Genomic DNA, 57,671 nt, shown 5'->3' on the forward strand with positions numbered 1-57,671 from the left:
AAGCTGCACGTATGTTATATGAATGTGTAGCCGAGTGCGAGAAATACCAGCATTCCGAGCGCTTGGCCCTCTGCCAGTATCGCATCTTCACTCTCTCGCTCGGTCAGAATCAGCATGATAACCTCCGGGCCGCCGTGCACTTCGAGCCTTATATTAATCGCTTGGATGAGGAAAGGCAACTGGATGCGATTAAGGATTTGGCGAATACGTACACTGCTCTTCGATATTGGGAAAAGGTATTTAATTTGGCTGAAGAATTAGACCAGAAAACGAAAATCTTGCAATCATATACAAAGAAAAAAATAGACAAAAGCGATAGACTTACCGCCTATCCTTTGTTCGTATATAGAGCTTATTCAAATTTGCTTAAGTCCACGGCATGTGAAAAGCAGGGACGTTATGAAGAAGCGTTGATTTACACAGAGCTCTACGCAAAGCTTGCTAATGTCGCTGAACCGGATGAAGAAGATCAGATATTTATTGATAAATTCGCTGGTTGGATGGAAGCCAATACTTATTTATATAAGTTAATGATGGGCGACCACAGTGTTTTGTCTGCTTACGTGAAATTTATTGAGGATAATGAAGCAGAATTACTACCTGCTATGATTAATATTTTGGAAGCGGCTAATAAATTTAACCATGATATTGATGATCTTCTGAATAAATTTAGCGATCGAATTAACTCTGAAATCATCCGTTTAAAAGGATATACAGAGCAGATGAGATATGAAATGTATGCTGCATTCTTGTTAGAACGTTCTCTTTATCACTTGAATCGTCATGAATATCGAGAGGGTCTGAAGCAGCTTATGCACTGTCTAGAAGAGTCAATAAAATTAAATAATCAAACAAATATCATTCATTGTATCTCTCTATACGAGAAGCATAAGCCTATGGGAACCACTGAAATTGAGCATCAATATAAACTTATAATGATGGAGGTTCAGAAATCTTATGAAAAAAAAGAAAATCTTATATATAATCTTGCTTAGCTGTATGGTTATTAATATAAGTCAAATTAGTAATTTTGATAGTGATGTACTTATACAAATGTTAACTTACGGTCATGGTCCAGGTGGTTTATAAAACAGTCAGAGATATATTAATTTGTTAAAAAAGCTTACTTTCAATTAATGAGAGTAAGCTTTTTTGTCTTTTCATAGATTGACCAATGTAAAATACAGGATTAAAATAACATTTATTATATCTAATTGAATTATAAGTTATTCGAATAATGGAGGTGAAATCGTGGGATCGGTACCTACGATAACCGTACATATTGAGAAATATATGAGAGAACAAAATCTCAAGTTGCAGCACTTTTCCGATATTACTGGGATTAATGTTGGGACATTAAGTGCCATTCTTAAAGGTAGCAGACCGATGTCTATGAACCAACTGAATCAGATCACTTCTGCAATGGGATTAGAAAAGGGTTATTTTTATGAAACTTACGGAGTAGAATCCTTCATTGAATCATCGCCCCACTGGAGACGATTGGAACCATACCTATACGAGTGTGCTGAACTTAGTAAGCTGGATTGTTTACAACAAGTTATTACTCATGTATCGGACGATCGATCCTATATAGAAGAGTTATTTGATGTAGCTGAAGGCTTTTTTGCTAAAGGATTAAAAGAAGCTGCTCTTATTTTATATGAGTGTGTGGCAGACAGTGAGAAATATCAGCATTCGGAACGGTTGGCCTTATGCCAGTACCGTATTTTCTTGCTTCATAAAACACTGAGCAAATTTGATAATCTTAAAGCGGCAATAAAGTTTGAACCATATATTGAAAAATTAAATGAGGAAGTACAATTAGATGCTATCAAGGATGTAGCAAATCTTTATGCAACTATACATGTGTGGGATAGAGTATTAGATTTGGCTGAAAAGTTGGAACAAAGAGTTGAGACTCAACTACACTTTCGCTCCGGCAAGAGGAAAACCAAACCAAGAGTCTCATTCTACCCAATATTTAGTTACAGAGCTTATGCAAATTTGTTAAAGGCAACTGTATCCGAAAGACGTAAACAATACAGGCGGGCTTTGAAGTACACGGATGTTTATGAGGATATTATGGATGGAATTGAAAACCCTACGGAGGAAGAGCAAGAATTGATAGAGCGATTCAAGGGCTGGGCTGAGGGCAATCGATATTTATATACATTATTGTTGGGCGATTTCAATATTTTAGATGACTATTTAGGCTACCTGGATGCCAATCCAAAAGAAATCTTAACGGCATTCGTATATATTGTAAAGGCTGCTAACCAGTGCTCATACGATATTGACAGGGAACTAGATAAATTTAAAACTCATATAAATAACATAAAAGTAGAAAATTATGTAAAATGGACATACAACGAGGAGACTTTGAATCTTAGATATATACGCTTATTTTACGAACTAGCAAAATACAGATTAAGTCGAAACCAAATTGAACTGGGAATAGAACATCTAATTACTAGTTTCGAACGTTCTGTCTCAAGCAATGATGACATGATGTGTATCAAATGCATTGATTTATACGGAAAATATAGAGATCAGGCCAGTAAGACCCAGGAAGAGCAGTATACAAAACTAATAGATAAGTTAAGTGTACCAACTTTTCAATAGTAAAACATCTGGGGAGGACGATGAAGACAATGTCCAATATACGTTCCTATATTGAAGATTACTTGAAGAATGAGGGATATAAACTACAGCAATTTTCAGAAATTGTTGAAATTAATGTTGGTACATTAAGTGCGATCATCAAAGGAACCAGACTTATGTCAATGAATCAACTAGACCAAATCACATCAGCAATGGATTTAGAGCAGGGCTACTTTTATGAAATGTATGGATTTGAATGTTTTATTGAATCTGCGCCCCATTGGAGGCGATTAGAACCGTTTTTATATCGTTGTGCTGAACTTGGTAAGCTAGATATTATACAACAAGTCATTACTCATGTGACAGATGATCAATCCTATATTGATGAGTTATTTGATGTGGCAGAGAGTCTCTTTAATAAAAGCATGAACGAAGCGGCACTCATTTTATATAAATGTGTGGCCGGCAGTGAGAAGTATCAACACTCGGAGCGGTTGGCCCTTTGTCAATACCGCATTTTCTTGCTTCATAAAACACTGAGTAAATATGATAATCTTAATGCAGCAGTAAAGTTCGAACCGTATATTGATAAATTAAATGAAGAAGTGCAATTGGATGCAATTAAAGACTTGGCTAACGTGTATATGACGATACATTTGTGGGATAAGGTTGATGCATGGGCACGGGAACTGGAACGGAAAGTTGAATTTCAATTAGAAATGCAATCTCGTAGGCGAAAAAATAAAAGAAGACTAACAGGCTATCCTCTTTTTACATATGTAGCCTATGCACACTTATTAATAGCAAGCGTTTATGATGCCCGTAAGGAATATGAAAATGTCCTAAAGTATACAGAAAAATACTTGGAAATAGTTGAGGTTGAGAATCCTACAGAAGAGGATCAAAACATAATAGATCTATTCAAGAAATGGGGAGAGGGAAATCAATATGCAATACGAATATTGCTAGGTCAAGAGAATGTAATCTTTCCTTACTTGGGATATTTAGAGAATAATTCGGAAGAGATATTAACTGGTTTGCTAAATATATTGGAAGCAGCTAATCAGTATGGATTTAATATTGATCATGCTTTGAAAAAGTTTGAACATCGGATTAATTTGTTTGATAAGGACTTTCATAATAAAGATAATTATAACTATCAAATGATAGACCATAGGTATAGAGTTTTTTATTATGAAATGGCAAAATATCAAATAAATCAATGTAATTATTTACTTGGAATTGATGCCTTACTTATGTGTTTAAATCTCTCTTCTTCAAGTAATGATGATCTGATGTGTATTAAATGTTTGGATATGTACGGAGAGTATCGGAGCGAAGCCAATGAAACACAGATAAAAAGGTACAAAAGTGTAGTAGAAAAGTTAAGTTTGCCGACTTTTTGATAATGAAATATCTGGGAAGGGACGGTGAAGAAATGTCCAATATACGTTCCTATATTGAAAATCACTTGAAGAATAAGGGATATAAACTACAGCAATTTTCAGAAATCGCTGACATTAATGTGGGCACATTAAGTGCTATCATCAAAGGAACCAGACTTATGTCAATGAACCAGCTAGACCAGATTGCCTCTGCAACGGGTTTGGAACAGGGGTACTTTTATGATATGTATGGTGTGGAATGTTTTATTGAGTCTGCACCCCATTGGAGACGATTAGAACCGTTTATATATCGTTGTGCTGAGCTTGATAAGCTTGATATTATTCAACAAGTCATTACTCATGTGACAGATGATCATTCATATATAGATGAGTTGTTTGAAGTAGCTGAAGATTTGTATAACAAAGGAATGAAGCAAGCAGCACTTATTCTGTATCAATGTGTGTCTGAATGCGAAAAATATCAACACTCTGAACGATTGGCTATGTGCCAGTATCGTATATTTTTGATTAATATAAACTTGAAAAAATTTGATAACCTTAATGCAGCCATTCGTTTAGAAGTTTATGTAGAGAAGCTGAATGAAGAAGTACAATTAGATGCAATCAAGGAATTGGCTAATGTATATAGTACAATGCACTTATGGGAAAAAGTTTATTCGTTGGCAGAAGAGTTAGAAAGAAAATCTGATGCCCTATTAAGATTTAAGTCGCGAGGAAGAACTAAGCGTATTACGGAGTATCCATTAATCACTTACAAAGCTTATGCGATTCTGCTAAAAGCAAGTGTCTTTAAAGAACGTAAAGAATATGCAATGGCCCTAAAGTATACAGATATTTATGAGAGAATAGTTGATATTCCTGATCCATCAGAAGAAGAAAGGGTTATAATCGCCAAATTTAAGAGATGGGCTCAAGGAAATCGTATAACAATTAATTTGATGTCTGGAAATCAAGATTTTATGCAAGAGTATCTTAATTACTTGCAAGCTTACTCTGAGGAAACGTTAACTGCTTTTATTAATATTCTTGAAGTTGCTAATGAACAATCCCTTAAAATTGAGTTTGATTTAGAAAAATATGAAAACAAAATCAAACGATTTTATTTAGATGAAGGGTGCAATTCACGGGTTATAACGCATAGATATATGTTGTTTAATTATGAACTTGCAAAGTACAAATGTAATAGCCAAGATTACCAAAACGGTGTAGATATAATACTTTATAACTTATCTCTTTCCTCATTGAACCAAGACGATCACATGACAGTAAAATGTGTTGATTTATACGGAACTTACAGACAGCAAGCTAGTTTGTCTCAGCAAGAGACGTATTCACAATTATTTAAGACGATAAATATTAAATAAAATAAACAGCCTATCTGCTTTTGAGGTAGGCTGTTTTGTGTTTTGAGAAAGGATTAGGTAGAGCGCAATGCCTTTTCTAAAGAATTCTTTTTACAATATTATGCAAAACATATTATGTTCTAAAAAGCACTTGTAGTCATGAGATAAACTAATAGCTTACTCATATTGATTGTTTTTCTAGAATGTCTTAGAGGGGTACATGCCATGAGAGAACTAAGTATCTTGAAAGACCAAATCGAGCAAGGTCGGCAAGAGTTGAGTCGCTTGGTAGATCAATATGGAATCCCGAATGTGAAAGTGCTTGAGCAGTCTATGGCGTTAGATGAGCTAATTAATGATTATAATCGATTTACTCTAGGAGTGAACATAAAGAAAAAAAGATTTGTGGCATTAAAGAAAACGTAGTCAAACTAAAAGTAGTGTTTGGATGGTAAGGAGGATGAGCCTCTAATAACCAGTTAGAAATTAATGATTATTATATTATTCATAAAAAGTATATATAAGTATATTTTGAAAACAATTATATAATTGTTTTGTTACCATTATCAATTATGAAAAAAATGGAGGTTTTATCTATGAAAAATTATGGGAAAATTTTATTAACAGCACTTATGATTTCTTCCGCATGTTCAACGGTGGCAGCTGCTTCATCTGAAGGACAAGTTTTAAGTACAAATACGCCTGAAATAGTGATTAATAATGATATTTCTCAAACAAGTACAATAGGTATTTTTGATCCTAATTTTAAAGAAAAGGCTATTTCACAAGGACTTGATTCTGAAACAATTATTGCGGGGTATTATGTTCCTTTTGATAAGACGCGTTCCAATCTATCAAGCGATCAGGTGCTTCCTTCTGCGTTAGGAGATATCTATCTGAAAAACATTGATATGACCCAAATTACTGGAAACGTTATTGAGCGTGCGGTTGGAAAAGGTCCAGCACCTTTGTCCTTGTCTGTTGTTGATGGTGTGGCTACTACGTTCTCTGCTGAAATTTCTTCGAAAGCAGGGTTGGGAGGTGCAGAGATTGCTGCGAAGCTAGGCACGACCTACCAGGCAACTCGTAACTTTAACAAAACATACGGCCCAATCCAAATTCCTGCGAATAAAAAATATACCATATACTGTGCACCAACATACAACTACTACTCGTTTCAGATATGGAAACAAGGCTTTTTTTCTGATTCTTATATCGGTACTTATGAGTATAAAGAACCAACGGGGTTATACTTTTACTGGCAAGATACTACTGGTTGGTAACTAGACTTAATTTAACAATTTTGGTAATATGATAACGCATACAACAGCGATACTATATTACCAAAGGAGAATTTAAATTTGAAAAGTAAAATGAATTCCTTAGTTCCCCTTATCTGTTCTATTATATTATTTGTTATTGGATTTCAGTTTATTGCTCAAAGTACTGATTGGGGTATGGACAAAGCTATGTTGGTTTTGGCAGAATACCAAAATGTAAAGTCTGATACCTCTGATATCTTTGGTAGTTTTATAAACTCAGAGATTTGGTCGTATAAAATTGAAGGAATATTATTGATATTTTTAGGGATGTTAATGTTGTATTTAGCAAATTCATTACGAAATAAATAAGGCAGGGGCTGTCCCATAAGTCATAAAATTGGCTAGGGACAGCCCTGTTTTCTAAATTGTAGCAACAAAAAAATGGGTCTGGCAAAACGACTTGATCTGATCGCAAATGTGGTTAAACGTCCGTCAGAAATACAAGGTATTCCTGATGAGAAGGAGATCATCTACCAGCTTTGCCACTTGCCCTTACTCAAAATTGTACGACAATAATTACCAGTAAAGAGTTAACTTGTGCAACAAACTGTGCTAAATTGAAGATAATAAAAAAGAGCAAGGATGCGCTAACATCCCTACTTTTTACAACAGCCGCTTCTAAGGGTTGTGGCTGTGCATAGGTAGCTGAAATAGATCATTACCTTAGCGGGGGCGGTCTATTTCTTTTTGTTTTGATTATTTAAGCAATTAACACCGAATCGCCACAGCCATCACCCTTGCAGCGATTAGAAAAAAACGATTGATATGACAGGGATTGCATTCGACACCAATGGGTTTTATTCATCAAGGTAAAAACACCTTTAGCGGATCATATGACACATTTATTAAAATGGGTGATGGGGTGAATCCTGACTTGGCGTTTCTGTGAAATGTGGATGGATCACGATATGTGGATAAAACATAAGACCGCGTATCCATATGTTGTATGTATTTTTGATTAATGGACATATTTTAAAATACTTAAGTTATGAAACTAAATCTTTGCAAACAATCATTAGATTTTGCAAAGGAATAAAATATGAATTTTTTGGCAATGTATCCTAAAATGATGTAAAACGAGGGGGTGCATGTTATGAGTGAACCGATGCAAATCAAGGATCGAATCGAACGGGATAGGCAGAAGTTACGTCGGTTGGCGGAGAATCATGGCATGCAGGATAACAAAGTCCTCGAGCAGTCCATGGTGTTGGATGAGCTAATCAACGAATATTATCGTTTCCAATATAAACATATGATGAAGAGACAACCGATTGCTTAATGCAGTCGGTTTTTTGATGTGACCCAAAAGAAGCCGACTGCTTAATTGCATTCGGCTTTTAATGTTTTCCGAAAGATAAATCACGCTTCCCTAACTTACTCCCATAACAGCCTTCCATCCAATTCCTCTTTAAATTCCGTACTAAATCCATAGCTTACAGGATCGTCGCGACATCTCTAAACTGGATATGATGACCTCAATTCACCCGGAATGGATGCATCTGTTGGTTCCAACGGATTGAACCATTTCATCGAACAACAGCGAGGGCTCATACAATGAAACGAAGGAGGGGGACAAGTGAATGGCAGAAAGGACGTTGAACTTTGTTCGTTCTATTCGAGATTTCATAGGTTTCAGCTCAATCCGAAAAAGCATAAACCTGCGCTCCAAGCTGCTAGTGCTTTTTCTGGCATTGACGCTCTTGCCGCTTAGCTTGCAGGGGGTGATGAGCTACGCTCATTTTTCGCAGACGCTGGATCGCAAGACGGAGCAATTCACCATTGATATGGTGAGGCAGATCAACACCAATCTGAACCGAATGCTCAAGGATTTTGAGCGGTTGTCGCTCTTGCCGCTTTATGACGAGACCGTTCTTAGAATCCTGCGGAAGTACGATGGGGCGATGGGTGCAGGGACGTGGGCGAAGTCGGATGATTATCAGAAAATGAAGCTGTATACGTCCGCTCAAGCCTATGATCGGCCAGAGATTCGAGGCATTCATCTGATCAGCAACAGCGGCATCCTGTTCTCCAATCTGGACTCCCTTGCGGTCAAACCCGTCTGGGACGGCAACCAAGAGAAATGGTTTGCCGAACTGAGGGGCACCGAAGGCATATGGCACTTGCTTCCTCCGCATATTCCCGGCTACTACGTAAGAGGTCAGGAAGCGGAATACATCAGCGTGGGCAGAGAGCTGCGTGATCCGGGAACGCTACAGCGGCTGGGGTACATTTTGATCGATATCCGGCTGGAGGCATTTGGACAGCTATTATCCAACCTGAATTTTGAGCAAAAGGCAAGTCTGATGATCGTGGACAGCCAGCAACGTCTTATTTTTGAAAAAACGTCAACAGACGGCTTATCCGCTTATGCTCCTTTGTTATCTCATGGAAAGCATCAGGATTATGCAGACAATCAGAAGATAGAGCTGGAGGGAAGATCTTATCTCCATGTAAAGCATCATTCAGGATATTCAGGGTTGTCCGTGATCAGTCTGACGCCAATTACGGTCATTCAAAAGGAGTCTGGGGAGATGCTGACCTTTACGATGGGACTTGCTCTTCTCTGTATGGCGGCTGTAGCGATCCTCGCCGTACTCGTATCGTATAGGGTCACACGTCCGCTTATCCGTCTGAAACATCATATGATTCGTGTGGAACAGGGGGATTTCAGTCAGCGGGTTACTCAGTACAGCAGTGATGAACTGGGGCAGATCAGCAGGGGATTTAACCGGATGATGGAGGAGATCCACCGTCTGTTCCATGAGGTGTATATGCTCGAAATTCAGGAACGGGAGGCTGAATTGTCGGCGCTACAGAGCCAGATGAACCCTCATTTTATATACAACACACTGGAGTCGATCAACATGATGGCTGTCCGCCAGAGGCATGCCGAAGTATCTGCCATGGTGACAGCGCTTGGCAGGTTACTTCGATACACCATTGATAAGGCAGATCGCATGGTGACGCTGCGGGAAGAGCTGGCGTTTGTCGATTCTTATGTACGAATTCAGCAAGTGCGTTACAACGGTGAACTGGAGATTATTTATGACATGGAGGAAGAGGTTAACGACTGTCTTGTTCCCAAGCTGATCCTGCAACCGCTGGTGGAAAATGCAATCTGCCATGGGATCGAAGGACGGCTAGCAGGCGGCAGCACGGGTGGTAATAATGGCGGCATGATCTGGGTATCTGCCGTTTTATTCGATCAGGAACTGCTCATCAGTGTTCGGGACAATGGCAAAGGGATGGAACAGGAGGAGCTGGATCGGTTAAATGCTTCTGTCTCTGGGCAGACCGTTTCTGGACAAAACGTGTACCCAACCGCTAATCCCATTCTGCATCGTCATGCCGGGGAAAGTCTGGGGTTGCACAATATCGCTCAAAGGCTGCATCTGGTGTATGGAAAAGACAGCGGACTAACGGTTGATGGCAGCCCCGGACAAGGGCTGGTTGTGACTTTATCCATTCACCTTCAACGGAAAGGGGATTGATACGCATGTATAAAGTACTGCTTGTGGAGGATGAAACGGTGATTCGTCAGGGGTTACGAGAGTTGATTGTACAGGCATCCCCTCAGTTTCAGGTGGTGGGGGAAGCGGCAAGCGGAGCCGAGGCATTGGAGGTACTGCGCTGTGAAGTGCCGGATGTACTAATCACGGATATCCGTATGCGCGAGATGGATGGATTGACGCTGGTTTCATTAGCGAGAGAGATGTACCCTGATCTGCTGATGCTTATCATCAGCGGGTACGGGGAGTTCGAATATGCACGCAGGGCGATGGAACACGGGGTATTAAGTTATCTTTTGAAGCCAATCGAACGTCATGAACTGGTGAAATGTCTGCAAAAAATACAATCGCTGCTGGACCGTAGGTATGGTCTCTCCACACTTCCCATCCCCGAAACCTCTGGCGCAGCCAACCCGGAACACGGGGAACCTCGCAAAATTATTCGTAGCGTGAAAGAGCATATCCACCAGCATCCCGATGGTGATCTGCGGCTCCAGACGGTTGCTTCACTGGTCAATCTGAACCCGACGTATCTGAGCCAATTATTCAAAACCGAGACGGGCATCAACTATTCGGAATATATCGCGGAGGCTCGAATGGAACGTGCCAAGTGGCTGCTGGCCAACACCGGACTCAAAATCTATGACGTTGCCCGGTTATCTGGATATCAGAGTCCGAAACATTTTATGTTGGTTTTTAAACAGCAGATGGGGTGTACGGCAGGGGAGTACCGTGACGGATATGGTGTACAGCGTGGGGAGTAGTAAGAAACAGAGAGTAAAGGCAAGGGATTAGCACTAGTACAATGCCTCTTGGTTTAGAAGAGTTTGGACGAGCGAAGTATAGAGAGCATTTAGGCGAGTACTGTATGAGGGCAGGGACAGAGCCACGAGTAAATCTCTTTAAAAAACGTACCATTTCTGCAACTGACGTGATTTAGGAGCAAGCAGCGCTTTCGATATACTGGGGTGGCACAGGAATACCATAACGTCCATAAGGGGGATTTCCATGAAAAAGGCAGGACTGATGCTGATTCTCGCGCTTATGATCACAGCTCTAATCGGGTGTACTAGCACCAATATGGGCGGGGGTTCTAACGCCTCTGGTGGAGAGAACGACAAGGTAGAGCTGAAGTTCATGATGTGGGGCAATCAGGCACACATTGATGTGTACAACAAGCTGATCGATGGCTTTACCAAAGAGAATCCGGGCATTAAGGTAACGATGGAATCGGTACCCTTTGCCGACTATCAGCAGAAAATATCGGTGCTTGCCGCTGGCGGATCGCTTCCTGATCTGGCCTGGGTATCGGAACGCATGATACCACAATTCAAGTCCAATCACATCCTGGCCGACGTGTCGGCGTTCAAGGATGATGCACAATTCAAGCTGGACGATTACATTCCCAGCACGCTGGATCTCTTCCGTGAGGGAGATCAACTGTTAGGCTTGCCGTTTTCCACACCGCCTGTGGTGATGTTTTATAATCAGACGCTGTTTGACAAGGCTGGGCTGACCGATCCGAATACGCTGGCTGCCAAAGGCGAGTGGACGTGGGAGCAGTTCGAGGCTTCTGCCAAAGCGATAACCAGCAAGGATGCGGCGAATCGCATCTATGGGGCTAACTTTTTTCGGGACTGGAAGACCTGGGCCGTGCTTTCTTCATACTCCTGGTCTAACGGAAGCGGGCCGTTCAATGAAGATATGACAGCGTTTACCTGGAATGATCCGTACGGTGTACAGACCTTCGCCATGCTGGAGCGCATGATGTTTACCGACGAATCCCACCCGAAAGCGGGGGAGCAGGTGAGCTTTGATGCAGGAAATGTGGGCATGTTCTTCGATAACTACAGTTATGTGTCCAAAGCAAGGGAGATCAAGGATTTCAAATGGAGCATTGCGCCTATGCCGTCCGGTTCACAGGGCAGCGTACCGATGCTGGGGCAGGCGGGTTATGCCATGTTTAAGGATAGCAAGCACCCGGAGGAGACGAAGAAATTGCTGAAGTATTTTGCCAGTGAACAGGGAACGCAGGCAACCGCGACGTACTTTGTGCCTGCGCGTACGTCGGTGCTGAACTCCGACGCCTTCATCCAGCAGCCGAACAACCCAAGTAAAGAGCATATCGTGCAGGCGGTCATTGATGAAATGCCGAAAGCCCGTCTGATTCCGGGACATATCCGCTGGCAGGACATTGATAACGCGGTGCTGCAAGGGTTCGACCGGTTGTTCGCCCGTACAGCCTCGCCAGAGGATAATTTGAAACAAATGCAAACGGAAGTACAGCGCATACTACAGCCCTGAAAAGGCAGTGAAAGCAGTAAAGGCAGTGAAAGCAGTGACAAGTCATAGATGAAACGGGACATTGCCAGGACAAACCGACAACCAACCAAAACCAGCCAAAACCAACAACCGTAACAGGGGAGAACAAGCAGGACCTATTGGAGGGAAGAACAGATCGTGACAGGTCGTAACAGATCGTAAAAGGAAAATGAGGAGCGGCTCGAGCTTACAAAGCCGTCGCCGGATATGCAAAAGATACAGCTGCCGCAGAGGACGGAACAGATACAGAAGAAGAACAGACATAGGAGACGAAACAGGCACAGGAGGTGCAAGGTTATGCAGAATTCGCAGAAGGCTGGTCATCTCTGGGATAGAGAGGATATTTCAAAGACGGCGCGATTACAGACGATGCTGGGTGAAAAACCGCTGTCGCTCATCGTCAGTCTGCCCGGGAATGATCTCGCACTGGCTCGGGCGGCATTGGAGGAAGGCGCGGATGCCCTGAAGGTGCACTATAATGTGGGCCATCGCGCAAGCGGCAACCACTTTGGTTCGCTGGATGAATACACGGAGGTATTTCGAGCGATCCGCTCAGAGTTCGGAGGTCCGCTCGGCGTTGTGCCATCCGGCAGTATTGAAGGGACACGGAGAGAAGATGTGGAGCGACTGGCGGGTATGGGCTTTGACTTCTACTCGATCTATGCGCATCATCTGCCTTCTTTTATGCTGCAAGATCTTGGGCTGGAATCTACGTTTGCGATTAACAACGAGTATGATACGTCTCTGGTGGCATCTGCTGCACATTATGGTTTTACTGCACTGGAGGCTTCAATTGTACCCGGCAATGAATACGGCACCCCGCTGAGCTTCGCGGACGTGCTTCGTTATCGGCAGCTGGTCTTGCAGGCTGGAGTACCCGTACTTGTCCCTTCCCAGCGCAAGCTGGTGCCGGAGGATATTTCCGTGCTTCACCATAGCGGCATCAAGGCTATTATGCTCGGGGCCATGGTTACAGGCAAAACGGAGGATGAGCTGCGTAGAGCGGTGAGTAGCTTCCGCAATGCAATAGATCGTCTGACTGGGAGGGATGGCTCGTGAGCCGATCCAACAAGCGGAGACGCGGAGGGCCGCTCGCCAGGGAAGCGCAGATTGCTGGCTGGTTGTTTATTTCACCGGTGGTGCTGGGCTTTACTTTGCTGCTTCTGTTCCCAATGGGGCTTGCGTTTTATATGAGCCTGACGGATTGGCCGCTGCTTGGGGATCACCATTTTATCGGACTGGACAATTACCGGGATATTATGACGGACGCCATGTTTTGGGAAGTGCTCGGCAATACGATTTATTTTACGGCAGGTCTGGTGCCGCTGAATATCGTACTCGCTTTGGTGCTCGCCCTGCTGCTTTCCAAAAACATTCGAGGGATCGGCCTGTTCAGAACGGCCATTTTCGTTCCGGTAATGACGTCATTAATTGTATGGGCCATCGTGTGGAAGCTGATGTATGCAACAGAGTCGGGGTTAATCAATCAGCTGTTGTTGATGATCGGTATTAAGGGCCCTGCCTGGCTATACGATCCGAATCTGGCGATGCCTGCGGTCATTGTGACGAGTGTGCTGAAAAATGTGGGTCTGAACATGGTGCTGTTCATTGCAGCACTTCAGCAAGTCCCGCGTTCCCTGTACGAAGCGGCGACACTGGACGGCGCGGGCAGAAGGGCTTCTTTTTTCAACGTCACCCTGCCTATGATCACGCCGACCGTATTTCTGACCGTCGTGATGACCGTCATTGGGTCGCTCAAAGTATTTGGACAGATCTATGTCATGACCCAGGGCGGGCCGAGCAACAGCACGAAAGTTCTGGTCTACTACATCTGGGAAAAAGCATTTAAGCTGTTTCAGTTCGGCTATGCTTCGTCCCTTGCGTATGTGCTGTTCCTGATTGTGCTGATTCTGACGCTGCTGCAATGGCAGCTCCGAAAGAGGTGGGTGTTTGGTGAAGGCGATGCCTAGGTTGACAGGACGGAGGTTCGGTACTGCTGCAGGCACATATCTTGTGCTGACGGCAGTTTCGCTGATCATGATTGTTCCGTTGATTTGGATGATCTCGACATCTCTCAAGGAACCGCAGAGCATATTTACCTATCCGCCGCAGTGGATACCGGACACGTTGCAATTTCAGAATTATATCGATGTGTTTCGATTGATTCCGTTTCACCGTTTTTACGGGAACAGTGTGTACATCTCTGCGTTGGTGGTGCTTGGCACGGTGTTTTTTGCTTCGCTTGCGGGTTATGCCTTTGCCAAGATTCCGTTTAAGGGACGGAATGTGGTCTTCCTCATTTTGCTGAGCGCGATGATGATCCCACATGAGGTGACGGCCATTCCGATGTTTCTGTTTATGCGGCAGCTGGGGTGGATTGATACGCATCTTCCGCTAATTTTACTGCCGATCTTTGGCGCGGGTGGTGTGTTTGGCATCTTTGTGATGCGGCAGTTTTTTATTACGGTGCCCACCGAGCTGGAGGAAGCAGCGATGATTGATGGTTGTAGCCGTTTTCGGATCTATTGGCAGATTATGCTTCCCCTTGCCAAGCCGGGTATGGCAACGCTGACTATTTTTACATTTGTGACGAGCTGGAATGAGTTCTTTGATCCGTTGATTTTTATCAATTCGAGAGAGCTGATGACGTTACCGCTGGGATTGTCCCTGTTCACGGATGAGGTGGGCACAGCCTGGCAGTATTTGATGAGTGCAACCGTGATGGCGACGGTGCCGCTATTGATCGTCTTTTTCCTGGCGCAGCGGCGTTTCATTGAGGGTGTGGCGATGACGGGATTGAAGGAGTAGTTAGAATCGGAAGGGGGAAGGTGACTTATGGGTGAACGGCAGTATGTGAAAAGAGAAACGGCGGATGTTGTCATTGTCGGAGGCGGTCCCGCAGGAATAGCGGCGGCGATTGCAGCAGGGCGGCAGGGTGTTCGCGTGGTGTTGGTGGAACGCTACGGATTTGTTGGCGGGATGTCAACGGCTGCTATGGTCTATCCGTGGATGACGTTTCATACCGAGCAGGGCGAGCAAGTTATTCGGGGGATTGCACAGGAGATTGTAGATCGCTTGCAGGCGCGGGGCGGTTCCCCCGGGCATCTGCGTGATACGGTTGGTTTTGTGCATAGCGTGACACCGTATGATTCGGCTGTTTATCAGGTGGTTGCCGCAGAAATGTTGAAGGAGGCGGGAGTTCGGCTGTTGCTGCACAGTTTCGTAGATGGTGTTACTGCGGTGGATGACCGAGTAGAGGCGGTGCGAGTTACGAACAAATCCGGTCAGCTGGAGCTTCAGGCGAACGTATTTGTCGATGCGAGCGGTGATGCAGATGTGGCTTATCTGGCTGGTGCTGCTATAGCGAAGGGACGGGAGGAAGACAGCCAGTCTCAGCCCATGACAATGAAATTTCGTATGCGCGGCGTAGACCTTGGGCGTGTGAAGCAGTATATGCAGGAGCATCCGGAGGATTTTTATGAGAAAACCCCCTTTGCCGAGTTGGACAAGATTCCGTTAACGGGCGTGAGTGGTTTTTACTCCCACTGGAAGAAAGCGGCGGTACCTGTGCAACGTGACCAGGTGTTGTTTTTTACCGGACCAGCAGAAGATGAAGTGTTGATTAACTGTACCCGGGTGCAGGGGCTTGATGCCACCAATGCTGTGGATTTAACCGAAGCTGAACAGGAAGGGCGGAAGCAGGTTCTGATGATCGCCGAGTTTCTGCGGAATGATGTTCCGGGCTTCGAACGAGCTTCGATCTCCGCTGTCGCACCACAAATCGGTATTCGTGAATCCAGACGTGTCATTGGACATTATGCGCTGACTCAGGAGGATGTAGTAGCAGGGCGGAAGTTTGGCGATGTGGTCGCCAGAAGCGGTTATCCTATCGATATTCACGATCCCTCCGGACAAGGCGTGACTGCCGCTTTTATTCGAGGTGACGGTGCATATGATATTCCCTATCGTTGTCTCATCTCGCTTAATATGAGTAATCTGCTGGCTGCCGGGCGCTGTATCTCCACGACACATGAGGCTCATGCCACAACCAGGCTGACCCCAAGCTGTATGGCAACCGGAGAGGCTGCGGGCACAGCGGCGGCTATGGCAGTGAAGCTGAAACTTGTGCCTGCGAAGCTGCCTGTATCACTGTTGCAGACGGAACTAAGATGTAATGGTGCTGCTATCTAATGAAAGAGAGTGGTGCACCCAAATGGTTGCGATTTAAGCGAAGAGTGAGGATGGAAAGAGTGACGTTGGAGTGAAGGTAAGGGTATAGGGTTCTTTATAGAATGCACGAGGTAAGACATACGAGGGAGAGTTATTTGAAGAGCAGGCAAAGAAGATGAGCGCAGGTAGAAAACATGTAGAAGTATAGGTAGGTACCATCAGAAGATAGGTTGGAATAAGAATGAGCAGGGGTGGAGAAGCTGCGAGAACGTCTTAAGTTCGTTGGAAGCGAAGACGGATTCGTAAGTAACACGGCTTAGAATGTGTGGGGCTGCGAACCTTTGAAGCTGTTCTACTCTCCTATAACATTGGTGAAGGTGGAATAACTCGGGAAAAAGGGCCGAAGTTAGCGTAACCGCACAGTGGTGAAATTCTAACGATCACCAGAAGCCTTATTTGGACAAAAAAGTAGATAAAAAATTTCTAACGATCCCCAGTGACGCTATTTTGCTGAAATTGCTCCAAATGGCGTGGAAAATGGCCGGAATCAGCAAAATAAGCTTCCTACGGATCGTTAGAATTTAAAATGCTTCGAAAATGGCTAAATAAGCTCATCTGAGATCGTTAGAATTCAAAAGCTCCGATCCCGAGAATTAGGTGTAACCGGAGCTTTTGAACTTCGAACCATTGCCACAAGCGACTGAAATAAAACAACGGTTATCCTCCCTAGTTCATTCGTGCCTCAAGTCTTCTCGCGACGATGGAGAGAGAGTAGTTGATGATGAAATACAGCACGGCTGCCAGCAGTAGCGCGGGGATAATGTAATCAAAGCTCTGACCGCCGAGAATCTGCACATTGCGCATCAGCTCTGGCAGGGAGATGATGATCGCCAGTGACGTATCCTTCAATAGGGAGATGAACTGGCTGACCATGGGCGGAGACATACGGCGCAGAGCCTGTGGCATAATGATGCCGCTGAGTGTCTGCATGTAGCTTAGGCCGGACGAGCGTGCTGCTTCCACCTGACCACGTTCCACAGATTTAAGACCGCTTCGTACGATTTCTGCAATCATGGCACCTTCAAACAAACTCAGTCCCACTACGGTTGACCAGAAGGCGGGCAATTTAATACCAAGCTGAGGCAGTACGATATGGATAAAAAAGATAATGAGCAGCAGCGGCAGGTTACGAATGGTATCTACGATGACCGCCACAATCTGGGAGAGGACGGGAATCCGTGTGAATCGTATCGTACCGAGCAGCGTACCCAGTATAAAGCTGAACACAATGGATAAGCCCGCGACTTGCAGGGTCACCCAAAATCCTTGCAGCAGAAAACGAAGGTTAGGCCATTCATAGGCCCCGCTAAAGTCCATACATCCGATGCCTCCTTCGGTGAGCGATATATGTTTCATCTGTGTAATACATAAGCCGAGTGCTATGATCTGCCCTACATCGTAACCTGCCCGGCAGGTTTATTTTTCTTCGGTTTGCCTTTGGGTTTGCGTGCCTCCGCATCACTCTGTCCAAATCTGCGTTCCATATAATGCACCAGGAAGCTGAGCGGTAAGGTCAGCGTCAGATAGAATAGGGCAACAATGGTGTATACACTTAGCGGCTGGAACGTATCCGAGTTCACGATGTCAGCAAAATACATCAAGTCCATGCCGGCCACCACCGCCAGAATGGAAGAGTTTTTGACCAGATTAATAAATTGGTTGCCAATAGAGGGTAGAACAATTTTGATCGCTTGTGGCAGAATGATCAAGTTCATGGCCTGTACATAAGACAGCCCGGAGGATCGAGCAGCCTCCAGCTGTCCGCGAGGTACAGTTTGAATGCCTGCCCGAATCGCTTCTGCAATGAACACAGCCGTGTAGATCGTCAGTCCCAGTGTGCCTGCAACAAATCCATCCAGAGAGATGCCCAGCGCAGGTAGTCCAAGATAGAAAAAGAACACGACCAGCAGCAGTGGAATGTTACGGATAAACTCAACAAAAGCGGCACCGAACCAGTTCAACGGCTTGATCGGAGAGATCCGAAAAATCGCCAGAATGGCCCCCAGCACAAAGCTGCCAATCAGGGCCATAACGCTCACTTGAACCGTATTCAGAAATCCTTCCATAAACCGGCCCGAGTGCCTGAACAGTACGCCAAAATCCAATGTGCCCATAACAAGAGCCCCCGTTCTCCAGGTGTGAAAATAAAACAACAGCGCATCTGCTACATGCGAACCTCGCATGCGGCAGATGCTTGAAGTGCATAGTTGCGTGTAACTTCTTCGGTTCATCGAGGCCTATAACATTCCTCGCAATAAGTCTGAACACCCTACGTCTTCAACAGATGTGTACTACACGTTACTCAGGCTTACTGCCTAGCCACTTCTCATGCAGTGTGTCATACTCACCGCTATCCTTCAGTTCTTTCAGCACCTTGTTCACTTCTTCTACAAAAGCGGAATCACCTTTACGGATCGCCATACCATAAGGCTCGCTTGTGAAATTACCGCCAACCAGCTTGTAGTTGTTGTCCGTCTGTTGCATGCCGATAAGAATGATATTGTCGGTCGTCAGCGCTTCACCTTTGCCAGCTTTTAGCGCGGTAAATGCATCCTGGTAATTATCAAATTCCAGCACTTCGGCTTTAGGTGCCTTCTCGCGAATGTTCTGGGCAGACGTGGAACCCTTCACGGCAAGCACCTTCACGCCATCCAGGCTCTCCAGTCCGGTGATGGCACTGTCGTTTTTCACCAGCAAGGACTGTCCTGCCTCGAAGTACACATCACTGAAATCCACTTGCTCTTTCCGCTCATCCGTGATGGTCATTGTGGCAATAATGATGTCGATATCTCCGTTCTGCAGCATCGGAATCCGTGTTTTGGAGGTCACTTCTTTCAGCTCAACCTTGGTTTCATCTCCTAAAATCTGCTTGGCTAGCGCCTTGGCTATATCGATATCAAAGCCTTCCACATCGCCGCTTGCCGGGTCTTTGAGTCCAAATAGTTTCGTATCGTACTTCACACCAGCAAGCAGCTTGCCGCGCTCCTTAATCCGCTCGATCGTTCCTTTCGCTTCCGCATCGCCCCCGCCGCTCGTTGCGGGCGTATCTGTACCCGTGTTACAGCCAGACAATATAAGCGATAGCATAAGCACCAACATTAACGTTAAAGACGGGAACTTCATTTTGTTTTTCATTAATTTAAGACCCCTTTCAAAATGTGGAGTGCGCGTAAATGATTGAACTATTTTTCCCTTTGGAAAGAGAATTCAAAAAATCTGGGGATAACCGCTACTCTCCAGGTTATTCTGACATTGGAGTGGACTGTGTAAAATCTTTAGTTCAACTTATATAGTTATGCTTTTGGTGAAAGTAGAGAGTTATGGGCTAATGATGGATCAGGCGGCTAAGGAACTGTTGTGCTCGTTCTTCTCGGGGGTTGTCAAAAAAGGATGTTGCGGGCGCCTCTTCTATGATTCGGCCCTCATCCATGAAAATCACACGGTCTGCCACCTCGCGGGCAAAGCCCATCTCATGGGTAACAACAACCATCGTCATGCCGTTGTGGGCGAGGGAGCGCATTACATCAAGGACTTCTCCGATCATCTCGGGATCCAGGGCAGAGGTAGGTTCGTCAAAAAGCATAATCTTGGGTTCCATCGCAAGTCCTCTCGCAATGGCTACACGCTGCTGCTGTCCACCGGACAACTGGGAAGGGTAACTGTCTGCTTTATCAGCAATGCCAACCCGTTCCAGATATTTCATAGCTGTTGCTGCTGCCTGAGCTTTGGGTTGTTTGCGCACCTTAATGGGTGCGAGGGTAATGTTATCGATGACTTTTTTGTGGGGATACAGATTGAAGTGTTGAAATACCATGCCGATGTCGCGGCGGACAAGGTTGATGTCCACCTTTTTCTGATGCAGGGGAATGCCGCTGACAACGAGTTCGCCCTCACTAATCGTCTCCAGACGGTTAATACAGCGGAGCAGTGTGCTTTTGCCAGAGCCTGAGGGCCCGACAATAACAACGACTTCTCCTTCTTCGATGCGAAGATGAATATCCTTGAGGACATGGAAATGACCGAAATGCTTTTGCACACTTTTAAATTCAATCAAGAACACACACCCTTTCTGCGATAGAAAATAAAAGGAATAAAAAGGTATTATTGCAAAGTAGTTATTTAATCATACATAGACATCCTCCTAATAGCAATTAGTCTGTAATAAAACATGACATAAGTAATAGGGTGTATAGGGCTATAGACCAAAATTACGTTATATATATGTTAGATAGATAAAATTCTTGTGACGAATGCTGACAAAAAAATGAATCGATACTCCTAGTTTATTTACAATGACTGGAATTGATGTATATTGTAAACTGGAATTGATGTACTTTTTTCATGAACAGGATAGAAAACGAAATAACAAATAACATCAAGTTCACCCTGTACCTGGCAAAAAAGCTCAACCCGTCCCTATCGTGCCGTTGATATGATGAAATGAGAGAACTACAGTAGAGAGAGGATGACTTCATACCATGAATATATACCGCTCCCCGATGTCAGCAGGGTCAGACCGTGCAGCTGATCTTGAAGCTTACGAAGTAGAACTGCCCGTTATCCCTGGAAATGACTTTCATATTACGGAGTATGGTGCCGTTGGAGACGGTATTACAGATAACACAGAGGCCTTCCGACTGGTTATTGCTGCTTGTGCAGACGCGGGTGGAGGCAAGATCATCATCCCCGCTGGGGTGTGGCTCACGGGACCTATTGTGCTTCGTAGTCAGATCGAACTGCATGTGCAAGCCGGGGCGCTGGTAACCTTCAGTAAGGATTTTGACATGTATCCGCTCATCGCATCCACCTTTGAGGGCTGGCAGGTCGTACGCTGTCAGTCTCCAATTGATGCAGACGGTCTTGAAGATATTGCGATTACGGGGGAAGGGATCTGGGATGGGGGTGGTGAAGCCTGGCGTCCGGTTAAACGTTCCAAGATGACAGCCACCCAGTGGGAACGATTGCTTGCCACAGGTGGTGTTGTGGAAACGTCCGGCTCGGAGGAACAGATCTGGTGGCCTTCCCAATCTGCGATGGATGGCGGGGCAATTGCCGAGAAGCTATACCTGGAAAAGGTAACTGATATCCATGCACATGAAGATATCCGTGATTTCCTGCGACCGAACATGGTCAGCTTACGCCAGTGCAGACGGGTTCTGCTGGAGGGGCCTACATTCCAGAACTCACCGGCCTGGAACCTGCACCCTTGGGCATGTGAACATGTGACCATTCGTAAGGTAAACGTACGTAACCCGTGGTTCTCCCAGAACGGAGATGGACTGGATATTGAATCCTGTCGCCATGTTCTGGTGGAACAGAGCATATTTGATGTGGGTGACGATGCAATCTGCATGAAATCAGGCAAAGATGCCGAGGGACGCGAACTGGGGCTGCCATCGGAGTACGTCACGATTCGGGATTGCAAGGTATACCATGGTCATGGCGGTTTTGTTATCGGAAGTGAGATGTCCGGCGGTGTACGGCATGTACGGGTAACAGATTGTACGTTTATCGGTACGGATATCGGTCTGCGTTTCAAGAGTGCACGCGGACGCGGCGGTGTCGTAGAAGATATTCAGATTGAGCGTATCTATATGAAGGATATCATTATGGAAGCCATTTCGTTTTCCTTTTTCTATGCCAATCAGGAGGGATCTGCCCGAGGTGGGGATCTGGCCAAAGAGGTCAGCGAAGAGACACCGATCTTCCGGGATATTCGCATCTCGGATGTGGTCTGCGCGGGTGCCGATAGCGCACTGTTTGTCAGTGGTCTGCCGGAGATGCCTTTGGACAGTGTAAGTATTGAACGTTACAGCGTAGAAGCTCGTACAGGTGTCCAGTGTGCTCAGGCGAAACATTTGCAGATTACGGGGCTGCACGCACAGATTACCGAAGGTCCGCTAATTCATCTTCACAATTGCAAAGGCGCAGCGCTAGAGGACATTCATGGTGTGGGAGCGAATGGGAAGCTGCTGATGGTCACGGGGCATGAATCTGCAGGTATCGTCTGCCGGGAAAGCGATGCAGATACCGAGGGGCGCCAGATATCTGTCAGTCCCGAAGTCCGGAGTGGCGTCATTATTCGTAGATAAACAGTGGTTTATGGTCTTGGCGTAGCATTATTCCAGCAGCTTAAGCGGCAAGAGAAATAAGTAACCGAAGTAGGGCAGTCATATATCCAGTCGTCGTTGCTTTCGCCAGAGATAGAAAGCAACCATATTGGACTGGATCAGGGCTGCCCACTCGGTTTTGTATATAGCAAGTACAGGGCATAGTAGCATGCGGATTTCACCGATGCTCTTTGCGATAACGTAGCGGTGTTGTGCCTGTGACTTGTTTAAAGGTTTTGTTAAAATGAGCGGTATGCTCGAATCCTACCTTCTCTGCAATAAATTGAACACGTTCCTGGGTCGAAAGCAACCTTCTCTGTGCCTCGCGAACTCGAACGACACGTAAGTATTCGCTGAATCGAAACCCTGTAAGTCGGCTGAACATTCGGCTCAGGTAAGAGGGACTGATATAAAAACGGGCGGCTGCGCCTTCTAATGTGAGCGGTTCGGTATAGTTTTTATTTACATACGTTACAATCTCGCTGATCTTGTCCTGCATCGGGTGTAATGACCCTGGACTAGATTCCCGGATAACCTCCTGCGCCCGATGAATATGGATGAGAAGCTGGGCCAGCAGACTACGTACAGCGACCTCATAATGAGGGCGTCGCTCTTTGCATTCCTGTAACATCTGCCATAATATGCGTTCAACCTCAGGCTGATCTGACTCAGGGAGACGAAGCAGGCTAGAGCATTCGAAAGGCAGCAGACCACAGATGCCTAGCTCCATACCCGTGGCAAAAGCAGGTGAGAAACCAATGAGAATCCGTTCGAAGCCAGGCTTGCTTCCTTTGGAAGTCGTGTGCACATCATGCGGGTTGATGAGAACCAGGTCGCCTTTCCGTGCAGGCAGAATCTGTCCATTCATGGAGTATACACGTTCACCTTCGAGCAGGTAATATAATTCGTAAAAGGAATGAGCATGAGGCTGTGGCATTGCGCTTCCGTCATGTCTTCGCATATGTTCTATGGTAAAGGCATGATCCCCAATCCGATACTTCGGTCCAATCCGATCTTCAATGAGACTCATTATGCAACTCCTCTCTACTCTACTTCAGGCCTCGCGTTGATATCCATATCATAACGGAAAGTTGATATTTTTGTAAACGCTATCATTAAGAGTGAGATTGGTTTTGGGATAAATACGATATCATTGGTTGGAGATAAAAAATGACGGATACGGGTGAACTACTAGAAGATTGTCTATTGTAAAGGTGACAAAACGGAAATGTTGTTTTAGAGTAGGGAGAGCGAGGTAAGCTCTAGTTGGGAGCATCCCCGAATATGAGTTGGAAGGAAGGAAACAGGTTATGACAACACACGAATTATCACCGCTCGTAGCTGCGCTGGATATGCAGCCTCACGTTGAAGGTGGTTGGTATAAGGAAGTTTGGAAGGCATCGTATCAAATCCCGCAATCCGTTTTGCCGGATGCCTACTCGGGTCCGCGTTTCTCGGCGAGTTCAACGTATTTCCTGCTGCATGCTCATGAAGTTTCCGAATGGCACACGGTGCTTTCGGATGAGTTGTGGTTATGGCACAGCGGCAGTCCAATTGAACTGAAATTGGGTGGCAATGGCCAGAATCCGGAGAATGAGCAAGTCTTGATTCTCGGTATGGATATCGCTGCGGGACAATCTCCGCAGGTACTTGTTCCTGCAGGGGTATGGCAGACGGCACGTCCACTGGGCGATGAGCCGGTACTGGTCACTTGTGTCGTTGCACCGGGCTTCCACTTCGATGATTTCAAGCTGGTGTCCAAAGCGTAAACTTATGTTTAACAGTCTAAATTGGAATAACCGATCCAGATGCTTTAACATCTGAATCGGTTATTTTTTTGAGTACTCTTCTTTCTTGCTTTTATATCGCCGTGATGTTCATTGTGAATGTTCAGCAGGTTGCTGGCGAATACTGCTCACTTCGGGTTCTCGTTACTCATCCAGCTGTCCACATGAAATTCCTCATGATAATCGGGCTGCTGAGCAAGTTCTTTGAGCTTATTTTCCGCTTCTTCCGCAGTGCTGTAATCACCAATGACTCCAGTGAATTCACCAGTGGATGTTTTGAGGAAGGAGATATCTTCATCCGGATAAGTTTCTTTTAATATACCCATCGATTCTCCAAAAGGCATTGGTTCTGTACGGAGTGAGAACACCTTTCGAGGTGTGACCGGTTTACCGTCAGAGGTCAGTTTCACTTCCAAATATCCAGGGTTCTTGAATTCCGTGACGGAATACTGTACGCCTTCTTTTAAAACAACAACGAATCCGACGGAGGAGTCGTCTAGAATCATAGAACCATAAACATCTTTCACTAAAGACTGAGTCGTGAAGTTGGCTTTGACTTTCTCTATATCCATATAACGTGCACCGCTGAAGGTGAAAAGGATACGATTGGGTGCTGCTTTGTGTACTACCTTATAATAAGGTGCATCCGTTGTCTGATCTTGATCGTCGGTACTGAAATTAATTTTAAGCGTATTTTCCGTTGCCTCCGAACCCACGGTTACTCCATCGGTAATCTTACCGCCATCGCCGAATTGTAATACTTGAACAATCGTTCCGACCACGGGTATTTTGACCATAGCATTTGCAACGGTAGGAATGTTGACGATGAACAGAAAAGCTGCACATGCTGTTAGAGCAGAAGCATAGCGAATGAGGCGAGATGATTTCTTGCGAGCAGCCGCTTTTCGCTGGGCTTGACGAATAACATCTGTAAGTTGAGCTGGAATTTCAATATTTTCGTAATGTTCTCTACCTGTCATAGATCTCCAACCTCTCCTTCAATTAAATCCATTTTTAATTTATTGATAATCCGATAGAATCTTGACTTAACGGTATTCTCCGATAGTGAGAGCACTTCAGCGATCTCTCGAAAACGCATATTACCGAAGAACTTTAATATAATGTAGGCTCTATCTTCGGGAACGAGCCGATCCAGTGCATCATACAGGTCCATCTTCTCTTCCGTTGATGCCCCTCGTTCCGGAGCTGCGAACTCTTGTGCGTGATCTTCCATATAAGTCACTTGTTTGCTGCGCCGGATATGGTCGATGGAAGTGTTAATCACAATTCGGGACATCCAGGAATCGAAATAGGTCATGGAATCCATCTTGCCATAGGCAATATAACCTTTGTAGGTAGCTTCGGATACGATGTCCAGCGCTTCTTGTTCATTTTTCACATAGCAGTATGCCAGTCTGTATAATTTGTTTTGAATCGTTGTTATTTTTTCGCTGAACTGTTCTTCCTTTGTTTTTCTGCTGTTCAGTCTAATCAATCTTGTTCCCCCCTGATCAACCTAAATAATATTCAAGTCCTCGTGTATTCCAGGCCCGGATTTGTGTAGAGTGCTTGAGTTGTTTGATACCCGTTAGACTGATGAGCAGACGAAATAGTTCTAAGCTGGCAAAAAAAAATTGTTAACTTCATTCACCGAGAGCTATGTCTTCATTTTTCACAACGAATCCTGTGACTATAGCCGGCACAGAAGGATACCAAAACACCCGCTCTCCAGAAACGAAGGCGGGTGTAGTTAAATTCAATAGGTTAGAAATTAAAATTGTCCGGATCGGAACCGAATCGTTTATTCTCGTTCAGGCCGTTGATCTGTTCGATTTCCTCAGCGGTTAACTCGAAATCATACAGTTCGGTATTGGCATGAATGCGCTCAGGGGTTACGGATTTCGGAATGGTCACGATGCCGTTCTGCAGATCCCAGCGCAGAATGACTTGTGCCGGAGACTTGCCGTACTTGGCAGCGATATCCTGGAGCAGGGGATGCTCCATCAGATTACCTTGCCCAAGCGGAGACCAGGCTTCAATCTGAATCTCGTGTTTACTGCAATACTCGCGCAGCTCCGTTTGGGTCAGGAGCGGATGAAGCTCCACTTGATTGACTGCGGGTTTAATAGTGGCATCCATCATGAGGTCTTCCAGATGATGAATCTGGAAGTTGCTCACGCCGATTGCGCGGATACGGCCTTCCTTATGGAGCTTTTCCAGTGCTCTCCAAGTGTCTTTATATTTGCCTTTGACAGGCCAGTGGATCAGATAAAGATCGAGATATTCAAGTTCCAGACGTTGCATGCTCTCTTCGAAGGCTGTAAGTGTACTTTCGTAGCCTTGATCACTGTTCCATACTTTTGTTGTAATAAACAAATCCTCACGGGCAATGCCAGATTCACGAATGCCTTGAGCGACACCGGATTCGTTGTTATATACTTTCGCGGTATCGATGCTGCGGTATCCAGCGTTTATCGCTGTTTTGACGGCATCTACAACCTCATCCCCGTCTTTCACTTTGAATACGCCAAATCCAAGCCATGGCATTTTGATTCCGTTATGAAGTGTAGTTGTGTCCTGAACGTGCTTCATGATCTGTCATTCCTCCTCTGATTCTTCGGTTCAATATGAAGTTATTACCCTGAGATTGGGCAGCCAATCGGGCACTAACAGGATGTCACACCTATTATACTAAAGTTTTCCTCTCTTTGGATAAGCGTGGGGGAAGCTACCGCGTGAAAAGCCCCTGTTTGATCCTTTTTCGGCAAGCGCAGGTTTGGTTTTGACGCTTGTGGGTGATAAGATGAAGTATACGAAAAACGAACGATACATATCAAAAATAGTGATCCTTGTTAACGACCTTGAGAGGATAACGGTCAGCCGAATCTTATCCTAACCATGGAGTCGTACGTTCTACATAATTCAAACCAATAATGCACGGTTATATCAAATGACCACTTGAGCCGTGCGATTAACAATAAAGGAGCAAGATAATCATGGCTAAACCTAAACAAACTAAAACTGCAGCAGCCTGGTCTCTCGTAATTATGGGAGCGGGTTTTGCAGCATCATTGCCATTTCAAGGGGTACCCGTGGGTAAACTCTTGGTGGGTTCATTTGAGGCGGGGCTGGTGGGTGGACTAGCGGACTGGTTTGCGGTAACTGCACTGTTCCGCCATCCGCTTGGCATTCCGATTCCCCATACGGCGCTGCTGCCGAAGAACCGGGATAAGATGACGGAAGGTCTTGTCTCGGCAGTCGAGAATAATCTGCTTAACAAGGATAGCATTACGGAGAAAATTGCTGGCTTCAAAGCTGCCGAGACTGTTCTGGATACGCTGGGGCGGGAATTGCATAGTGATGGCATCAAAACGATGATTGATACGCTGTGTAAACGAATCTTGGCAGGGCTGCCGCTGGAGCAGATCGCTCCAATCGTTGCCAAAGAGATCAAGTCCCAGGCAGGTGCGTTTGACCTTGGGCCGATCCTGGAACGGGCTGCTGTACAGGTGACAGAGCGAGGGTATGATGCCCAGGCTTTGGATTATGCATTGAAGCAGGCGGAGGAGTGGCTGGTGAAGCCGGAAACCATTCTGTTCCTGGGTGATAGCGGCATGAAGGCGATTAGCGGTATCCAAATGAATGGACTCATGCAATTTGCGATGAATGCGTTCATGGGTTATTTGAATGAAGAACGTCTCGGCGGCATTATTCAAGGGTATCTTTTTGACCGGGTAGAGGATATGAAAAGGGAAGGCAGTGCACTTCGTTACAAAGTACTAAGCACCCTGCACACACAGGCCATGCGACTTGCGGTGAGCGAAGCTGTGCAGGATGGCCTGAACGGCTGGAAAAATAACCTGCTGGATGGCTGGGACGCTGAGGAGACTGTACTCAACAAACTCACAGAGCTGCGGGATAAAGCGCTGGCGGCGATGGAGGATGGCCGTTATGTGGATACATATGCGCTGCCTGCCATTGAAAATGTTCTGGCGGATCTGCGTGCGGATGAAACGTTAATGGCAAGCATGAATGCCAAGATTGTGGAAGGTGTCACCACATTGCTGGAGAAAAATCACTCCAAAATCGGGAATCTCGTACGCGAAAATGTAGATAAAATGGATAATGCTTCACTCATCTCGATGATCGAAGATAAAGTGGGTCAGGATCTGCAATGGATTCGGATCAACGGTGCGGTGACCGGGTTTATTATCGGGGTCGTGCTAACTGCGCTGCGGATGGTGCTCGAATAAACGGTAAGTGCGTGCTTCATGACGAACAAATCAGGCTTTCTTTTTGACACCGGAAGGTGTTGGGAAGAAAGTTTTTTCATATGAAGATGGAAAAAGTTAGGGCTAGGGTGATACAACGGTCTTAGAAGCGGGTAATATACACCCAAATATAGGGATGAATCATCTAGGAAAAAAGTTTCAGGAAAACGCTCCTGTGAGCCGATGTGCCTTATGTTGATTTTGTACTATGATGCATGTAACAGGTGAGGGGGGCGCTCTTTACTTACATAGGTTTAAGCCAAAAGGGGGAATCGCTATTCCGCGCACAAGAGGGATGAAAAGTTTATTCGCACTGATGATGGTGTTCACTATATTGCTGGGAGGGTGTCAGAAGATGACCGAGAGTGAGAAGCAGGCGTTGTACCAGGAGGCTGAGAAGGTTGTGGTGCAGCATTTTAAAGAAAAGTTTGATCTGGATGTAGTGATCACTAGCAAGGAACTGCTGCCAGAGATGGCAATGTCGCAGATTGGGCTTAAAGGGCATGTGAAGGACCATGAGGATCAGAACTTTGGCATTTCATACGACTACAAGAAAAAAATCACCAAAAATCTCGTGATCAGTCCTGAGCTCGAGGAAGTCATTAAAGCTAAAGGACATGATCCATACGCCAAATAAAAGGGAGGTGCAGTGATTGAGTAACGGTAGGAACATCGATGATGAAACGTATAAAACCCTGTCGGAGCTAGCTTATCAGGATCAAAAGGCAGGTGACCGCCTGACAGAGCTCCCCGGCTGGCAAGTGCTGGAGGGCACAGAGAGCAATACATTTTCCGGCTTCGATGCCGTGACGTTCTACAACCCGGAGACGAAGGAAGCGGTTATTGCCTATCGGGGAACGGAAGGAAGTGCCTCTCTGGATCGCTCCGTACCTGACTTTGTCATGGATGCGCGCATCGGGGGCGGAGAGTTGATCCGTAAAGGGCAACAAGACACGGCAAGATTTGTAGACAACCTGACACCGGATTGGCTCGATAGAGGCGTTCAGAATATCAAAGACTCCACAGGTATTTCCAAAGTGGAGAGCTGGGCAGGTGACCGGGTAGCCGACGCACAGAACTGGGCTGGCGATCGGGCCAAGGATATCGAGAAGACGATCTCCCCTACGGGCTGGGCTAACCAGATGTATCAATCCGAGGATTATGCGAATCGCATGAAAGACAAGTACGGTGACTTGAACTTCTCGCTGACAGGACACTCTCTTGGCGGTGGGGATGCGCAATATGCATCCGCTTATACAGGTATTCCGGCGGTTACATTCAGTGCACCGTCGGTTATGGGCAACTTGACTCCTGAGATGCGTCGGCGGGTTGAGGCAGGGGAACTCGATGGCCAAGTCATCAATTATGCCAATCCGGGCGATCTGGTCGCTAGCGGAACATTAGGCGGATATGATCGTCACGTAGGCTCTACGTATTATATTGATTCCAATTACGCAGATGCGAATGATGGCGTAAGTCTGATTGATAAAGTGAGTGATACATTCGGTGGAAAAAACTATCATAGCCTTGATCGATATGACTTCAAGAATGGTTATATCTCCAACGATTTGTATGATCCGATCACGGGCGAGCGAGTTCGTTATTCACCGAGGCTTATGGAGAATCTGGGACCGCTGAGCAAAGCTGTAGGCCAGGTGGGGCTAAGGGGCGGTGCAGGAAGAGGAGCGGCTGCAGCGCTGGGATCTGGTCTGATTCAGGTTACCCCGGAAGAGCTGAAAAGTGTGGCTTCTCGCTGGAAACAAAATGCCCAGCAGTGCAATGCCGAGCTGAATCAGGTGCGGACACGTATGGCTCAATATTTGCATACAAGCCGCAGCCGCAGACTGGAGCCCATTGTGACTCACTTGGATGCATCGATCCAGGAGCTGAGCACATGGCATATGAAGCATACGAGCCAATTCCTGAACTTTATTGAGGAAAAGGCAGAAGCTTTCCGGCAAGCGGATGAAAGCCCGGTTCATTTTAACTAATGATAAGCGGCAGGCTGGAGAAATGAGCATTCATGGTGAGAACGTGCACTGAGGGGGAGGGATACATCAATGAGCGGACAATTGCTGGTGGAACTGAACGACCTGCGGATTGCGGAGAAGGAGCTGTCACAGCTGCTGGTGCGCATGCAAGCAGATGAGCAGGAGGCAAGGGCGCTATACAGTCGTCTGAATGACTGGAAAGGACAATCTGCGGATCATACGAGGCAGCAGATTGAAGAGTTCTTCGCAGGCCTCGCCAAGCGTATCCAATCGATTGAGATGCAGAAGAAAAGTCTGATCCAGTATATCGAATTTATGATTCAAACGGATCAGCAGCGTTAAAGGACAGCACAGTGCCATATTGCGGATGGCACATATGCTGGACAGCTATGAAGGGTACTTGTATAGATTTGAAACGAAATCATATGTGGTCATTAGGGTAGTGACAAAAAAGGAGTTTGCAGCATGAACGGGGTTATCCCGTGTGCTGCAAACTCTTTTTTGTATCTTATTAATAATCTTTACCTGTGGTCACCTCGGGTAGGCATAATACGAATTAACGTTTTTTGCGGCGAGTAGCCAGTGCGATACCCAGGAAAGACATGATTAGAGCCAAGATGGATACGATCAACGTTGCTTGTTGCAGCTTCAAGGTTCCTGCATCGGAATCCGTGTTATTCGGTTGACCTGTTACCGTATCGGACAGTGCATCTCCGAGAGTGGTATCATCATTTCCTTTTTTGCCACCCGTTGCCGTGTCAGCCGTTTTGTCACCTGTCTCGGTACCCGCTGTACCTGCGCTGTCATGGCCATCTTTTGCTGTACCTGCATGGTGGTCACCACCAGCTGCGGCATTACCAGCAGCTGCAGGGTCTTCGCTGATTGTTGTGATACTATGAGGCGTATTGGCTCCTGGCTGGCCTGTCCATTCAACAATGCTGCCATCGCTGTAGTATTGGAATGCATCCCATGCTACTTCTGCTTCAGTCTTTGGGTTCTGCGCGACGAAGTTAAACTGTTGGAACTGCCCAGCCAGAATCCCTTGGTTATCCCCATCAATCTCCCAAGTAATAGAAGTCACTTCGTTGGAATCATTCTTCTCGGTTGTGATCTTCCATCCGGCAAGTGGCTGATATTGCTTGAACGCAACTCCTTCAGGAATTTTGAGTGAGATTTTGGTCGTTGGCAGTTCTTTCTCAGATGGTATTTTGATCGTATACGTCTGCCATGCACTGGTCTGTGCAACGGACGGATTCACCGTGACGTGAGCGCTGGCCAACCCGGAGAACAGCAGGAATGCTGCTGCACTTGTTGCCATAGCGGATGTTAATTTGGATACCCATGATGTCTTTTTCAAAATCAATAACCCCTCTCATTCTTATACCTATTTTTTGAAATACGATTCTATAAAGATAGCTTGCTACGGCTTCGCAGCCTTAATCTCGAACTCGGCATCCAAGGCATCAAGTGAGCTTGTCAGCGCATGTACTTTGATGTTCCAGTTGCCGGGCATGGAGATGTAGTCCTCTGTTTTATATATGCCCGTATCATTCTTTGGAATGGTGATCTCATAGATACCCATATCCATATCCAGATGAGTCAGTGACAACGTCACCTGTTCGAGATTTTTGACTACACTGCCATCGGCTCGTTTGATGCTGACTTCAAACTGGTTCTCTCCTGTTACATTTGGACTTACCTGAAGAGAAACCACGGAGCCATCTTCTGTTGTCTGTGTACCCTGATAGGGGCCAGTAGGTGCTGGTTGTCCTGGGGATAGATGTGTCAGTACAGCCGCCAGCGCAAGAATGATGGCACCTGTAGCGAGTTCAGCCTTTAAACTGCCAGACAACTGTTTACCCGTGGCGGCTCTTGCTCGTTTGGCATGAATCAGCGCGAAACCGATCATCACTATAAGTAGCAGGATTTTACCGATCAGAACCAGGCCGTATGCTGTCGTGAACAAGGAGTTCAGTAGCGGATCGGGCAGGATGACGAGACTGCTGTAGATCCCCGTAGCGACCAGAACGGCTACAGCACCAATCCCCCAAGCGGAGAATCTTCTTAACGCAGCCCAGTAGACCTCACCTCGCAGTTTTGCGGGTAATCGGTCGGTGAGCGGTGGCAGGCACACCGCCATAGCGGTGAGGGCCCCGATCCAGAATGCGGCAGCGACCAGGTGTACGAAGTCCATCGTGACGGCTAACACACGCTGCTCCGCAGCAGCAGGATGTCCTGTCATGGCATGGGTAAGCAGCCAGCCCAGTACAAGCAGCAATGATCCGTAAGACGACCAGATGCGCACACGTATGGATCGATCCAGATCATAGCCGGATAGAAGGGTGACGGCGAGCAGCATGGCAATCAGCATCTGCAGCATCCAAATCTGTCCGAAAGAGGTCAGCTTAAGCGCACTGCCTATTAGTGCCCAACTGAATTCCCCGAGAGTCACACCTGACTCATAAAGTGTGTTCAGGGGGAGGCTGATCAGTGCGGCCAAGGAGGCGGCAGCATAGCTAATCCAGAGCAGCTTGTAGCTGCCAGGTGCGTCCATAGGTTCCCGGAGTAGCGAAGCAGGTGCAATTCGCAGTAACAGGAAGGCCAGTGTACCTAAAATAATAGACAGACCAAGATACTGTATCCAGTCCGTGAATGACACGATCCATTTTAGCGGCCCACCGGTGGCACCTGAACCGGATGCCAAATCTTTCAAGCCGGCAGGTGCACCGGAAGGTTCACCGATATGGAACACATATACTCCAGAGATGGGGTGACCATCGGCGGATACGGCTTTCCAGCTGACGGCATACGTCCCGTCTGCAAGTCCGGCTTTCAGACCGGTTTCCAGAATATGCGGACGTGCGGAATCAATCTGTACGTTACCATCGTCTGCCTGATTGCCGTCAGGCCCGGTAATTTTAATATCATAAAAGGCCGTCTGCAGCGATTCATTAAACTCCAGCGTCAGCCGCTGCGGTGCGGTCACGAGCAGTTCATTTTCTTCCGGCGAGGCCTTTACAATATAAGCATGGGCAGATGCCCATTGTGGCATCGCGAGACAAAACACCAGTAGCAGGCTGGTGAGAAGCACCCAGTGACGTTTGCTCCATCGCAGGGTTAAGTATCTTACATTCAAAAAATCATCACCCTCGGGTTATAGATTTACAGCTTCCATAATTCATCGTTCACACATAATCTATACCATTATAACTTTGTCCAAAATGAAGGCGTATGACTACATTGGGCTATAAAAAATCATGGATTACCGCATATTTGTGACAAATACTTGAAATGATGCTCTGTAGAGTAACGCGCTATTACATAGCGCATATCCCAATGACTCACTTCGTGATAGAATTCGCAATTTGTTTGGAAATAAGTCAGATGCCTGGAAAACGGTGTTATTTACGAGCCTTTCGTCCGGCAAGCCCGCTCTCCAATGCGTAGCGGGTGAGTTGTACCCGATTATCCAGTTGCAGCTTCTGCAAAATGTTCTTCAGATGGTTCTTAACGGTCTGATCCGAGATCCCTAGCTGTTCCGCAATTTCGCGATTGGTATATCCGGCAGAAACCCATTGCAGAATCTCCAGCTCACGGGTGGTTAACGGGTTTTCCTGTACATCCTCACTACGAGGGGCGGGGAATTCCTGCAAAATCCGGTACGCCAGCTCCTTGCTGAGCGGTGCGTCGTCACTCACAATGGCCCGAAGATATTCAAGCCATATGGAAGGGGACAAATTTTTGCGCAGATAACCCTGAGCCCCTTGCTTCAATGCTTCAAAGAGGTAGGTGACATCATCCGATACGGTAACCATCACAATAATGACGTACGGAAAACGAAGTTTGATCTGCCGTGTGGCTTCCAGTCCATCCATATCCGGCATTTGCACATCCATCAGAATGAGGTCAGGCATCCACTGCTCCGTTAACTCCAGTGCTTCCTGCCCATTCTTTGCCGTGCCAATGACTTCAAACAGGCTATCTTCGGATAAAATGGTGCAAATCGCCTCACGCGCATGCGCGTGGTCGTCCACAACCAATACACGTACCAGTTCCATATTAGATTCGCTCCTTTCTAATTGTCATCTGCGTATGGCCTGGTTTGGAATCCAGAAGGAATTCCCATCCCATCTGCTCTGCTCGTTCCTTTGTAATGCGTAAGCCGTAACGATCCCTGAGCAGCATAGGGTCGCCTTGAATTCCACTGCCATTGTCACAGACATGAACAGACCAATGAGAGGAATCATGTTCTGCGTGAACTTCTACCTTGGTTGCCTGGGCATGTTTGCGCACGTTGAGCAGTGCTTCCCGAATGCAGGCCAGCAGCTCCACTTGCTCTTTGGCTGAGAAGGAAACCTCGGTCAGATTCCATTCCAAGTTTGCTTCCGGAACGGTGTCGTTCACGATCGACTCCACCTGGGCTTGCAAGGCAATCGCTTCGGGATCAGCTGCTGGCGAGGGCACGTAACGCAACTGGGCAATGGCTTGTCTAACATATGTATTCACTTCATGCACCGTTTTTTGGATCTCGCGGATATCCTGCTCATGATTGGTGCCGGCGAGACTACGTCCGGCTTTGTCTGTCTTAACCGAAAGCAGGAACAGGGACTGTGAAATACCGTCATGCAGTTCCCGTGCAAGCTGGTCGCGGGCTTCGAGTGCCGTCTTGGATGCTCGCTCCTGTTCCAGCGCGGCCCTCGCCCCTTCCAGCATGCGGAACAAACGGCTAAGTAGCGTCACGCTGACGAGATAAACAATCACAGGTGTCAGCCAGTTTCCGGCATCCATCGATAGATAAGGCATCAGAGACTGGTGGCGAATATATTCCCACAATCCCACGGTGATGGTGGGGATCAGCAGGATCATCCATTTAATCTGTTTGTAGGACATATCTGCATAACTCCTTTTAAATAAGTTTGTCATCGTTGTGTGTCGTGTGAGATACCTTCTTACCTTTATCAACGGAATGGGTTACAGGGATCATTATAACGTAACCTTGTCCAAGACCCTAGTCCAAGCTGTTTACAAGAAATGGGGGAGTATCTTGGAGTATTTAGAAGGATATCTAAGAACACAGAGGGGTGAAATGCTGTCATGCTAGGTGAGGCTTGATGTGCTCTGCTCAGGAGGGCTCTGTCCGTTTTCGCTATGAGGCAGGGTCCTCTATACTTATATAGAACGCAAAATCATTACAAAACATGTTAAGGAGTGACGCAACAACATGAGTCAAGAAGTATTGGAACGCCGCAGTGAATTGCTCAAGAAGAACATTCACCAGATGCTTGTTCAAGACAATCAGCACGGGATCAGTCGCCAAGACAACATGTTTTTGCAGCAGATGATCAAAGAGCTGCATCAGACCTCGCATGAACTGAATACGATGAGTAACGAAGAGTCCTCACAGGACTGAATCGGGCTCTATGCATCTGATGCATTAAGTCACGAATGGAATGACGATGAAAATGAAATTGGCGCTATCCCTATAGGGATAGCGCTTTGGCGTTTATATACGGATTGCACTACTGCAATAGTTGGTGGGCTGTCCTTTTCTCAATATAACGGATGAACAACTCCGCAAGTTCCGGATCAAACTGTGTGCCTGAACATGCCCGCAACTCCTGTATGGCTTCATCCACGTTTTTGGTCTTCTGGTAGGGTCGCTCGGTGGTCATGGCATCAAAGGAATCGATCACGGTCAGCATCCGGCACAGCTTCGGGATTTCATGACCTTTGAGGCCGTAGGGGTACCCTTGACCATCATATCGCTCATGATGCAGTTCAATATACGGGATCAGATCCGCGAAGCGATCATTCGTCATCACCATTTTTTTGCCCCAGGTCACATGGCCTTTAATCGTATCCCATTCCTCACATGTTAACTTTTCTTTTTTGTTCAGGATAGACCAAGGGATCTCCAGTTTGCCAATATCATGGATCAGCGCCCCGAGTACAAAACGTCGTTTCTCTACATTATCCAATTGGAGCGCTTCGCTGATATCAAGCGCGTATTTGTAGACCCGTTTGGAATGTTTGAACGTATCCATATCTTTGTACTGGAACAGGTTCAACTGCTGTTCGATGTCGCGGACATCCTGAACCAGATCGATTTCGTGCTCCATGCCGTCATTGCTGCCGTGACGATGAACGTTGTTTTTACCTTGCTTTTTGGCATAATAGAGTGCTTTGTCAGCCTGATCCACCAGTTGAGACTTGTTATACATATCCACTTGATACGAAGCAATCCCGGCAGAGAAAGAGAGACAGCCATGCGGCAATACCTCGACACCTTCAAAAGGAGTATCATTCAGCTGTTTACGTAACTTGTTCATAAATCTGTAGGACTCATCCAGATCCATGCCTGGCATTAGCAGTGTGAATTCTTCACCACCATACCGAAAAGCGGTAACAGGTGTGCCCTCGGTCTTGCGAATGAGAAAATCCCCGAGCAGCGCCAGCAGGCTGTCACCTTGTAGATGACCAAACTGATCGTTATACTTTTTGAAATCATCAATATCAAGCAATCCTAGACAGAGGGTAGTTCCTTGCGTACGTGCTTTGTTCAGCTCCATCTCCAGCATGGTCTCGAAATAACTGTGATTGAACAGCCCTGTGCGCTGGTCTGAATTCGCCTTCTCTTCGATGGACTGATACATAATGAACAACTGTTTGAACGCATGGGACAACAGAATGCTGAGACTCAGATATAAAAATAGACCGAGTACGCCGTTATGTATTACCAGGATGGTGAGCACCAGCGCCAGAATAAGTGTACACAGATAGACCAGAAGGGACTCGGTTACGAATGCCCGTTTCATCTGCTGCAGTGCATCCTTGGTTGAGAAATGAAAGAACAGACCCAATGTGAGCGTGTTAATAATAAAATAGGCTGCCAGAGCTGCAACATAAGGGAACAGGTTGTAACCATCAATCGCGCCAATCTCACCACCGGTCCACTCGAACACTTTAGCAGCCCCGGTAATCATGAGACTGTATATGCTGAAATTAACGACGTGTTTCCACCAGGCCAACTTGCGGTCTTTAATTAACAGAATGATGGAAATCGGTAATAACACGGAGAGGCTGAAGGCCCCGCCGAACATAAATATGCAAGCCAGATACACAGAGGAATCCATCGATTGCTGGTTGCCCTTTGGGGGGATCTGGAATGTAAAATAGTCGAGGATAAGCGCGGCTCCCAGCATGGTATAGACCATGACCCAGTCAGATGTAGTCAGGTGTAAGTAGGACCACTGGTTCATATAGATAAAAACGCCAATCCCTGTGCAGCAAAGCAAACTAACATACATCATGCTTCGATCTGCTCTGCGGATAAGGTTACGAATAATGTTCATAAAGAATCTCCTGCTTGGGTTTAGTCATCTCGGGATGTTAGATATAAACGAACGTTACGGCACCACTTATCTCGTTGACGTGTGAATGCTCGTCGCCTTTATATTGGTTATTCTTGTATAGGTATATACTATCATGTTTTCTAACATAACAAGAATCGCTCCCATAAATCCAGCAAAGAAAAAACAGGCCGCTCGCAGCCTGTTTGTCTGGTGTGGCAGTAGAATCTAACCGCCAAGCTTGTATCCCGAAGTCAGTGCTACAACGACAGACGCTACGATGACGGCGTTGATGACAATGCGGGAATATTGGATGCCCTCGAATTTCTTCATGGAAAAGACCTCCCTTCCTTGGAGTCTGGTCCGATGCTCACTTGGTTTGCATATGTTTCTGCGGACGGTACCTCTTTTCTGACCCGGTTCACCATCATGTACTGGATAAACAGGAATATGCCAACATTCATAACAACATCACCGATGCTAATGACCTGTGTTCGTGGGTAGGGGCTCGACAGCGGGATGATGTCACCGAGAAAAGCAAGGTGAGTTGAAGCATCCATCATATAATGTTTGGATACGGCTCCGCCTTCCCGAAGCAGATCGACATAATAGGGGCCGAGCACAGCAGATGCCTCCACGGAAACGGGCATGCGGCCGCCATTAACAGCCATTACGATGAAGTTGAAAAACACGCCGACCCAGATCAGGGTGAACCCCCGATGATGTCTGTTGAGCCATAGAAATATGAGGCCTGTGATATAAACGGCGGCAAACAGATAACCATTAATGGATGCTACCCAGCTCCATCGCTCCTGCAGATAAAAAATGCCAAACTGAAAGAGTAACAGCAGTGGAAAGATCCAGCCGCCGCGTAGCTGGAGTGTTGCAAACTGGTTGAGTCCATAACGAACTCTACCCCTGAACAGACCAACAATCAAGCCGATCAGAATACCGTCGTATACCATGATTAACCCCTGTTCTTGCGAAAATGCGCAACGATACTTGCGTGTTTGTGTACATAAGACATTCGACCTTATATTGGTAATTCCTGCATTGATAAACTGATTTTCATGAAGATTTTTGCAAATGTATATACAAAAACCGCCTTCCCGAAAAATAGAGGTCGAAACCTGAATCTATTTCGGTGAAGACGGCTGTATGTTTTGCTAAAAAATGAGCATTTCAGTCAAATGGTTATCTAATGGATATTTACTCGGAACCACCATTCAAGTAATTAAAGAAAGGTTGATCCACCCAGAAGTTGTATGAGGTGATATTTGCTTCAGGAGCCAACTTGCGGAATCCTTCTTGAATCGCTTTAGCATTTTCTTTTAATGAGAAAGATTGGGCATAATAATGGCCAAGCGTAATTTTGTTATTCGAAATAACTTGGTAGTTAGCCAGGGCAGTTGGTGAATAATACAGCGGCTGCCACCAGGAGTTAATAATTAATGGAGATTTGCTATTGCTGTTCTTTTTGGCAAATTTCAGAACGATGTCATTGAAACGTGCTTTGTCAGCTGTGTTGTTAAATTCGAACTGAATGTCATATTCCTTCGCATAAGCGATGTAGTTGCCATTTTCAATCTGTGTGACTTTGTAATCTGGGGTTTCTTTGGGCTCGCCCCACTCTTTCAGATAGATAAAGGCAGATGTTTTCGGTTGGAATTGTACATCGGCATCGATGCCTTCGCTGCGAAGCAGACCGACGAGTTGAACTGCATGATTGATGCTGTCATGGCCGTAAGTTAACGTGAGTTCATTGATGAAGTTGGAGTCAAAACGACTGTCTTTCAGGTTGTAACCTGTAACGAGATCTTCCCGCAGCGCCTGATCGACAATTTTTCTAAGCTCAGGAGCTTCAATCAGATCGGCTGTACGATATGCAGCATACAACTTGGAGTAGATATCTGCATCATTGGAGCGTCCAATTTCATTTTTGTATTTACCTTGGCTGATCAGTACACGTCCGAGCAGAATATTTGCTGCATCCTTGCTTGCTACACCACCCTTAACAAGAGCAGGGTAGAGGCTCTCGGGAACGAGTCCTGTATCAATAGCCGCCGCCAATTCTTGTGCGGCTTGTCCTTGCAAACGATTAGGCTTGATACCAGCCTTAGCAAGTGCTTTGGCTGTTTTGTCTGCGGGATAAGTGTATGCGAGTTCTTTGAAACCAGCTGCTTTAACGGCGATGAAGACCGCTGTGTACATGCTGAGTTGATCTTTGGCATGAACGTCGGTGTCTGACAGAACCCCATTATTGAAGAGAGCAACAGCCGCATCGTAGGCGTCATCACCTGATTTCAGATCGCTAAAGACGGGGGCTTGTGCAGTATCTTTCCCTGAAGTAGATGCTGCGCTTGCTTCTGTGATGGCTGCTACGGCTTTGATAAAATCACCCTTAGTTGCTTGCGGCGACAATTGGATGCCGTACTTGGCTTGCAGGAATTGAGCGAAGTCAGTTGCGCTCTCCGTGTAGACAGCGGGTGCCTTAACTGCAGGCGTATTTACATTCAGCGTTTTAGGTGCAACCGGAGTTGCGGATGCTGCGGAAGCAGAACCGGGCAGACTAAGGCTGCCGAGCGTTACCGGAGCGGCGAGCAGGGCCGCCAACGTTATCTGGGTGATCTTTTTCAAATGAAATGCCTCCTTAAAATGGGGTGAGAATGATAGGGGAGAATGGTATAATTCTGACAAATCCTATCAGAAATATAATAATTGGATTGACTTTAGCACGGAGTCGCGCCAAATGTCAACGAAAAAAAAGCCTGTTACAGAGCGGTTTCCAGAGGTTGGAAAACCTGTTTCTGCGATGATCTACTACATGAGTGTAAACGCTGAAAGTTTTATTGACAAGGATCGACATTATCCGCTAGGATAATAAAAAAGATTACTGAAAAGGGGAATTTTCAAAATGAAAAGAGGTTTATCGTTCGTCTTATCAATTGTTATGTTGTCTATTTTGCTGGCCGCTTGTGGAAAATCAGCTACTAAAGACGAACAATCCGCTCAAGGCGGCGATTCTGAAAAATCCCTGCGAATGGCACTGGTACTTCCTGAAAAAATAGGGGTCAACCCTTTCTTCGTACAAATGGATGAAGGCTTCAAAAAAGCAGGTAAAGAATTCAAGGTCGATACGAAAACGATCGAGTCTACAGACCCTGCAGCATTCGAACAAAATCTTCGTGCAGCTGTTGCCGAGAATTATGATCTGATTATTACGGCAACGTTCCAAGCAGAGGATGCATTGAAGAAGGTTGCTGCTGAGAATCCAAACAAATCGTTTGCGATTGTAGACACAACGGTGGATCTGCCTAATGTTCGTAGCGTTGGTTTCCGTGAGTATGAAGGAGCGTACCTGTTGGGTGCAGCTGCTGGACTCTCCACAAAAACGGACAAAGTGGGTATGATTGCGGCAATGGACGTACCTTTGATCAAGAAATATACAGAAGGTTTCAGAGCGGGTCTGGAATCCGTTAATCCAAAAGCAGAATTCCTGGTAAACTATGTGGGTGGTTTCAATGACCCGGCCAAAGCAAAAGAGCTGGCGCTGGTGCAATTCGGCAAAGGTGCTGATTTCATCGCGGGTGCATCTGCTGTAGGTGACCTTGGTGTGTTCGAAGCAGCAAAAGAAAAAGGCTTCTATACTTCCGGACAAGATACAGATCGTACTGTAGAAGATCCGGAGCATATCGTATTGTCCCAGTTGAAATCAACGGACACCGTTGCTTATGAGACCGTGAAGGATTTTGTAGAAGGTAAATTCAAAGCAGGCGCAGTAAACTACGGCCTGAAAGAAGACGGTGTAGGTCTGACATACGTTACACGTGACAGCGAGTCTCCGCTGAATGCATTTGTTGGTCAAGAGGTTATCGACAAAGTTAAAGCGATCAAAGATGACATTATCGCTGGTAAAATCGTAGTTAAAGATCCATTGCAACAATAGTTCTATACTTATCCCTTCGTGGGTGAAAAGAAGTTTATAGCCGGCTGCCCAACCAGGCAGCCGGTTTTGCTACTGTTACTAATCATTTATGTTCAATATAACGTTTACACGATAACGGAGAGGATAGATATAACCTGAAGAAACAGCGCGGTTGCCTAAAAGCTTTCTGCAAGAAAGCTACATCGTAAGCATACGCTTATCTCCGGATTTTCCCCTTCATAAGGGAATCAGAAAAATCCGGGGATAACAGCGATCGAAAGGTTGTTCTGTCATCGGAGTGCCCAGTGTAACCAGTTCACGTTGAACTTATATTAACCGAGAGGAGCGAACGCAAGATATGTTGTTGGAGATGGAGCACATTACGAAGAAGTACGGCAGCTTCACGGCGAACAAGGATATCCATTTTAATCTGCGCGAGGGGGAGATTCATGCTCTTGTCGGGGAGAATGGAGCGGGTAAAACAACGCTGATGCGTATGCTGTACGGGATGGAGCAGCCCACGTCAGGCACGATCAAAATCCGGGGACGCGAGGTTAGCTTTGCTACACCATCTCAGGCCATGGCCAGCGGAATTGGTATGGTGCACCAGCATTTCATGCTGTTTCCATCCTTCACGGTGGCAGAGAATATTGTTATTGGACGTGAACCTGCGAAGGCAGGCGCATTTGATCGAAAAAAGGCGGCGGCACAGGTCAATGAATTGGGCAAACAATACGGCATGCCCGTAGATCCGTGGAAAAAAGTAGCCGAATGTCCTTTGGGTATGCAGCAACGAGTAGAGATCCTTAAAGTACTGCATCAGGGAGCAGACATCATTATATTGGATGAACCTTCCGCGGTGCTCACTCCGCTGGAAGTGAAAGAACTGCTGACCAACATGAAATCACTTGCCAAGCTGGGCAAAACCTTTGTCATCATCACGCACAAGCTGCAAGAAGTCATGGATGTTGCGGATCGAATCACCGTACTTCGAGACGGACAAGTTACGGGTATATTAGAAGCGAAGGATACCCATGTGGAAGAACTGTCTCGTCTGATGGTGGGACGTGAACTGGTGCGGATGGACAAGCCAGCATCTGTTCCGGGTGAAGCAGTGCTTCAGGTGGAAGGTGTTCATCTATCGGGAGCCAAAGATCGGTCTGCCCTCAAAGACATTCATATGCAAGTTCGCAAAGGTGAAGTGGTCGGTATTGCAGGCATCTCCGGCAATGGTCAATCCGAACTGATTCAGGTGATCGCCGGGTTGCGGAAGCCGGATGGAGGCCGAGTGCTTTTATCCGGGCAGGACACAACGAACTGGCCGGTACGCCGAATTCGGGAGCATGGCCTGGCTCATATCCCCGAAGACCGCTATATGTGGGGTGCGGCGAAGGATGCCAGCGTGAAAGAGAACGGGCTGATGGGACACCATCACCGATTGCAGAAGCGCGGTATGATCAAAGCCAAAGCAGCCAAAGTGATGGTGGAGAGCTGGATCAAACAGTTCAGCATCAAGACGGGGTCCGCGGAAACGAAAGTGCAATTCCTGTCAGGCGGTAACTTGCAAAAGTTGATTGCAGCACGTGAATTTGCACAGGATACACCGTTTCTGATTGCAGCGGAGCCTACGCGCGGAGTAGATATCGGTGCGATGGAAACCATCCATGCCGAATTGCTGCGCAAGCGGAATGAGGGGGCAGGTATTCTGCTGATCTCGTCCGAGTTATCGGAAATTTTGCAATTATCGGATCGCATTATTGTGATGTACGAAGGAGAGATTGCCGGAGAACTTGCGGCAGCGGAAGCGACAGAAGAACAGATCAGCTTGCTGATGGCAGGAGGGAAAGAGCGGGTATGAATCGGGTAAAAGAAACACTTCGCGGACTGGTACAGCCGCTGCTTGCCGTATTGATCGGTTTGCTCGCCGGTGCGATTGCCATTCTGGTCGTTGGCGGTAATGTCGTGGATACGTATGGCGAGATGTGGAAGGGGGCCTTCGGTAACTTCTACTTCTTCACCAATACACTGGCACGTGCAACGCCGATTATCTTGGCGGGACTTGGCGTAGCACTGGCATTCCGTGCCGGGTTTTTCAATATGGGTGCGGAAGGTCAGATGATTCTGGGCGGACTCAGTGCGGCCCTCACGGCGCTCTATCTGCCAGGGCCGGGCTGGTTCGTATGTATTGCTGCGATTGTGGCAGGGATTGTCGCCGGTGGTCTATGGTCTCTTTTTGCAGGCTGGCTGGACGCACGTTTTGGCATGAACCTGTTGATTACAACGTTACTTCTTAACTATATTGCGACTTATTTCGGTGGATACATGGTGTCTTATCCATTCAAAGACCGGACGGGATCAGCAGCGATGGCGCAGACCCCGATGATTGATCAGACGATCTGGCTTCCGAAGCTTTTTCAGGGTATGGGACTGCACGCCGGCTTCATTATATCGATTGCAGCGGCCATACTGATCTACTGGTTTACACATAAAACGGTAACCGGTTATGAAATCCGCATGCTCGGTAGCAATCCATCCTTTGCGGCTTACGGCGGTGTACGCCGTATTCGGATGATGATGCTGTCTATGGTCATCAGTGGTGGACTTGCAGGACTCGCAGGAGCGGGGGAAGTGCTCGGTACACAGTACCGCTTCCTGGACGGCTCGTTATCCTCGGCAAGTTATGCGTGGAGCGGTATCATGGCTACATTGCTTGCACGTTCGCACCCACTGGGTACAGCTGTAGCGGCTATTTTGCTGGCGGCTTTGCAGACAGGTGCGATGGGCATGGAGCGGAACACGGATGTGCCCCTGGAGGTCGGCAGTGTAATTCAGGCCGTCTTGACGTTATTTGTTTCAGCACAGATCGGTTATTCCTTCCTGAAGCGGAGAAAGGAGAAAAAGTCCAATGCAACAACTGTTTGATGCAGCCATGTTTGGCTCAACCTTGCGGATTATGACGCCAATCCTACTTGCCGCACTCGGCGGGGCTTTATGCTCGCGCGTCGGTCTGTTCAACGTGGGTCTGGAAGGACTTGTGCTGATTGGGGCGTTCTCCGCGATTGTGGGTAACTATCTTTTCGGTAACGTATTACTGGCAGTGCTGTTCTCTATTATTATTGTGATGCTGTTCTCGGCGCTTTTTGCGTTTATTAGTATTAATCTGAAGGCGAATGCCATTGTTGTTGGTATATCCCTGAACTTTTTGGCGGCGGGACTCACGACCTTTGCACTGCGAGCGATCTTTGATGTAAAAGGTGCATACTACGACAAGAATATGGTGGGGCTCCCAAAATGGGACATTCCGCTGATCAAGGATATTCCTTGGGTGGGTACGGTGTTCTCAGGACATAGTCCGCTCGTATATCTAGGCATTATTATCGTTATTGCTTTGCAGTTCTATCTATTTAAAAGTGTATCCGGCTTCCGTCTGCGTTCCGTAGGTGAGAATCCGATCGCAGCACAGAGCATCGGCATCAAGGTGCGCGGTATTCAGTATGGCGCTGTGCTGATGTGTGGTGTGCTGTGTGCACTAGCTGGAGCGCAGCTGTCGCTTGGTCAGGTGACGATGTTTACCGAAGGCATGACGGCAGGCCGTGGTTTCATTGCTTTGGTTGCTACAATGCTGGGACAGGCTAATCCGCTCGGTGTGATGGGTTCTAGCGTGCTGTTTGGATTCATGGAAGCACTTAGTATTCGTCTGCAAGGGTTCTCCTTGCCAACGCATTTCACCATGATGCTACCGTATATTGTGACACTCGTGGCGATGTTCTTTTTCAAAGACCGTACGTATGCTCAGGATGCTTTGAAAGCGGGCGGAAGCTCGCGTTAATTGTAGCAAAGGAGGAATCAGGGACGTGCATAACAAGGCTGAACGTTTGAAAAAAACCAAAACGCCGCCACCGAAAGCCGGCGCCGATTACGGAGATCGGCTGCCGCCGGGCCAGGTGCTGACGGAGAAATTCCCGATTTTGCATGAAGGGGAAGTGCCGGAATATGACCTTTCCACTTGGGATTTGAAGGTTTTCGGTGAAGTTGAAGAAGAGAAGGTGTTCTCTCTGGCTGAGCTTCAGGCGATGCCGCAGGTGAACATGGTAAGTGATATTCACTGCGTTACGCGCTGGTCGAAGTTTGATACCCCATGGGAGGGTATCCGCTTCTCTGAGTTTGTGAAGCTGCTTGGTGTTAAACCGGAAGCGAAGTATGTCATGATTCATGCGGATCATGATTACGAGACGAATGTGCCACTTGAAGAGTTGATGCATGAGGATGTATTGCTTGCGTTCAAATATAATGGCGAGCCACTTACACCGAAGCATGGCTTCCCGCTGCGACTGGTTGTGCCACAGCTGTATTTCTGGAAGAGTGCAAAATGGGTGCGTGGGCTGGAGTTCATGACGGAGGATCGCAACGGCTTCTGGGAAAGCAACGGCTTCCACCATTTTGCCGATCCGTTTAAGGAGCAGCGTTTCTCGGGTGAGGATCTGCCGATTCCTGAGGATGAGTGGACGAAGAAGGAGTTTGATTAATATGTTGATGCCGATTTTGCAGATTCACTCGGAAGATATGCCGGCTTATGCGATCGTGTGCGGTGACCCGGCTCGTGCAGAGAAGATTTCCCGCAAGCTGGAGGGTGCCAAAGAACTGGCATTCAGCCGTGAATATCGCACGTTTGTAGGTATGTACGAAGGGGTACAGATGGCTGTGGTCAGTCATGGTGTTGGTTCGCCAGGCGCAGCAGTATGCTTCGAGGAACTGATTCGTGCAGGAGTGAAAACCCTGATTCGTGTAGGCACGGCAGGTTCATATACAGCCGATTATCCGGCAGGAAGCGTTATTGTCAGCACAGCAGCTGTTCGCTCTGACGGGCTGACACGTCAGCTCGTACCGGACGGTTTCCCGGCGGTTGCAGATATTGATGTGACCAGCGCATTGGTCGCTGCTGCTCGTAAGGTGGGCAGTGGTACAGGCGATGCAGCAAGTGCTGAGACAGGAACAGAAGCTGGAGCAGAATCAGGAGTAGGAGCAGGTGCTACCAAGGTTGGCGTGGGCATCACGGTAACACTGGACGCATTCTTCACGGGCGTGGAGGAGATTCCGCACCGCAAGTACAAGCAGGCTGGAGCACTTGCAGCCGAGATGGAGATTGCGGCACTCTATATCGTAAGCACCTTGCGTGGGGCACGGGCTGGAGCTATCGTAGCGATTGACGGCTTCGCAGACAGTGATCTCGCGGCCGAGTATGATCCGCATACCGATGCGGTCGCCCAAGCCGTAGAGCATGAGATTGACGCGGCGCTTCATGCGCTGGCTAGCCTTGCTCGCCAGGATCAGGCAACAACATAGCTACAAAAGAAGTGCATGTGAATGTCCACGAGATATGGACAATTCAGAGGACGTCCTTCTAAGGTCATGAATATGGCCGGGGGACGTCTTCTTTACCTATAGGAGTGAGCTTGGGGTCTAACCTCTACGCGTTCGGAATGATTTTGAAATCATTGGGTCATTCTAAACAAGGAACATACTTCAACAACATGAAATGGTCAAAGGAGGACTCAAACGATGACTCAGAACAATCAACCTCAGGATGAGGCAGCAATCCGCAACAAGCTGGACGAAGACGGCGATTCCTTGATGGAAAAAAAGAAGATCATGAACGGCGTGGATATTGAACCGCAGGCCGATGAATGGGCAGCCAAGCCGTCACCGGTAGCTTTTAACGAAGGGAACCATACCTCTTCCGAAAAATAGTGCTGATTCTTCCTCTATTATGGGGAGGATGTCTGGCTGAAGATTAAGTTCGATTTCGATTTAACTCATGCATGCAGGTATAACGTGATATATCAATCGTTAGAGCAGGTACCGTAAGGTATCTGCTTTTTCGTCCCTGGATCTGGGAGAGAGCTTCGAGCAGAACATTTGAAATGATTGATTTGTATCTACCTTTAATTCGCTTGCTCAGGCTTTCTATAAGCAGATGGGGCTAAGGGGGCGTCGCGACTACATACACAAAACGTTCAATAATAAAAGACAAGAAATCCCTTGAATACCCCGTGGGGGTATGTTAATCTGGATAAAGAACGATTGAAAAGGGGTGTTATGATGGAACATCAAAGCCATCCCGAGGAACCTGTGATCCCTGCGGCAAAGGATTCTGCTGATGTTTTGGTTGCGGATACACAAGAACAGGCCAATGCACATGAAGGTAAAGTTGTATCAAGTAATGGTACAGGTACAGAAAAGCAATCAGAGCAACAAGCGGATTCCTGCCATGCTGTGAACCTCGATAAAGACGGCAAGCCCATTCGTAAAAGCCACCATTCTCAGGAGATGAAGGGCAATCTGATCTCTCGTTTGAACCGGGTGGAAGGCCAGATTCGCGGCATCAAAGGTCTGATTGACAAGGACACATATTGTGACGATGTGTTAACCCAGATCGCAGCAGCACAGTCTGCGCTGAATTCGGTAGGTAAGCTTTTGCTGGAAGGGCATATGAAGAGCTGTATTGTAGAACGCATCCAGGCAGGAGAACACGAAGTTGTGGATGAATTGCTGGTCACGGTTAGAAAATTAATGAAGTAATTGAAGAGGATAAACTATATATTTTGGACTAATCATTTACATAGAAACGGAGGGGACAGAAAAAACCTGAAAAAGCGGAGCGTTCGCCTTTATCACCGGATTTTCCCTATAGAAAATTGGATCAGAAAAATCTGGGGGTAACAGCGGTTGGAAGGTTGTTCTGTCATCGAAGTGCCCATGTAAATAATCCTTAGTTCAATTTATATAGTAATAACACCAATACGAACATTACCAAGGAGGAATAGGAATATGTCTAATGTTACGTTGAATGTCAAAGGAATGTCTTGCAATCACTGTGTGAAGTCCGTTGAAGAAGCGGTGAAGAACGCGGGAGCAAGTGGTCAGGTTGATTTGGCAGCCGGAACGGTAGCCGTAGAATATAATGATCAGGCTGTTACCGTAGATCAGATCAAAGCGGCGATTGAAGATCAAGGATACGACATCGTTTAATGGATTCAAGGGAATGGTTCACTAATGAAATATAGCAGTGCAGGCTTAAGCCATATGTGTTTATGGAGCCTGGATCAAGCCAGGACCAGAAGTGGAATTCGGGTTTGTCCGGTTTTTCTTTTAAAGGATTACAATCCTCAACGGACTTCATCACACAGGGACGGTTTAAGCCTGATTTTCTGCCTTTTTTATACCCCCATAGGGTATGTATTCTTTTAGGAAGGAGCTGACATGATGACAACCAATGCATCTGAAAATATAGAACCTACACCAACGCCTGCACCTATGCAGAATGCGGGTCTGAAGACAACCCTGCACATCACGGGTATGACCTGTGCGGCCTGTTCCACGCGTGTGGAAAAAGGCTTGTCTCGTATGGAGGGGGTACATCAGGCGAACGTGAATCTCGCCATTGAACAGGCAACTATTTCGTATGATCCCAAAACGACCAATGTAAACGCATTGCGGGATAAAGTGGCAGCGCTTGGATATGGTACGGTGATGGAATCCGTCGATCTCGATATTACGGGCATGACTTGTGCGGCCTGTTCTGCACGCATTGAGAAGGGGCTTTCCCGGCTGCCGGGTGTTTCTCAAGCTAATGTCAATCTGGCACTGGAGACGGGGCATATCGAATATGCTGCGGGTGCACTCAAACCATCCGACATCACGGCCAAGATCAAACAGCTGGGCTATGGTGCTGAACTGCAATTAACCCAGGAAGAGTCCACCTCTGTTCGCGAACGGGAGTTGCAGCGTAAGAAATGGAAGTGGATGATCTCCGCTCTCTTGTCCATTCCGCTATTGTGGGCAATGGTAGCCCATTTCTCCTTTACATCGGGCATTTATGTACCAGAGCTGTTTCTTAACCCTTGGTTCCAGCTGCTTCTTGCTACGCCCGTGCAATTTGTTATCGGATGGCAGTTTTATGTAGGGGCATACAAGGCGCTTCGGAACGGCAGTGCGAACATGGACGTACTCGTGGCACTCGGAACGAGCGCAGCCTTTTTCTACAGCCTTTATCTGACGGTTACGAGCGGGTATTTACCTAGTGCAGGCATGGGTCAGGGCATGAATCATGGCGCAATGGGGACCGATGTGAGCACTACTGCAGGAGCAGCAGCTATGCCGATGGTGGAACTGTACTATGAGACAAGTGCGATTCTGATTACATTGATTTTGCTCGGAAAATGGTTCGAGGCTGTGGCGAAAGGGCGCTCTTCACAGGCGATCAAAAGCTTGATTGAACTGGCGCCGCGTGAAGCGCGTGTCATCCGTGACGGGCAGGAAGTTCTGATTCCGGCTTCCTACGTAGCCGTTGGCGATCTCGTTCTGGTGAAGCCGGGAGACAGCATTCCGGTGGATGGTATTGTCGAAGAGGGCCAATCCTCTGTCGATGAATCCATGCTGAGCGGTGAAAGCTTGCCCGTGGATAAAAAGCCTGGCGATCCCGTCACCGGTGCGACGCTAAATAAAAACGGTGTTCTCCGCATTCAGGCAACTCGTGTAGGTTCAGATACCGCTCTATCGCAAATTATTAAAGTCGTCGAACAGGCGCAAGGATCAAAAGCACCTATCCAGCGGATTGCCGATGTGATCTCGGGTATATTTGTCCCTATTGTGGTGGGGATCGCCGTACTGACCTTTTTGATCTGGTATCTGTTTGCAAGCCCTGGGGACTTCGCCGGATCATTGGAGAAAGCGATAGCTGTGCTTGTTATCGCCTGTCCATGTGCGCTCGGACTGGCAACACCAACCTCCGTCATGGCTGGATCGGGCCGTGCGGCGGAATATGGCATTCTATTCAAGGGCGGTGAGCATCTGGAGTCTGCTCAGCAGATTCAGACGGTGGTGCTCGACAAAACAGGAACCGTTACTCAGGGTAAGCCTGTATTAACTGACGTTGTTGCTGCACCTGGCTGGACAGAATCGGAGCTGCTTAAGCGTGTTGGAGCGGCGGAGCAAAGCTCGGAGCATCCGTTAGCCGAGGCGATTGTGAACGGCATTCGGGAGAAAGGTCTCCTTTTGGAACCAGCAGCATCATTCGAGAACATCCCTGGTTATGGTGTACGTGCAACGGTATCTGGTGAGGAAATTCTCGTGGGAACACGCCGCTTGCTGGCAGATGCAAATGTAGATGTACCTGCGGAAAGCATACAGCAGATGAACGCTTTGGAGGAACAGGGGCGTACGGCAATGCTGGTTGCTGCTCAGGGTCAATGGGCGGGCATCATTGCGGTGGCGGATACGATCAAGGATACCTCGCGCGAAGCCATCGGACGGCTTCAGGCTATGGGGATCGATGTCATTATGATTACAGGAGATAATGAACGGACAGCTCGCGCGGTAGCGGAGCAAGCGGGAATCCGCAGTGTTCTGGCAGAAGTTCTCCCTGAAGGCAAAGCCGCAGAAGTGAAAAAATTGCAGGAGAGCGGCCTGAAGGTAGCTATGGTCGGAGATGGTATCAACGACGCTCCGGCACTGGCTACAGCGGATATCGGCATGGCGATTGGAACCGGAACGGACGTAGCGATGGAAGCGGCAGATATTACATTGATGCGCGGTGACTTGAACAGCATTGCAGATGCCATCGAGATGAGCCGCCGCACGATGGGCAATATCAAACAGAACCTGTTCTGGGCGCTCGGCTACAACGTGATCGGTATACCGATTGCGGCAGTAGGTTTCCTGGCTCCGTGGTTGGCGGGTGCTGCAATGGCATTTAGCTCGGTGTCCGTTGTGCTGAACGCCCTGCGTTTGCAGCGGATGAAGCTTGCTCGAAGCAAGTAATTAAATGGAGAGATCAGCTTATGGAGAAAGAAAGGAAAGCTGGGCAACAGAACAAATATATCAAAGATTAATGAAATGCACGGCTCGCTTTACGGCGAACTGTGTATTTTTTATGCAAAAATGGTCATAGCCCAATTGCAAGATAGATCTCTTTGAAAATAAATCAGGCTTCATTCATGAAAATTTCGTTTTTCTTTTCTGAATGTTACGAAAGTATATTGACAATATAGACATATACCTTTAAAATTTAAACGATCGTTTGATTCAAACGAATGTTTAAATCAAATTTAAATTATTTTTTCGAAAAAATGGAGGAACTCAATTATATGCTGCAAGCTCTACGTACATTGTTTAAAAAACCACCAGTGATCATAGGCATTGTTACTGCACTGATGTTTCAGGTTATCTTTAGCGTGATCTGGATGACTGCATATTCCGGGGTGAATGACCGGACGAATGAACTTACCGTAGCCATTGTTAATGAAGATGGTGAACTGTCCAAAGGTATTGCGGATCGATTGGCTGAGACATTGCCTTTCCATACCGTAGCCAACCTGAGTGCGTCTGAGGCGCTGGATCAATTGAATCATCATCAAGTGCATATGGTGCTGGACATTCCAGCAGGATTTAATCAATCCCTTCAAACGGCTGGCGCTACAGCGGAGATCAAATATACGATTAATGAAGCCAATCCGGTAACGATCAAAAGCATGATGCAAGGTGTGTCACAGAGCGTGACCAACACCGTTAACAAACAAGCATCTGCACAAGGTGTAAAGGCTCTCCTGACTGCTTCCGGTGCTTCTGCGGATCAGGCTACGCAGGCCGCTGCGAACTTGACGAACCGGGTGGAAGGCAAAACGACATCCATTAATCCGGTGAACGGCATGAACAATCAGATGGTACCGATGATGATGGTACTTGCATCGTACGTTGGTGCCATGATTATGGGTATGAATCTTCAGGTGGCTATGGGCATGCTGTCTTCGATGTTTTCCCGCCTGACTCTGTTCGGTGCCCGGGTCATCATTAATGTAGGCTCCGCGTTGGTTGTTTCCTTGCTGGGATCTTCTCTGATCGTGGCGTTGGGAGGACAAATTGCACAAGGTTTTGTTGCCTTCTGGCTGTTCCAGGCACTTTTCCTGTGCACCTTTATGTTCTTCTCCCAGTTCTTCCTGGTCTGCTTTGGGCCGTCTGGAAGCCTGTTTAACATCATCTCGCTGTCCCTGCAACTGGTGTCGTCCGGTGCGATGGTGCCGCGTGAATTGTTGAACAGCTTCTACAGCGGAATCGGTCATTACTTGCCTGCAACTTATGCGGTTCAGGGTATTCTAAGCGTTCAACTGGGTGGCCCGGGCGTGCAATCTGCCGCAGGTTCCATCGTTGTTGTATTGCTCGTAGCTGTCGTGCTGTCCCTTGTGGTGACATTGCTCAAAAAAGCGCGCAAACCAGCTGGCATGCCAAGCCCGGCTCCAGCAAACAGCTAATATACGTAGACGTTATGAAGCTGCATCGTTTGTTCCAAGCACCCCGGTGATTTTCATCGGGGTGTTTGGTGTAATATAATAGACGGGATGAAGTGAGGGCTACAGTCTGAATAAAAGGCTGAAGCAACTGACATGAACGGATAAGAGGAGAGAAACAAATGACGGAACCGGAATTGGATATCAAAACGAGGATATTGCTTGCAGCCAAGAAACTTTTTGCACTACAAGGGTATGATGGGACGAGTGTTCGTCAAATCTGTGATGAGGCAGGAGCGAATGTGTCGCTGGTGTCTTATCATTTTGGCGGTAAAGAGAAGGTGTTCGATGCGCTATTTGAGCATTTTTTTCCCGAACATATCCTGCGTATGCTGGCTGCGGAATCCATGTCCCCGGTCGAAGGTATCCGCCGAATTGTTGGTGAAGTCGTGAAGTTTACGATGACGGATCGCGAGATGAGCGACATTGTGCAGTTGGAGATTACACTGCGTACCAACCGGACTGCAACAGTATTTCAATATCTGGATCCGGTCTGGAATAAAGTGAGAGAGTATCTGCAGCAAGGTAAAGACCAGGGACTGTTCCAGATTGAGTCCGCCTCCTATGCCATGCTTCAGGTCATGGGGGTAGCACTTGCACACAAGCGGGCCAAGCACTCACGATTTGGTTTTGATTATCAGGATATGAATACAGAGGAACTTGCCGAACAAACGGTGGAGTTTGTACTTCGAGGATTGGGAGTGAACAGCCATGAATGAAACGATTGAACTGATGATGAAACACCGCTCCGTACGCAAATTCAAGCCAGACCCGGTCAGTGAGGAGCAGCTCACAGCTATCGTAGCGGCGGGACAGATGGCATCCTCTTCAAGCAACGTACAGGCATATTCGGTTATCGCGGTGACAGATCAGGAACAGAAAGCCAAACTGGCTGAACTCGCCGGGGGGCAGGCTTACGTCAATGAATGTCCGGTCTTTCTCGTATGGTGTGCTGACCTGTATCGACTAAACGATGCGGCGCAGCGTCATCTTCCGGAGAAGGAGTCTTATGCGGACTCCACCGAAAATTTTATGGTTGCTACGATTGATACTGCATTGGCCTCTCAGAATGCCGCTCTTGCTGCCGAATCGCTCGGTTTCGGTATTGTATATATCGGTGGACTTCGTACTCGCATTGAAGAAGTAGCAGAATTACTTGAATTACCGGATGGTGTTTATCCGGTATATGGCATGTGCATCGGGGTTGCAGATCAGGAAACGGGCATTCGTCCGCGTCTGCCGCTAAAGGCTGTATTACATCATAACCGCTACCAACCGGCTCAAACGCTGGAAGGTGTTCAAGAGTATGATGTGACCACGACAGAATACCTGAAGGAACGTACCCTGGGTGAACGCACAACCCCATGGTCTGAACTCATGGCCAAGCGTCTTACCGAGCCTGCTCGTATGCAAGTGAGAGCATTTCTGGAACGTAGAGGGTTCTTGAAGCGCTAGTACGTAATTCGCGCATAGTTGGTTTAAAAGCCAGTAGGACAGGATTGAACAGCCACCTCAAAGTCAGTTGGGTATTACCAACGGTTGACTAACGGAGTGCCATTCTATCGTGAGTCCGGCTGGCTTTTTGCATGCGTATGTCCTTGTTTGAAGACGTTTTAAATCTCCTTCACTTAATCCGGCAGATGATAGAAACGTTTGGTATTTCGATAAAAAAGTCGTGTTGCCCGCTCGGTTCCCATACCGGTAATCTCGCTCCAGGCCTGAATGACCTGACGTGTCATCACCGGGTGTGTCATTCGTCCCTGAAACGGCCCTTCGAAAGGCCAAGGTCCATCTGTTTCTGCCATCACTTGTTCCGCCGGATATTGGCGGGCAAGCTCACGAATCTCCGTCTCGTATAGAATATCGGGTGTGAAGGAGATGAAATATCCGTTGTTGGCCATACGCCGAATCGTCTGTTTTGATCCTTTGAACCAGTGAAAGTGGGCATGTGCATATTGATGTTTCTCCAGCAGATTGCAGGCTATATCGGCATCTTCGTATACGGCATGCAACACGACAGGTTTATGGTGTTTCTTGGCGAGTATGATGAATTGCTCCAGCAGATCAATATATCCGCTCTGGTCAAAGCTCAGGCCTGTTCGCTGTGCTTCTTCACGGCTGTAATAGGGCAAGCCGACTTCCCCAATAGCAATGGCATGTCCGATGTGTTCTTCGATCCAGTGAAATAACTGCTCCTGATCGGCGAGGGATGGCAGCGGTTGTTCGGGATGATAGCCAAATGCCGGGTAGATATAACGCGGATGCTGTTTGGCTAGTTCCAGATTGGACTGAGCCGAAGCCAGATTCATGGAGACTGCAATCATGGCCTCAATCTCCTGTGACTTGAAGCTGAGCAGCATCTCCTGCTGTTCCTCGGGGGTGTATTGATCCAAATGAATATGGGCATCGATCAGCGGTGCAAACGTTTGGGAATGCATGAGAGAGTTCCTCCTTATATCCTAGGTATTTATATGATGTAACGTTCTAATTAATGTATTGGATCACTCAAATCAGGAAAAATATAACTAAAAACCCGCGCTATTAAGATAGGCGGGTTTTCTGCTGTTCTTCTTTCATCCACTGGGCAATCTGTCGTTTACGTTCAAGAAAGGCAGGTTCTTCTGTAATCTCGTCTCGTCTCGGGCGGTCAAAAGGAACCTCAACCTCGTGCAGCACGGATGCAGGACGGTTCGATAACACATAGACACGATCCGCGAGCAACAGCGCTTCCTCGATATTATGGGTGATGAACAGCACCGAGCGGCGATTCTGTTCCCAGATATCCAGCAGCCAGCGCTGCATGTCGCTCCGCGTCAGGGCATCGAGCGCACTGAATGGCTCATCGAGCAGCATCAGCTCCTGCGGACTGAGTAACGCACGCAGGAAAGCGGCACGCTGCTGCATCCCGCCTGACAGCTGATGAGGGTAAGCCCGCTCGAATCCGGCAAGGCCAACGCTGCCCAGCCACTGTCTTGCCTCCGCGAGTGCTTCGGCGTGCGGAGCAGGCTGAGCACCTGGAGCAGCGAAAGCCGCTGCTGAAGCGACTTCGCCAGCCAGCAGCACATTCTCCTCAATGGTTCGCCATGGGAAAAGGGCGGGCTGTTGCGGCATGTAGCTGATATGTCCACGTTGTCCGGTAACCCACTTGCCGTTCATGAATACCTGGCCATCCTGCGGCTTCTGTAAGCCGCCGATGATGTGGAACAGAGTGCTTTTACCGCAGCCGGAAGGGCCTACGATGGCGACGAATTCCCCTTTTCCCACAGTCAGGGACAAACCATTCAAGACAGGTAAATTACGCCGTCGTTCTTTAAAAGACACATGAATATCAACGATGTCCAGTGCAGGCGGAACCGCAATGGAAGCCGCATCGGCATCTCCGGGTGGTGTGCTTCGAACTTGTATGGATTGCTCTGGTTCGTTCTGATGCCTGTTCATATGGAATCACATCCTAGTGTTCATATATTACGTTAACCTCTGATAAGCAGAACTACCGCTTCTGTGGGCGCCAGCGCACAAGCAGCTTCTCTAACAGCGCAATGAGCAGAAAGAGCAAAAGACTGAGCGCCACAATAATCATAATGGCAACAAACAGTCGATCCGTACGGTAAGCGGACTTCTGCAGCATCATATAATAACCGATACCTTTATCCGCTCCGATCCACTCGGCAATGATGGCTCCCATTACACTGTAGGTGGCAGCAATTTTGACGCCGGAAAATACAGATGGCAGGGCATGGGGCAGCTCCAGTTTCCAAAAGATATGACGGCGCTTCGCTCCTGCCATACGCATATAGTTCATCATCGCCGCATCGGTGCGTGTTAGTCCATCCATGGCCGCAACCGCTACCGGGAAGAAGCAGACTAGGATGATCGTAATCAGCTTGGGCAGCAGGCCAAAGCCAAACCAGATCAGCAGGAGTGGCGCGAGCGCTATGGTTGGAATATTTTGACTAAGAATAAGTAATGGGTACAAGGCCGATTTGAGAAAAGGAATCAGATGCAGCACCATCGCAATTAGCAGACCTACCACTGTTCCGGCAACGAATCCGATAAGTGTTAACTGGATCGTTGCGGCAGCATGCATGCCGAGACGTTCAGCCTGAGAAGCTGCTTCGTGGGCGATATCGGACGGCGCAGGCAGCATCCATTTCTCAATGTGG

The 57,671-nt window shown here is 47.1% G+C and carries 54 protein-coding genes (2 of these 54 cut by a window edge); 36 read left to right on the top strand and 18 right to left on the bottom strand.

Annotated elements, in window-relative coordinates:
- The 15 genes from ACUTVW_RS15585 to ACUTVW_RS15655 all read left to right on the top strand — a co-directional run.
- A protein-coding gene (locus ACUTVW_RS15585; protein ID WP_445646655.1) for a helix-turn-helix domain-containing protein crosses the window boundary here: on the top strand, positions 1–995 show its 3' portion. Its footprint begins 391 nt before the window's first position; 995 of the gene's 1,386 nt are visible here — the last part of the coding sequence; its start codon lies beyond the left edge, outside the window; it ends in the stop codon at positions 993–995.
- 256 nt (positions 996–1,251) lie between these two features.
- Positions 1,252–2,622, top strand: coding sequence for a helix-turn-helix domain-containing protein (locus tag ACUTVW_RS15590; protein WP_445646656.1), 1,371 nt, complete (start codon positions 1,252–1,254; stop codon positions 2,620–2,622).
- Between the two features lie 29 nt (positions 2,623–2,651).
- A complete protein-coding gene (locus ACUTVW_RS15595; RefSeq protein ID WP_445646657.1) occupies positions 2,652–4,007 on the top strand; it encodes a transcriptional regulator in 1,356 nt (451 codons plus the stop codon).
- Positions 4,008–4,039: 32 nt separating this feature from the next.
- Positions 4,040–5,371 carry a helix-turn-helix domain-containing protein gene (locus tag ACUTVW_RS15600; protein ID WP_445646658.1) on the top strand — a complete coding sequence of 444 codons (1,332 nt, stop codon included), beginning with the start codon at positions 4,040–4,042 and terminating at the stop codon, positions 5,369–5,371.
- 204 nt (positions 5,372–5,575) lie between these two features.
- Positions 5,576–5,776 carry a Spo0E family sporulation regulatory protein-aspartic acid phosphatase gene (locus ACUTVW_RS15605; RefSeq protein WP_445646659.1) on the top strand — a complete coding sequence of 67 codons (201 nt, stop codon included), beginning with the start codon at positions 5,576–5,578 and terminating at the stop codon, positions 5,774–5,776.
- Between the two features lie 170 nt (positions 5,777–5,946).
- On the top strand, positions 5,947–6,633 hold the full coding sequence (locus ACUTVW_RS15610) for a hypothetical protein (RefSeq protein WP_445646660.1): 687 nt from the start codon (positions 5,947–5,949) through the stop codon (positions 6,631–6,633).
- A gap of 78 nt (positions 6,634–6,711) precedes the next feature.
- Positions 6,712–6,981 carry a hypothetical protein gene (locus ACUTVW_RS15615; RefSeq protein WP_445646661.1) on the top strand — a complete coding sequence of 90 codons (270 nt, stop codon included), beginning with the start codon at positions 6,712–6,714 and terminating at the stop codon, positions 6,979–6,981.
- A 784-nt stretch (positions 6,982–7,765) separates the two neighbouring features.
- A complete protein-coding gene (locus tag ACUTVW_RS15620) occupies positions 7,766–7,951 on the top strand; it encodes an aspartyl-phosphate phosphatase Spo0E family protein (RefSeq protein WP_308723016.1) in 186 nt (61 codons plus the stop codon).
- Positions 7,952–8,252: 301 nt separating this feature from the next.
- Positions 8,253–10,163: a sensor histidine kinase gene (locus ACUTVW_RS15625; protein ID WP_445646662.1), complete on the top strand. Its 1,911-nt coding sequence runs from the start codon at positions 8,253–8,255 to the stop codon at positions 10,161–10,163.
- A gap of 5 nt (positions 10,164–10,168) precedes the next feature.
- Positions 10,169–10,945, top strand: coding sequence for a response regulator transcription factor (locus ACUTVW_RS15630; RefSeq protein ID WP_154959973.1), 777 nt, complete (start codon positions 10,169–10,171; stop codon positions 10,943–10,945).
- Positions 10,946–11,189: 244 nt separating this feature from the next.
- Positions 11,190–12,485: an ABC transporter substrate-binding protein gene (locus ACUTVW_RS15635; protein WP_445646663.1), complete on the top strand. Its 1,296-nt coding sequence runs from the start codon at positions 11,190–11,192 to the stop codon at positions 12,483–12,485.
- 315 nt (positions 12,486–12,800) lie between these two features.
- A complete protein-coding gene (locus ACUTVW_RS15640) occupies positions 12,801–13,562 on the top strand; it encodes a hypothetical protein (protein ID WP_445646664.1) in 762 nt (253 codons plus the stop codon).
- Positions 13,559–14,473 (top strand): carbohydrate ABC transporter permease, encoded by a 915-nt coding sequence (locus tag ACUTVW_RS15645; RefSeq protein WP_445646665.1) that lies wholly within the window; start codon positions 13,559–13,561, stop codon positions 14,471–14,473. Before ACUTVW_RS15640 ends, ACUTVW_RS15645 begins: the two co-directional genes overlap by 4 nt.
- Positions 14,466–15,311 (top strand): carbohydrate ABC transporter permease, encoded by an 846-nt coding sequence (locus ACUTVW_RS15650; RefSeq protein ID WP_445646792.1) that lies wholly within the window; start codon positions 14,466–14,468, stop codon positions 15,309–15,311. The genes ACUTVW_RS15645 and ACUTVW_RS15650 overlap by 8 nt, the downstream gene beginning before the upstream one ends.
- Positions 15,312–15,338: 27 nt before the next feature.
- A complete protein-coding gene (locus ACUTVW_RS15655; RefSeq protein ID WP_445646666.1) occupies positions 15,339–16,694 on the top strand; it encodes an FAD-dependent oxidoreductase in 1,356 nt (451 codons plus the stop codon).
- A gap of 705 nt (positions 16,695–17,399) precedes the next feature.
- On the opposite strand, the gene ACUTVW_RS15660 is transcribed toward ACUTVW_RS15655, so the two are convergent.
- From ACUTVW_RS15660 to ACUTVW_RS15675, 4 genes are all read right to left on the bottom strand, one after another.
- Entirely contained in the window at positions 17,400–18,050 is a 651-nt protein-coding gene (locus ACUTVW_RS15660; RefSeq protein ID WP_445646667.1) for an amino acid ABC transporter permease, read from the bottom strand.
- Positions 18,051–18,124: 74 nt separating this feature from the next.
- The gene (locus tag ACUTVW_RS15665; RefSeq protein ID WP_445646668.1) at positions 18,125–18,847 is read right to left on the bottom strand and encodes an amino acid ABC transporter permease; all 723 of its coding nucleotides are present in this window, start codon (positions 18,845–18,847) and stop codon (positions 18,125–18,127) included.
- Positions 18,848–19,031: 184 nt separating this feature from the next.
- The gene (locus ACUTVW_RS15670; RefSeq protein ID WP_445646669.1) at positions 19,032–19,868 is read right to left on the bottom strand and encodes an ABC transporter substrate-binding protein; all 837 of its coding nucleotides are present in this window, start codon (positions 19,866–19,868) and stop codon (positions 19,032–19,034) included.
- A gap of 190 nt (positions 19,869–20,058) precedes the next feature.
- Positions 20,059–20,787: an amino acid ABC transporter ATP-binding protein gene (locus ACUTVW_RS15675; protein ID WP_445646670.1), complete on the bottom strand. Its 729-nt coding sequence runs from the start codon at positions 20,785–20,787 to the stop codon at positions 20,059–20,061.
- A gap of 424 nt (positions 20,788–21,211) precedes the next feature.
- On the opposite strand from ACUTVW_RS15675, the gene ACUTVW_RS15680 reads away from it, so the two are divergent.
- Positions 21,212–22,825: a glycoside hydrolase family 28 protein gene (locus ACUTVW_RS15680; protein WP_445646671.1), complete on the top strand. Its 1,614-nt coding sequence runs from the start codon at positions 21,212–21,214 to the stop codon at positions 22,823–22,825.
- 196 nt (positions 22,826–23,021) lie between these two features.
- On the opposite strand, the gene ACUTVW_RS15685 is transcribed toward ACUTVW_RS15680, so the two are convergent.
- Positions 23,022–23,873 carry an AraC family transcriptional regulator gene (locus ACUTVW_RS15685; RefSeq protein WP_445646672.1) on the bottom strand — a complete coding sequence of 284 codons (852 nt, stop codon included), beginning with the start codon at positions 23,871–23,873 and terminating at the stop codon, positions 23,022–23,024.
- Positions 23,874–24,153: 280 nt separating this feature from the next.
- Here ACUTVW_RS15685 and ACUTVW_RS15690 point away from each other — a divergent pair, with 280 nt between their 5' ends.
- A complete protein-coding gene (locus ACUTVW_RS15690) occupies positions 24,154–24,612 on the top strand; it encodes a cupin domain-containing protein (RefSeq protein WP_445646673.1) in 459 nt (152 codons plus the stop codon).
- 146 nt (positions 24,613–24,758) lie between these two features.
- Here the strand turns inward: ACUTVW_RS15690 and ACUTVW_RS15695 are convergent, their stop codons facing one another.
- The 3 genes from ACUTVW_RS15695 to ACUTVW_RS15705 all read right to left on the bottom strand — a co-directional run bounded on the left by ACUTVW_RS15695 (position 24,759) and on the right by ACUTVW_RS15705 (position 27,222).
- Positions 24,759–25,610 carry a DUF4179 domain-containing protein gene (locus tag ACUTVW_RS15695; RefSeq protein ID WP_445646674.1) on the bottom strand — a complete coding sequence of 284 codons (852 nt, stop codon included), beginning with the start codon at positions 25,608–25,610 and terminating at the stop codon, positions 24,759–24,761.
- Positions 25,607–26,125 carry a sigma-70 family RNA polymerase sigma factor gene (locus ACUTVW_RS15700; protein ID WP_445646675.1) on the bottom strand — a complete coding sequence of 173 codons (519 nt, stop codon included), beginning with the start codon at positions 26,123–26,125 and terminating at the stop codon, positions 25,607–25,609. The genes ACUTVW_RS15695 and ACUTVW_RS15700 overlap by 4 nt, the downstream gene beginning before the upstream one ends.
- Positions 26,126–26,394: 269 nt before the next feature.
- The gene (locus tag ACUTVW_RS15705) at positions 26,395–27,222 is read right to left on the bottom strand and encodes an aldo/keto reductase (protein ID WP_445646676.1); all 828 of its coding nucleotides are present in this window, start codon (positions 27,220–27,222) and stop codon (positions 26,395–26,397) included.
- Between the two features lie 404 nt (positions 27,223–27,626).
- Between ACUTVW_RS15705 and ACUTVW_RS15710 the strand changes: the two genes are divergently transcribed.
- The 4 genes from ACUTVW_RS15710 (at position 27,627) to ACUTVW_RS15725 (ending at position 31,234) form a co-directional block, all read left to right on the top strand.
- Positions 27,627–28,883 (top strand): DUF445 domain-containing protein, encoded by a 1,257-nt coding sequence (locus ACUTVW_RS15710; RefSeq protein ID WP_445646677.1) that lies wholly within the window; start codon positions 27,627–27,629, stop codon positions 28,881–28,883.
- Positions 28,884–29,256: 373 nt separating this feature from the next.
- The gene (locus ACUTVW_RS15715) at positions 29,257–29,538 is read left to right on the top strand and encodes a hypothetical protein (RefSeq protein WP_445646678.1); all 282 of its coding nucleotides are present in this window, start codon (positions 29,257–29,259) and stop codon (positions 29,536–29,538) included.
- Between the two features lie 16 nt (positions 29,539–29,554).
- On the top strand, positions 29,555–30,892 hold the full coding sequence (locus ACUTVW_RS15720) for a lipase family protein (protein WP_445646679.1): 1,338 nt from the start codon (positions 29,555–29,557) through the stop codon (positions 30,890–30,892).
- Between the two features lie 69 nt (positions 30,893–30,961).
- Positions 30,962–31,234 (top strand): hypothetical protein, encoded by a 273-nt coding sequence (locus ACUTVW_RS15725; protein WP_090918837.1) that lies wholly within the window; start codon positions 30,962–30,964, stop codon positions 31,232–31,234.
- 214 nt (positions 31,235–31,448) lie between these two features.
- Here the strand turns inward: ACUTVW_RS15725 and ACUTVW_RS15730 are convergent, their stop codons facing one another.
- The 4 genes from ACUTVW_RS15730 to ACUTVW_RS15745 all read right to left on the bottom strand — a co-directional run bounded on the left by ACUTVW_RS15730 (position 31,449) and on the right by ACUTVW_RS15745 (position 35,782).
- A complete protein-coding gene (locus ACUTVW_RS15730; RefSeq protein ID WP_445646680.1) occupies positions 31,449–32,249 on the bottom strand; it encodes a YcnI family copper-binding membrane protein in 801 nt (266 codons plus the stop codon).
- A 63-nt stretch (positions 32,250–32,312) separates the two neighbouring features.
- Positions 32,313–34,028 carry a copper resistance protein CopC gene (locus tag ACUTVW_RS15735; protein ID WP_445646681.1) on the bottom strand — a complete coding sequence of 572 codons (1,716 nt, stop codon included), beginning with the start codon at positions 34,026–34,028 and terminating at the stop codon, positions 32,313–32,315.
- 265 nt (positions 34,029–34,293) lie between these two features.
- Positions 34,294–34,950 (bottom strand): response regulator, encoded by a 657-nt coding sequence (locus ACUTVW_RS15740; RefSeq protein WP_445646682.1) that lies wholly within the window; start codon positions 34,948–34,950, stop codon positions 34,294–34,296.
- Position 34,951: 1 nt separating this feature from the next.
- Entirely contained in the window at positions 34,952–35,782 is an 831-nt protein-coding gene (locus tag ACUTVW_RS15745; protein ID WP_445646683.1) for a sensor histidine kinase, read from the bottom strand.
- A 331-nt stretch (positions 35,783–36,113) separates the two neighbouring features.
- Here ACUTVW_RS15745 and ACUTVW_RS15750 point away from each other — a divergent pair, with 331 nt between their 5' ends.
- Positions 36,114–36,302 (top strand): hypothetical protein, encoded by a 189-nt coding sequence (locus tag ACUTVW_RS15750; RefSeq protein WP_090918827.1) that lies wholly within the window; start codon positions 36,114–36,116, stop codon positions 36,300–36,302.
- A 109-nt stretch (positions 36,303–36,411) separates the two neighbouring features.
- Here the strand turns inward: ACUTVW_RS15750 and ACUTVW_RS15755 are convergent, their stop codons facing one another.
- From ACUTVW_RS15755 to ACUTVW_RS15765, 3 genes are all read right to left on the bottom strand, one after another.
- Complete coding sequence (locus tag ACUTVW_RS15755; protein ID WP_445646684.1) at positions 36,412–38,244, bottom strand: bifunctional diguanylate cyclase/phosphohydrolase; 1,833 nt, start codon at positions 38,242–38,244, stop codon at positions 36,412–36,414.
- A gap of 326 nt (positions 38,245–38,570) precedes the next feature.
- Positions 38,571–39,206 (bottom strand): DUF5317 domain-containing protein, encoded by a 636-nt coding sequence (locus ACUTVW_RS15760; RefSeq protein ID WP_445646685.1) that lies wholly within the window; start codon positions 39,204–39,206, stop codon positions 38,571–38,573.
- Positions 39,207–39,450: 244 nt separating this feature from the next.
- Positions 39,451–40,878, bottom strand: a complete 1,428-nt coding sequence (locus ACUTVW_RS15765; RefSeq protein WP_445646686.1) for a hypothetical protein — start codon at positions 40,876–40,878, stop codon at positions 39,451–39,453.
- Positions 40,879–40,990: 112 nt separating this feature from the next.
- Between ACUTVW_RS15765 and ACUTVW_RS15770 the strand changes: the two genes are divergently transcribed.
- From ACUTVW_RS15770 to nfsA, 14 genes are all read left to right on the top strand, one after another.
- Positions 40,991–41,122 carry a hypothetical protein gene (locus tag ACUTVW_RS15770; RefSeq protein WP_445646687.1) on the top strand — a complete coding sequence of 44 codons (132 nt, stop codon included), beginning with the start codon at positions 40,991–40,993 and terminating at the stop codon, positions 41,120–41,122.
- A gap of 33 nt (positions 41,123–41,155) precedes the next feature.
- A complete protein-coding gene (locus ACUTVW_RS15775) occupies positions 41,156–42,187 on the top strand; it encodes a BMP family lipoprotein (protein WP_434748316.1) in 1,032 nt (343 codons plus the stop codon).
- A gap of 337 nt (positions 42,188–42,524) precedes the next feature.
- Positions 42,525–44,024 carry an ABC transporter ATP-binding protein gene (locus tag ACUTVW_RS15780; RefSeq protein WP_445646688.1) on the top strand — a complete coding sequence of 500 codons (1,500 nt, stop codon included), beginning with the start codon at positions 42,525–42,527 and terminating at the stop codon, positions 44,022–44,024.
- Positions 44,021–45,088 carry an ABC transporter permease gene (locus tag ACUTVW_RS15785; RefSeq protein WP_445646689.1) on the top strand — a complete coding sequence of 356 codons (1,068 nt, stop codon included), beginning with the start codon at positions 44,021–44,023 and terminating at the stop codon, positions 45,086–45,088. The genes ACUTVW_RS15780 and ACUTVW_RS15785 overlap by 4 nt, the downstream gene beginning before the upstream one ends.
- Positions 45,072–45,995: an ABC transporter permease gene (locus tag ACUTVW_RS15790; protein WP_251509755.1), complete on the top strand. Its 924-nt coding sequence runs from the start codon at positions 45,072–45,074 to the stop codon at positions 45,993–45,995. Before ACUTVW_RS15785 ends, ACUTVW_RS15790 begins: the two co-directional genes overlap by 17 nt.
- Positions 45,996–46,020: 25 nt before the next feature.
- Entirely contained in the window at positions 46,021–46,692 is a 672-nt protein-coding gene (locus ACUTVW_RS15795) for a sulfite oxidase-like oxidoreductase (protein ID WP_445646690.1), read from the top strand.
- A gap of 1 nt (position 46,693) precedes the next feature.
- Entirely contained in the window at positions 46,694–47,509 is an 816-nt protein-coding gene (locus ACUTVW_RS15800) for a nucleoside phosphorylase (protein WP_445646691.1), read from the top strand.
- Positions 47,510–47,725: 216 nt separating this feature from the next.
- Entirely contained in the window at positions 47,726–47,914 is a 189-nt protein-coding gene (locus ACUTVW_RS15805; protein WP_445646692.1) for a hypothetical protein, read from the top strand.
- Between the two features lie 525 nt (positions 47,915–48,439).
- On the top strand, positions 48,440–48,745 hold the full coding sequence (locus tag ACUTVW_RS15810; protein ID WP_434753127.1) for a metal-sensitive transcriptional regulator: 306 nt from the start codon (positions 48,440–48,442) through the stop codon (positions 48,743–48,745).
- A gap of 249 nt (positions 48,746–48,994) precedes the next feature.
- The gene (locus ACUTVW_RS15815; RefSeq protein ID WP_445646693.1) at positions 48,995–49,195 is read left to right on the top strand and encodes a copper ion binding protein; all 201 of its coding nucleotides are present in this window, start codon (positions 48,995–48,997) and stop codon (positions 49,193–49,195) included.
- A gap of 285 nt (positions 49,196–49,480) precedes the next feature.
- Positions 49,481–51,985 carry a heavy metal translocating P-type ATPase gene (locus ACUTVW_RS15820; protein ID WP_445646793.1) on the top strand — a complete coding sequence of 835 codons (2,505 nt, stop codon included), beginning with the start codon at positions 49,481–49,483 and terminating at the stop codon, positions 51,983–51,985.
- A 326-nt stretch (positions 51,986–52,311) separates the two neighbouring features.
- Positions 52,312–53,472 (top strand): YhgE/Pip domain-containing protein, encoded by a 1,161-nt coding sequence (locus ACUTVW_RS15825; protein ID WP_445646694.1) that lies wholly within the window; start codon positions 52,312–52,314, stop codon positions 53,470–53,472.
- A gap of 158 nt (positions 53,473–53,630) precedes the next feature.
- Complete coding sequence (locus ACUTVW_RS15830; protein ID WP_445646695.1) at positions 53,631–54,227, top strand: TetR family transcriptional regulator; 597 nt, start codon at positions 53,631–53,633, stop codon at positions 54,225–54,227.
- Positions 54,220–54,963, top strand: a complete 744-nt coding sequence (gene nfsA, locus ACUTVW_RS15835) for an oxygen-insensitive NADPH nitroreductase (protein ID WP_445646696.1) — start codon at positions 54,220–54,222, stop codon at positions 54,961–54,963. Before ACUTVW_RS15830 ends, nfsA begins: the two co-directional genes overlap by 8 nt.
- A gap of 173 nt (positions 54,964–55,136) precedes the next feature.
- On the opposite strand, the gene ACUTVW_RS15840 is transcribed toward nfsA, so the two are convergent.
- The 3 genes from ACUTVW_RS15840 to ACUTVW_RS15850 form a co-directional block, all read right to left on the bottom strand.
- On the bottom strand, positions 55,137–55,946 hold the full coding sequence (locus ACUTVW_RS15840) for a TatD family hydrolase (protein ID WP_445646697.1): 810 nt from the start codon (positions 55,944–55,946) through the stop codon (positions 55,137–55,139).
- Between the two features lie 103 nt (positions 55,947–56,049).
- Positions 56,050–56,946: an ABC transporter ATP-binding protein gene (locus ACUTVW_RS15845; RefSeq protein ID WP_445646698.1), complete on the bottom strand. Its 897-nt coding sequence runs from the start codon at positions 56,944–56,946 to the stop codon at positions 56,050–56,052.
- A gap of 52 nt (positions 56,947–56,998) precedes the next feature.
- On the bottom strand, positions 56,999–57,671 hold the 3' portion of the coding sequence (locus ACUTVW_RS15850; RefSeq protein WP_445646699.1) for an ABC transporter permease. 86 nt of this gene lie beyond the right edge of the window; 673 of the gene's 759 nt are visible here — the last part of the coding sequence; its start codon lies beyond the right edge, outside the window; it ends in the stop codon at positions 56,999–57,001.

Source organism: Paenibacillus sp. TSA_86.1 (assembly GCF_052691815.1).

Coding starts and splice junctions, on each gene's coding strand:
- nfsA (WP_445646696.1), top strand. CDS start 54,220: ATGAATGAAACGATTGAACTGATGATGAAACACCGCTCCGTACGCAAA.
- ACUTVW_RS15610 (WP_445646660.1), top strand. CDS start 5,947: ATGAAAAATTATGGGAAAATTTTATTAACAGCACTTATGATTTCTTCC.
- ACUTVW_RS15670 (WP_445646669.1), bottom strand. CDS start 19,868: ATGAAAAACAAAATGAAGTTCCCGTCTTTAACGTTAATGTTGGTGCTT.
- ACUTVW_RS15635 (WP_445646663.1), top strand. CDS start 11,190: ATGAAAAAGGCAGGACTGATGCTGATTCTCGCGCTTATGATCACAGCT.
- ACUTVW_RS15665 (WP_445646668.1), bottom strand. CDS start 18,847: ATGGGCACATTGGATTTTGGCGTACTGTTCAGGCACTCGGGCCGGTTT.
- ACUTVW_RS15745 (WP_445646683.1), bottom strand. CDS start 35,782: ATGTCCTACAAACAGATTAAATGGATGATCCTGCTGATCCCCACCATC.
- ACUTVW_RS15655 (WP_445646666.1), top strand. CDS start 15,339: ATGGGTGAACGGCAGTATGTGAAAAGAGAAACGGCGGATGTTGTCATT.
- ACUTVW_RS15785 (WP_445646689.1), top strand. CDS start 44,021: ATGAATCGGGTAAAAGAAACACTTCGCGGACTGGTACAGCCGCTGCTT.
- ACUTVW_RS15750 (WP_090918827.1), top strand. CDS start 36,114: ATGAGTCAAGAAGTATTGGAACGCCGCAGTGAATTGCTCAAGAAGAAC.
- ACUTVW_RS15620 (WP_308723016.1), top strand. CDS start 7,766: ATGAGTGAACCGATGCAAATCAAGGATCGAATCGAACGGGATAGGCAG.
- ACUTVW_RS15605 (WP_445646659.1), top strand. CDS start 5,576: ATGAGAGAACTAAGTATCTTGAAAGACCAAATCGAGCAAGGTCGGCAA.
- ACUTVW_RS15815 (WP_445646693.1), top strand. CDS start 48,995: ATGTCTAATGTTACGTTGAATGTCAAAGGAATGTCTTGCAATCACTGT.
- ACUTVW_RS15650 (WP_445646792.1), top strand. CDS start 14,466: ATGCCTAGGTTGACAGGACGGAGGTTCGGTACTGCTGCAGGCACATAT.
- ACUTVW_RS15595 (WP_445646657.1), top strand. CDS start 2,652: ATGTCCAATATACGTTCCTATATTGAAGATTACTTGAAGAATGAGGGA.
- ACUTVW_RS15840 (WP_445646697.1), bottom strand. CDS start 55,946: ATGCATTCCCAAACGTTTGCACCGCTGATCGATGCCCATATTCATTTG.
- ACUTVW_RS15775 (WP_434748316.1), top strand. CDS start 41,156: ATGAAAAGAGGTTTATCGTTCGTCTTATCAATTGTTATGTTGTCTATT.
- ACUTVW_RS15690 (WP_445646673.1), top strand. CDS start 24,154: ATGACAACACACGAATTATCACCGCTCGTAGCTGCGCTGGATATGCAG.
- ACUTVW_RS15825 (WP_445646694.1), top strand. CDS start 52,312: ATGCTGCAAGCTCTACGTACATTGTTTAAAAAACCACCAGTGATCATA.
- ACUTVW_RS15705 (WP_445646676.1), bottom strand. CDS start 27,222: ATGAAGCACGTTCAGGACACAACTACACTTCATAACGGAATCAAAATG.
- ACUTVW_RS15685 (WP_445646672.1), bottom strand. CDS start 23,873: ATGAGTCTCATTGAAGATCGGATTGGACCGAAGTATCGGATTGGGGAT.
- ACUTVW_RS15755 (WP_445646684.1), bottom strand. CDS start 38,244: ATGAACATTATTCGTAACCTTATCCGCAGAGCAGATCGAAGCATGATG.
- ACUTVW_RS15780 (WP_445646688.1), top strand. CDS start 42,525: ATGTTGTTGGAGATGGAGCACATTACGAAGAAGTACGGCAGCTTCACG.
- ACUTVW_RS15845 (WP_445646698.1), bottom strand. CDS start 56,946: ATGAACAGGCATCAGAACGAACCAGAGCAATCCATACAAGTTCGAAGC.
- ACUTVW_RS15790 (WP_251509755.1), top strand. CDS start 45,072: ATGCAACAACTGTTTGATGCAGCCATGTTTGGCTCAACCTTGCGGATT.
- ACUTVW_RS15695 (WP_445646674.1), bottom strand. CDS start 25,610: ATGACAGGTAGAGAACATTACGAAAATATTGAAATTCCAGCTCAACTT.
- ACUTVW_RS15805 (WP_445646692.1), top strand. CDS start 47,726: ATGACTCAGAACAATCAACCTCAGGATGAGGCAGCAATCCGCAACAAG.
- ACUTVW_RS15740 (WP_445646682.1), bottom strand. CDS start 34,950: ATGGAACTGGTACGTGTATTGGTTGTGGACGACCACGCGCATGCGCGT.
- ACUTVW_RS15630 (WP_154959973.1), top strand. CDS start 10,169: ATGTATAAAGTACTGCTTGTGGAGGATGAAACGGTGATTCGTCAGGGG.
- ACUTVW_RS15760 (WP_445646685.1), bottom strand. CDS start 39,206: ATGGTATACGACGGTATTCTGATCGGCTTGATTGTTGGTCTGTTCAGG.
- ACUTVW_RS15800 (WP_445646691.1), top strand. CDS start 46,694: ATGTTGATGCCGATTTTGCAGATTCACTCGGAAGATATGCCGGCTTAT.
- ACUTVW_RS15660 (WP_445646667.1), bottom strand. CDS start 18,050: ATGGACTTTAGCGGGGCCTATGAATGGCCTAACCTTCGTTTTCTGCTG.
- ACUTVW_RS15820 (WP_445646793.1), top strand. CDS start 49,481: ATGCAGAATGCGGGTCTGAAGACAACCCTGCACATCACGGGTATGACC.
- ACUTVW_RS15725 (WP_090918837.1), top strand. CDS start 30,962: ATGAGCGGACAATTGCTGGTGGAACTGAACGACCTGCGGATTGCGGAG.
- ACUTVW_RS15715 (WP_445646678.1), top strand. CDS start 29,257: ATGACCGAGAGTGAGAAGCAGGCGTTGTACCAGGAGGCTGAGAAGGTT.
- ACUTVW_RS15710 (WP_445646677.1), top strand. CDS start 27,627: ATGGCTAAACCTAAACAAACTAAAACTGCAGCAGCCTGGTCTCTCGTA.
- ACUTVW_RS15680 (WP_445646671.1), top strand. CDS start 21,212: ATGAATATATACCGCTCCCCGATGTCAGCAGGGTCAGACCGTGCAGCT.
- ACUTVW_RS15770 (WP_445646687.1), top strand. CDS start 40,991: ATGTCAACGAAAAAAAAGCCTGTTACAGAGCGGTTTCCAGAGGTTGGA.
- ACUTVW_RS15625 (WP_445646662.1), top strand. CDS start 8,253: ATGGCAGAAAGGACGTTGAACTTTGTTCGTTCTATTCGAGATTTCATA.
- ACUTVW_RS15830 (WP_445646695.1), top strand. CDS start 53,631: ATGACGGAACCGGAATTGGATATCAAAACGAGGATATTGCTTGCAGCC.
- ACUTVW_RS15640 (WP_445646664.1), top strand. CDS start 12,801: ATGCAGAATTCGCAGAAGGCTGGTCATCTCTGGGATAGAGAGGATATT.
- ACUTVW_RS15600 (WP_445646658.1), top strand. CDS start 4,040: ATGTCCAATATACGTTCCTATATTGAAAATCACTTGAAGAATAAGGGA.